Here is a 57,671-nt window from a genome sequence, read left to right as displayed (position 1 = left end):
GGTGCCCCGGAAGTCGAAGCGCGTGTTCAGCTCCTTCTCGGCCTGGTGCAGCGCGTTGTCCACTTCCTGCCGGTCCACCTTGCTCACCACATCGAAGGACGAATCCGCCACGTCTTTCTCCCTACCTCGTCGGTCTCGACCCCGTCCGGGGGCTCGAGAACCCACGATAACCACACGGTTTGCATTTACCCGCCCGGGTAGATGTATTCTTCTCAAGCGCCAGGGAGACGCCGGCAGGTCCGCAAGGATCCACCGGAGTTTCCCGGGATGACACCAGGCAGGTTGCCCGAGCGGCCAATGGGAGCGGACTGTAAATCCGTCGGCTTACGCCTACGTAGGTTCGAATCCTACACCTGCCACACCTGGGTCCCAGTGAGTTCACGCTTGCTGGGACCTGGTGGTTGGACAGTATGAGAATGGGTCCTGACCAGGCGGTTTGGAACTCCGGACACAGACTGTGTAACCTCTTGGAGGCTTCAACGCACGGAACACGTGCTGCGAAGCATGCCCCCTTAGCTCAGTCGGCAGAGCGTTTCCATGGTAAGGAAAAGGTCAACGGTTCGATTCCGTTAGGGGGCTCGCTGGATGGGTGCCGCGTACATGTGTCGCACGTACAATGGCACCGATGCATCGAGGCGGTGTAGCTCAGTCGGTAGAGCAAACGACTCATAATCGTTGTGTCGCCGGTTCAAGTCCGGCCATCGCTACAAACCATGACAGATGGCTCTGATCGACCGTGATCAGGGTTGAAGTGACCAGATAAGTTTCCTGAAAGAAGGCGTACCCGTGGCCTCCTCCACCGACGTTCGTCCCAAGATCACCTTGGCCTGCGAGGTATGCAAGCACCGGAACTACATCACGAAGAAGAACCGGCGCAACGATCCCGATCGCCTCGAGATCAAGAAGTTCTGCCCGAACTGCGGAACACACCAGGCGCATCGCGAATCCAAGTAGCATCCAACGCGTGCCCCGCAGACTTGCGGGGCACGCGTTTTTTCGTGTGTCGAGCAGGGCCGGCCGGGGAGACCCGTGACCGGCCCATTGCCGCGTCCAGTGCAGAGAAGGTCGTGTTGCGTGAAACTGAATGCTGATCTCGTTGGCCTGCATCACAGGTTCAGCGACTACTACGAGGTCGGCCGCGAGAAGGTGCGCGAGTACGCGCGTGCGGTCAAGAACGACGACCCGGTCTTCCGCGACGATGCGGCCGCGGCCGAGCTCGGGTACGACGCTCTCATCGCGCCGCTGACGTTCATCTCGGTGTTCGGCTTCCTGGCGCAGGAGGAGTTCTTCGACACACTCGGTCTGGAGCTCGACCTGAGCAACATCCTGCACACCGACCAGCGCCTGGTGTTCCACCGCCCGATGAAGGTCGGCGACAGGCTGTACTGCGACGTCTTCGTCGACTCGTTCCGGGTGATGGGTGGCAGCGACATCATCGTCACCCGCAACGACATCACGGACCAGGACGGCGGGCCGGTGCTCACCACCTACACCACGCTGATGGGCCGGCACGTCGAGGGGGGCGAATAGATGGCGCTGCGCAAGTTCGAGGACGTCGTCGTGGGGGAGGAGCTGCCCGAGCGGGTCGTGCCGCTGACGCGTTCCGACCTCGTCCAGTACGCCGGTGTCGCCGGCGACCCGAACCCGATTCACTGGGACGACGAGGTCGCGCGATCAGTGGGTTTGCCAATGGCGGTCGCGCACGGCATGCTGACGATGGGTGTCGGAGCCGGGTACATCACGTCCTGGCTCGGAGACCCGGGAGCGGTACTCGAGTACAACGTCCGTTTCACCAGCCCGGTGTACGTGCCGAACAACGGCACCGGTACCGAGATCGAGCTGACTGGTAAGGTACGCTCGGTCGACGATGCGGCCCGCAGTGCGGTGATCGCCATCGTGGCTAAGGTGGACGGCAAGAAGATTTTCGGTCGAGCCACCGCAACCGTCCGACTCGGTTGAGTTCCAGCCGATTGGGTTTGTTAGACCACCGTGCAGTACACTGAGATTTCTGGGATTGTTCAGCGCTGCGCGCTGCCCTTCGGCTAGAGCCGAGCTTGGGTGGCGCGCGTGTTGTGTGGTCACAGAGTGGTCGATCAGAGCGTGACGTGTTCACGACCGAGGTCGACCAGAGGGGCGTAGCTCAATTGGCAGAGCAGCGGTCTCCAAAACCGCAGGTTGCAGGTTCAAGTCCTGTCGCCCCTGCCCCGGATGTCAGCGACTGAGAGGAACGACGGTGAGCGAGGATCGCGGAAAGGCCGAGCAGTCGGCGGGGTCCTTGGGCACCGACGGCGACGGCACCGCGAACGACGCTGCCTCCTCCTCTCGGCCGACTGGCAAGCGTCCGGGCCGCCGTACCCGCGCCGCAGGCGCGACCGGCGATGTTTCCGCCGCGACCACGGTCGCCGCGACCGCAGGCACTCCCGCGAAGTCCGCCGAGAAGGCGAAGGCGGAGAAGCCGCGCAAGGACAATTTCTTCAAGCGACTGCGGCGATACCTCCGCGAGGTCATCGCCGAGCTGCGCAAGGTGATCTGGCCGAACCGCAAGCAGATGGTCACCTACACCACCGTCGTCCTCGTCTTCGTGGCGTTCATGGTGGCGTTCATCAGTGGATTGGATCTGGCGTTCATCAAGGGCGTCACCTGGTTGTTCGGCTGATCCGGACACCGACATGCAATGAGAGGAAGCGAGTGCGCCAGTGAGCACCCCCGAGAACGACGCAATTGAGGCCGTGGCCGGAGAGCCCATTGCCGATGACGCGGTCGCAGTGGAGGCCGCTGACGGCGTGGTCGCCGACGAGACCGAGCAGGTCGACGTGACCGATACCGACGACGCGACCGACGCCGACGAGGCGGAGGTTTCCGACGGTGCCGCTGCGGACGTCGCCGAGGAGCCGGTCGATCCCGTCGCGGAGATGAAGGCCGCGCTGCGGCGTGCGCCCGGCGACTGGTACGTCATCCACTCGTACGCCGGCTACGAGAACAAGGTGAAGGCCAACCTCGAGACCCGCGTCCAGAATCTGGACGTCGGCGACTACATCTTCCAGGTCGAGGTCCCGACCGAAGAGGTCACCGAGATCAAGAACGGCCAGCGCAAGCAGGTCAACCGCAAGGTGCTGCCCGGCTACATCCTGGTCCGGATGGAACTCAACGACGAGTCGTGGGGCGCCGTCCGCAACACCCCGGGCGTCACCGGTTTCGTCGGTGCCACCTCGCGGCCGTCGCCGCTGACGATCAACGAGGTCGTCAAGTTCCTGATGCCGCAGCAGGGTGCGAAGAAGCCCGCCGCCGCGGCAGCCGTCACCGGCGAGACCGTGACCGAGACCGTCGCCAAGCCGCTGATCGAGGTCGACTTCGAGGTCGGCGAGTCGGTGACCGTCATGGACGGACCGTTCGCGACGCTGCCCGCCAGCATCAGCGAGGTCAACGCCGAACAGCAGAAGCTCAAGGTCCTGGTTTCGATCTTCGGTCGTGAGACGCCGGTCGAACTCTCGTTCAACCAGGTCTCGAAGATCTAGGCCCGCACGGTCCACAGGTCCGCGCGGCCCCCACACTTGCACTGCAGCAAGAAACACACCCGCAAGAAATAGGAACGAAGATGCCCCCCAAGAAGAAGAAGCTCGCAGGGCTGATCAAGCTTCAGATCCAGGCCGGTCAGGCGAACCCTGCCCCGCCGGTGGGTCCCGCGCTCGGTCAGCACGGCGTGAACATCATGGAGTTCTGCAAGGCCTACAACGCGGCGACCGAGTCGCAGCGCGGCAACGTGATCCCCGTGGAGATCTCCGTCTACGAGGACCGGACCTTCGACTTCAAGTTGAAGACCCCGCCGGCCGCCAAGCTGCTGCTCAAGGCCGCTGGTGTGCCGAAGGGCTCCGGCGAGCCGCACAAGACCAAGGTCGCGACCGTGACCATGGATCAGGTGCGCGAGATCGCCAAGACCAAGCAGGAAGACCTCAACGCCAACGACATCGACGCCGCCGCGAAGATCATCGCCGGCACCGCCCGTTCCATGGGCATCCTCGTCGAGGGCTGAGCGACTTCTCGTCGCAGAGAACGCGTGGGAGGGCCGGCCAGGCCCGCAACCACACTGAACCAATTCGCCGTGGGTGAGAGCACCCGGGCGAGAAGTTAGGACAGAAGACATGGCAAAGCGCAGCAAGGCGTACCTCGCCGCCGCTGAAAAGGTCGACTCGAGCAAGCTCTACAGCCCGCTGCAGGCTGCGAAGCTCGCCAAGGAGACCTCCTCGCCGAAGATGGACGCGACCGTCGAGGTCGCCGTTCGCCTCGGCGTCGATCCCCGCAAGGCGGACCAGATGGTCCGCGGCACCGTCAACCTCCCGCACGGCACCGGTAAGACGGCCCGTGTGATCGTGTTCGCCGCCGGCGAGAAGGCCGCCGAGGCCGAGGCCGCAGGCGCGGACGCCGTCGGTGCCGAGGACCTGATCGAGCGGATCCAGGGCGGCTGGCTCGACTTCGACGCCGCGATCGCGACCCCGGACCAGATGGCCAAGGTCGGCCGCATCGCCCGTGTCCTCGGACCGCGTGGCCTGATGCCGAACCCGAAGACGGGCACCGTCACCACCGACGTGGCGAAGGCTGTTGCGGACATCAAGGGCGGCAAGATCAACTTCCGCGTCGACAAGCAGGCCAACCTGCACTTCGTCATCGGCAAGGCCTCGTTCGACGACGCCAAGCTGGTGGAGAACTACGGCGCCGCGCTCGACGAGATCCTGCGTGCGAAGCCGTCGTCGGCCAAGGGCCGTTACGTCAAGAAGGTCACGGTTTCGACCACCACCGGACCGGGCATCCCGGTGGACCCGAACCGCACCCGCAACCTCCTCGAGGATGCAGAGGCGTAAGGCGCTCACAGGCACCACACACGGCGGCGGCCGGGACGGAATGCACCGTCCCGGCTGCCGCCGTTTTGGTGTTCACCGACAGGTCCTGTACTGTCTCGGGGAGAGTTCGAACTATTTCGAGTTCACCCCAACAAGTTCTACCCAAGACCGTTGGTCACCGGTGTCCGCCTGTCGGCGGAAGTCGGTTGAAGGTCCGGATCATGTCCGGCGGCCCACGCAGGAGGACGAGGCTAGGGGAGAGTTCGGTCCGGCGTGAGCTGGGCCCGCACCTCCTCGTGTACGCCCCGTGTGCCCTGCACCGGGGCGTTTTGTCGTGTTGCGGCGCCTTCGGTTGGGCGAAGCGCTGTTTCGTCCAGGTAGATGCACCGACACGATGTCACGAGAGGAGGCGAAGTATGGCAAAGCCCGAGAAAGTCACCGCGGTCGCGGAGATCACTGAGCAGTTCAAGGGTTCGACTGCCGCCGTGGTCACGGAGTTCCGTGGTCTGTCGGTGACCAGTCTGACGCAGCTGCGTCGCGCGCTCGGAGAAGGCGCTACCTACTCCGTCGCCAAGAACACCCTGGTCAAGCGTGCCGCCGCAGAGGCGGGCGTCGAGGGCCTTGACGACCTGTTCGTCGGACCGACCGCCATTGCATTCATCAAGGGCGAGCCGGTCGACGCCGCGAAGGCACTGAAGAACTTCGCGAAGGACAACAAGGCGCTCGTCATCAAGGGCGGCTACATGGACGGCGCTGCGCTGTCCGTGGACGAGGTCAACAGGATCGCGGACCTCGAGTCCCGCGAGGTCCTGCTGGCCAAGATGGCCGGCGCGATGAAGGGCAACTTGGCAAAGGCCGCAGGCCTGTTCAACGCCCCCGCGTCGCAGGTGGCCCGTCTGGCCGCCGCGCTGCAGGAGAAGAAGGCCGCGGAAGGTTCCGCAGCCGAAAGCTGATCCGCACGAGACGTCGGGCTCGCGGGGTCAACCGCGGTTCGGGTCTTGCGTATCACGTAACACCACCCATCCCACCTCGTCGCGGATCAGCGACATGGGACTTACAGGAAGGACGCCATCATGGCGAAGCTCACCACCGAAGAGTTGCTGGACCAGTTCAAGGAGCTCACCCTCCTCGAGCTCTCGGAGTTCGTGAAGGCCTTCGAGGAGACCTTCGAGGTCACCGCTGCCGCTCCGGTCGCCGTTGCCGCCGCCGGTGCCCCGGCCGCCGCCGCCGAGGCCGCTGAGGAGCAGGACGAGTTCGACGTCATCCTCGAGGGTGCCGGCGACAAGAAGATCCAGGTCATCAAGGTCGTCCGTGAGGTCGTCTCCGGCCTGGGTCTGAAGGAGGCCAAGGACCTCGTCGAGGGCGCGCCGAAGCCGATCCTGGAGAAGGTCGCCAAGGACGCCGCCGAGGCTGCCAAGGAGAAGCTGGTCGCTGCCGGCGCGACGGTCACCGTCAAGTAAGACGCTCGTCGTGTGACGCTTCGGCGTACGCAGTCGAAAGAGGGTCGTTCCCCATCGGGGAGCGGCCCTCTTCGTCGTATCCGGGGGCATCCGGGGGCGGGCACGGTGCGCCCCGACGGCGGTTCGCCCGGGCGCGAAATGCAGGGGGCGCGGGTTCTCCGGTGGGTCGTTCGGTTGTCTTGCGAACCGTACTTACTCGTGAGTAGGATCTGGAGTCACGGGTACCACATCGATGAGATAGAGTGACCAAACCCACAGTGGGGGCCAACCTGTCGAATGCGTGGAGGTAAGTGGTGGGAGTTGAGGTTTCAGTCGAGGGGCTCACGAAGTCGTTCGGCTCGCAGAAAATTTGGCAGGACGTCACTCTGACGCTGCCTGCCGGGGAGGTCAGCGCGCTGCTCGGTCCGTCCGGAACCGGCAAGTCGGTGTTCCTCAAGTCCCTGATCGGCCTGCTGCGGCCGGAACAGGGCTCGATCGTCATCGACGGCACGGACATCCTGCAGTGTTCCTCGAAGGAGCTCTACGAGATCCGCCAGATGTTCGGTGTCCTGTTCCAGGACGGTGCGCTGTTCGGTTCGATGAACCTGTACGACAACGTGGCCTTCCCGCTGCGAGAACACACCAAGAAGTCCGAGTCCGACATCCGCAAGATCGTGATGGAGAAGCTCGAGCTCAACGGTCTCCTCGGCGCCGAGAACAAGCTGCCCGGCGAGATCTCCGGCGGTATGCGCAAGCGCGCGGGCCTGGCTCGCGCACTGGTGCTCGACCCCGAGATCATCCTCGTCGACGAGCCGGACTCCGGCCTCGACCCCGTCCGCACCACGTACCTGAGCCAGCTGCTGATCGACATCAACGCGCAGATCGACGCGACGATCCTGATCGTGACGCACAACATCAACCTGGCCCGCACCGTGCCCGACAACCTCGGCATGCTCTTCCGCAAGCAGCTGGTCATGTTCGGTCCCCGCGAGGTCCTGCTGACCAGCGAGGAACCGGTCGTCAAGCAGTTCCTCAACGGCAGCAAGATCGGTCCGATCGGCATGTCCGAGGAGAAGGACGAGTCGCAGATGGCGGCGGAGCTGGCGATGAAGGAGGCCGGTCACCACGACGGCTCCCAGGAGGTGTCCGGTGTCGTCCCGCAGATGCAGGCGACCCCCGGCATGCCGGTCCGGCAGGCCGTTCACCGCAGGCAGGATCGGGTCCGGTCGATCCTGCACACCCTGCCGCCGGAGGCGCAGCAGTCCATTCTGGCCAGCTTCGGCGACGGCGACGCCGGCAACCAGGTGATTCCCGCCTACAGTGATACGGCGTACAGCGGTTCGGGAGCCTACAGCGACGGCGCCTACAACGATTCCGGCACGGAGTCCTCGTCCTGGGGCCACGGGTAGAGCTCGCGTGGGGAGTTCGAAGAGCACGCTGCTGAGCCCGATCTCGGCGGCGCTGACCCAAGCGGGTCTGATCGTCCAACTGTTCGTCGACGTTGTCCGCAACCTCTTTCGCAAGCCGTTCCAGTTCCGCGAGTTCATCGAGCAGGCGTGGTTCATCGCGAGCGTCACGATCCTGCCGACCGCGCTCGTCGCGATCCCGTTCGGCGCGGTGGTCTCGTTGCAGACCGGGTCGCTGATCAAACAGCTCGGTGCGGAGGCGTTCACCGGTGCGGCCAGCGTGCTGGCCGTGATCCAACAGGGCAGTCCGATCGTGACAGCCCTGCTGATCGCGGGCGCGGCGGGTTCGGCGGTGACGGCAGACCTCGGGTCGCGGACGATTCGCGAGGAGATCGACGCGATGGAGGTGCTGGGCATCAACCCGATCCAGCGTCTCGTCGTCCCCCGCGTTCTGGCGATGGTGCTCGTCGCGCTCCTGCTCAACGGACTCGTCTCGGTGGTCGGCATCGCCGGCGGCTACTTCTTCAACGTCATCCTCCAGGGCGGCACCCCCGGTGCCTACCTGGCGTCGTTCTCGGCCCTGGCCCAGTTGCCGGACCTGTACATCGCGGAGGCGAAGGCGGCGATCTTCGGTGTCATCGCCGGCGTCGTCGCCGCGTACAAGGGTCTGCACCCGAACCCGGGACCGAAGGGTGTCGGCGAGGCCGTCAACCAGACGGTCGTCATCACGTTCCTGTTGCTCTTCTTCGCGAACCTGATCCTGACGATGGTGTATCTGCAGATCGTTCCGGCGAAGGGGGCCTAGTTCGATGACCATCGCCAAGGGACGCGGGGACCGCGCCCTGATGCAGGTGCGCCGGGCCGGACGGGCTCCGTTGCACATGCTCGATCGCGCGGGCGACCAGATGTCGTTCTACGCCCGCGCGATCGGCTGGATTCCGCGCACCGTCACGCACTACAGCCGGGAGGTGCTGCGGCTGCTCGCCGAGGTCACCTTCGGCAGCGGAGCCCTCGCCGTCATCGGCGGCACGATCGGCGTGATCGTGATGATGTCGGGCTTCACCGGTGTCGTCGTCGGCCTGCAGGGCTACGCCGCGCTCGACCAACTGGGCAGCTCGGTGCTGACGGGCTTCCTGTCCGCCTACGTCAACACCCGCGAGATCGCGCCGATCGTGGCGGCCCTCGCGTTGTCGGCGACCGTGGGCTGTGGCTTCACCGCCCAGCTCGGTGCGATGCGGATCTCCGAGGAGATCGACGCCCTCGAGGTGATGGCCGTGCCGTCGGTGCCGTTCCTGGTGACCACCCGCATGGTCGCCGGGTTCATCGCGGTCATCCCGCTGTACATCGTCGGTCTGCTGGCGTCCTACTTCGCGTCCCGGCTGATCAGCACGCTGTTCAACGGTCAGTCCAGCGGCTCCTACGACCACTATTTCAACCTGTTCCTGCCTCCGGCGGACGTGCTGTGGTCGTTCGGCAAGGTACTGGTCTTCGCGTTCGTGCTGATCATGATCCACTGCTACTACGGCTACACCGCCTCCGGCGGTCCGGCGGGCGTCGGGGTCGCGGTGGGGCGTGCGGTGCGGACCGCGATCGTCACCATCGCCGTGCTCGACTTCTTCCTCAGCCTCGCGATCTGGGGAACGACGACCACGGTGCGGGTGGCGGGATGAGCAACGACGGCTCGGTCCTTCGCCGACGGGTGCTCGGCCTGGTCTTCTTCCTGGTGCTGGTGCTGTTCGTGGCGTTCACCATCGGGATGTACAACAAGTCCTTCAAGAAGGTCGTCAGCGTCAGTCTGGTCACCGACACGGTCGGCAATTCGCTGCCCGCCCACGCGGACGTGAAGGTGCGCGGACTCATCGTCGGTGAGGTCCGCTCGTCGTCGACGGAACAGGGCACGGTGACCTCGGTCCTGGCCATCGACCCCGACAAGGCGGAGCTGATTCCGGCCGACACGACCGCGCGACTGCTCCCGAAGACGCTGTTCGGCGAGCGGTACGTGTCGCTGATCGTGCCGCCGGAGACCACCGCGCCCCCGATCACAGAGGGCGACACGATCCACCAGGACACGAGCGGCAACGCGATCGAGGTGGGTGAACTCCTCGATGGCCTGCTGCCGCTGCTGCAGGCGGTGCCGCCGCAGGACCTGGCGAACACACTCGGTGCGCTGAACCAGGCCCTGACCGGCCGTGGCGCCGAGATCGGTCTCAGCCTCGAGCGGCTCGAGACGATCTTCGCCGGTGTCAACACCGAGCTGCCGAATCTCGAGCGCGGCCTCGAGGGGCTGGCCGACTTCTCCGAGACCTACTCGCAGGCGGCTCCGGACCTGATCAACGCCCTCGACAGCCTGCGCACCACCGGTGCGACCGTGGTGCAGCAGCAGAACGAGATCCGCACCCTGATGTCGTCGGTGACCGGGACGTCGGGCAGCACCGCCGACTTCCTGTCGGCCAACCGTGACGCGCTGATCTCGATCGCGGCCGATTCGCGCGCCACTCTCGAGGTGCTCGCGGCGGCCTCGCCGACGTTCGGGTGCACGTTCTCGCAGTTCGTGCCGATCGTGAACAACGCGTCCGGGATCCTCGGACTGAACCCCGACGGCAGCCTCCAGGACCACCCCGGGGCCCGCGCCGCGACGGTGTTCGTCAACCCCAAGGGCGCGTACCTGCCGAACCAGGACGAGCCGCGACTGTTCGACAACCGCGGCGCCAAGTGCTACACGCCCGCTGCGCCGGGGGACAAGTTCCCGCAGTACCCGGGTGGCTCCTACAACGACGGCGCCTACCAGGTGCCGTCGCGGAACCCGGGCCCGTCGTACGTGCCGTCGCCGGCCGCCCCGCAGTACGCACCCGTCCCCGGCGCGGTGAACACGCCGGCCCGGTACACCGGGTCGACGCTCGAACAGGACACGCTCGCCGTCATCTACGGGCAGGGCACCGGCACGCTGCCGGAGGACGTGCCGGGCTGGGCGACCCTGCTGGGTGCACCGGCCCTGCGGGGGACGGAGGTGAGCGTGCGATGAAGGCGCAGTTGCGTGGTCTGTCCGGACCGCTGACGAAGCTCGTCGTCTTCGCCGTCGTCACGGTGCTGGCGACGGTGACGCTCGCGCTGACGATCGCGAACACGAGCGGAGGTGCCGGAACGAAGTTCAACGCCGTGTTCTCCGACGTGACGTCCCTGAACAAGGGCGACGAGGTGCGGATCGCGGGTGTTCGAGTCGGGCAGGTCGACAAGATCTCGATCGTCAACGACCGGGAGGCCGAGGTCGAGTTCTCGCTGACCGACCGCGACTGGCTGCCCGCGGGGTCGACGGCCACCATCCGTTACCGGAACCTCGTCGGGCAGCGCTACATCGCGCTCGAGGAGGGGAGCGGCCGACAGGGGATGAAACTGACCGAGGGCCAGACGATCGATCTCGCCCACACCCGACCCGCGGTCAACCTGACCACGTTGTTCAACGGTTTCCGGCCGCTGTTCCAGACGCTCAGCGCCGACGACGTGAACAAGCTGTCGTACCAGATCATCCAGGTGTTCCAGGGAGAGGGCGGCACGATTTCGGAGCTCGTGCGCAACACGGCGTCGCTGACCAACACGATCGCCGACAAGGACCGGGTGATCGGGGACGTGATCGACAATCTCAACGTCGTCCTCGACACCGTCAACGAGCACGACGAGGAGCTCAGCGCACTGATCGTGAACACGGAGGAACTGGTCACGGGGCTGGCGAACGACCGCGGCGTGGTCGGCGACGCCGTCACGTCACTTGCCGGGCTGACCGACGCGACGGCCGACCTGCTCGAACCGACGCGACCGTCGATCCAGGGTTCGGTGTCGGCGTTGGACACCCTCGCCGGGACCCTCAACGAGCAGAGCGACCAGGTGAACGCGGTCCTGGTGAACCTGCCGGTCAAGCTCGAGAAGCTGAGCCGGATCGCCAGCTTCGGCTCGTGGTTCCAGTTCTACCTGTGCGGCATCGACGTCGTCGCCGGGCCGGGCGAGTCGAAGTACCTGAACCTGCCGACGGGTCTGCCGACGATCAACCAGCCGATCTACACCAACTCGGCACCGCGGTGCTCGGCGGACGGGGCGGGCCAGTGACCGCGAGGCGCCGCAGCCCGGCGACCACCGGAGCGCTCGGCATCATGCTGGTGCTGCTGGCGACGATGTCGGCCTTCTACCTCGACGACCTGCCGATCCTCGGTGCGGGCGCGACCTACAGTGCCGAGTTCAGCGAGGCCGCGGGCCTCAAACCGGACAACGAGGTGCGGATCGCCGGGGTGAAGGTCGGCAAGGTCACCGACGTCACCCTCGACGGCGACCGGGTCGAGGTCTCGTTCAAGGTGAAGGACGCCTGGGTCGGCGACCAGACCACCGCGTCCATCCAGATCAAGACGATCCTCGGGCAGAAGTACCTGGCTCTGGACCCGCGCGGCTCGTCGACCCTGAAGGCGAAGGACCCGATCCCGCTGGAGCGGACCACGTCGCCGTACGACGTCATCGACGCGTTCTCCAGCGCGGCCACCACGCTCGAGCAGATCGACACCCCGCAGCTGGCGCAGAGCATGCAGACGCTGTCGGACGCGTTCGAGGGCACGCCCGCGGACATCCGGGCGTCCCTCGACGGCGTGTCGCGGCTGTCGCAGACCATCGAGACCCGTGACGCCGAGTTGACGCAACTGTTCGCGGCGACGGCGAAGACGTCGCAGGTGCTGGCGGACCGCAACACCGAGTTCACCCGGCTGATCTCCAGCGCGGGTCTGCTGCTCGGCGAGCTCAACACCCGCCAGCAGGCCATCTCGCAGCTGTTGGCCGGGACCCAGCGGCTGTCCCAGCAGCTGACGGGGCTGGTCCGGGACAACGAGGCGCAGATCGGTCCGGCACTCGAGCAGCTGCGCGGTGTCGTGCAGATCCTGCAGGACAACAACACCAACCTCGACGAGGCCATCAAGCTGTACGCGCCGTTCACGCGCCTGTACGCGAACATCGTCGGCAACGGGCGTTGGTTCGACCAGGTCGTCGTCAACCTGACGCCGCCCGCGCTCCCGCTGATCCCGGGGTACCGCGATCCGGTGCGCACGCTGGGGGGCAGCTGATGACAGGTATCACGTCGGGCCGCATGCCGAAGTTCAGCCGCGCACAGATCCTCACGACGGTCGCCGTCGTCGTCGCAGTCCTCGTGATCGCGGTCGGCGGCGGGTGGCTCTACGCCCGCGCGGGGACGACCGAGATCACCGCGTACTTCGACAAGTCGGTCGGCATCTACCCCGGCTCGGACGTCCGGGTGCTGGGCGTCAAGGTCGGCGAGGTAGAGGAGGTCACCCCGCAGGGCGACCGGGTCCAGGTCGTGATGCGCGTCGACCGCGGCGTGGACGTCCCCGCCGACGCGAAGGCCGCGCAGGTCACCCCGTCGGTCGTCTCGGACCGCTACATCCAGTTGGCACCGGCCTACTCCGAGGGTCCGGTGATGGAGTCGGGTGCGACGATCCCGCGGGAGCGCACCGCGACCCCGGTCGAGGTGGACCAGCTGTACTCGAGCATCGAGGAACTGTCCGAGGCGCTGGGGCCGAACGGGGCGAACAAGGACGGCGCGCTGTCCGATCTCGTCGACACCGCCGCGCGGAACCTGGACGGCAACGGTGAAGCACTGGGCACCACGATCAACGAATTGTCCAAGGCTGCAGCCACTCTCAACTACTACCGCGGCGATCTGTTCGAGACGGTGAGGAACCTGCAGACGTTCGTCAGTGCCCTCGCCGCGAACGACGCGCAGGTGCGGCAGTTCAACACACAGCTCGCCGATCTCAGCGGCTTCCTCAGCAGCGAACGCGAGGACCTCGGCGCGGCGCTGAACCAGCTGTCGGTCACGCTCGGCGACGTCGCGGTGTTCGTCCGGGACAACAAGGACCTGGTCGCGAGCAACGCGGAGGGACTGGTGCAGGTGACGCAGACACTCGCCGACAACCGGCAGGACCTGGTCGACGCGCTGACCACCCTGCCGCTGGCGATCAGCAACGTCGTCAACTCGTACGACGCGGAGTCGGGCACGTTGGCGTCGCGCCTGAACCTACCCGAGACGCAGGACCCGTACGGCACCCTGTGCAAGCTGATGGACCTCGGCAAACTGATGCCCGGCGACCCGCAGTTCGAGGCGTTGAGCCGGCAGATGCGGCCGGTGATCGAGAACTGCAACGTCATCACGGACCAGATCACCGCGGGCGTGAAGACGCCGACGCTGAACCTGCCGTTCGGCATCCTGTCCGGCGACAACCTGCAGCGGCCGTCGCAGCCGGGGACGGTGCCGGGCACCGTCTCACCGCGACTGGGCAACTCGCAGGCGCCGGGCCTGAGCGACCAGAACATTCCCCGGGGTGGGCAGTGATGCGGGTGGGAGCTGTTCGGTCGTGGGCAGGCGCGCAGGGGAGGACTGTGAAGCGGACGGTTGCGATCGGGGCGGGCACCTGCGCGGTGGCGCTCGTGGTGTCGGGCTGCGGGTCGGGCGGCATCTACGACATCCCGCTGCCCGGCGGCGCGGAGATCGGTGAGAACCCGATGCACCTGACCGTGCAGTTCGACGACGTCCTCGACCTGGTGCCGCAGTCGACGGTGAAGGTGGACGGCGTCCCGGTCGGACGGGTCGAGAACATCGGGGTCCCGGACGACGGGTGGACCGCCGACGTGAACGTGGTCGTCGACTCGGCGGTGGACCTCCCCGCGAACGCGGTGGCCAGCGTGCAGCAGACCAGCCTGCTGGGAGAGAAGTTCATCGAGCTCACGGCGCCCGAGGTGGATCCCTCGGTGGCGCGACTCGAGGACGGCGACACCATCCCGGTCGACCGGACGCGCCACGCCACCGACATCGAGCAGGTGCTCGGCGCGCTGTCGTTGCTGCTCAACGGCGGCGGGGTGGCGCAGCTGCAACCGATCATCCACGAGCTGACCGTGGTCTTCGACGGTCGCGAGGACCGGGTGCGGTCGCTCCTGGACCAGGCGAACACCCTGATCGACGGGTTGAACAGGCAGCGTGACGACATCACCCGGGCGCTCGACGGGCTGGACACGCTCACTGGTCGGACGGTCGCTCAGACCGATCAGATCGACCGGATCCTCGCGGAGATCCCGCCCGCGGTGGAGGTGCTCGCGGACCAGCAACCCCAGTTCGTGCAGATGCTCGGTCAGCTGGACCGGCTCGGGCAGGTCGGCACCGACGTGCTGACGCAGTCGAGGGACAACCTGATCGCGGACCTGCGCGCGTTGCGTCCGACGTTGCAGGCTCTCGCCGATTCCGACGACGACCTGGTCGCGGTTCTTCCGCTGGTCCCGACCTTCCCGTTCCCGGACGGTGCGGAGAAGGTGATCCATGGCAACTCGATGAACCTCTTCCTGTCGCTCGACATGCGGCTCGGTCAGCAGTTGGAGGCGCTGGGGGTCGGGATGCCGGATCCGGTGTACGTACCGCCGCCGCCGGGATACAACGGCTACGTGCCGAACGTGGATCCGTCCAATCCGTATTACAACGGCAACGGACCCAGGCCGGGATGGCCGACTGTGTCGCTGCTGCCGCTGCCGCCGATCGTGCCCGCACCCGCTCCGGCGCCGGGGCAGTCGCCGGCGCCCGGAACCGAGCCGGTCAGCGGCACCGCCGCGGCTCCCGTCAGCGGCGCCGGCGCGCAGAATCCGCTCGGTGGTCTGCTCGAGCAGTTGGGGGTGGGTGGCCGATGAGGTCCAGACTCGTTCGGATCCAGCTGGTCGCGTTCATCGCGGTGGCCCTGGTCGGCCTGGTGTACGTCGGTGCGAAGTACGTGCGGCTGGACAACCTCCTCGGGTTCGGGCAGTACACGGTGAAGGCCGATTTCGCCGATTCGGGTGGCATCTTCACCAACGCGGAGGTCACGTACCGGGGCGTTCCGGTCGGTCGGGTCGGCGAGCTGCACCTGACGGACGACGGGGTCGAGGTGGACCTGCTGCTCAGCAGCAGTGCGCCGGAGGTGCCCGCGTCGGCGCGGGCGGTGGTGGCGAACCGGTCGGCGATCGGCGAGCAGTACGTCGATCTCCAGCCGACGACGGACGAGGGTCCGTACCTCGAGGACGGGTCGGTGATCACCCGGCAGGACACGTCGATCCCGGTTCCGGTCGAGCAGGTGCTGTCGAGTGTGAACTCGCTGGTTCGCTCGGTTCCGCTGGACGCGTTGAACGTCACGGTCACCGAACTCGGGACGGCGTTCGACGGGCGCGGCGACGACCTGCAGGTGCTGGTCGACTCGCTGAACTCGTTGACGGAGGCGGGCATCGAGAACCTGCCGCAGACGCTGCAGTTGATCCGCGACAGCAGAACGGTGCTCGACACCCAGTCGGAGCAGTCGTCGGCGATCCGCCAGTTCAGTGCGGACGTGGACCTGATCGCGGCGCAGTTGCGCGACAGCGACCCGGATCTGCGGCGGTTGATCGTGACGGGTACCGCCGCGAGCAACGAAGTCGGTTCGCTGATCGACACGTCCGGGCCCGCGTTGACCGCCGACCTGCACAACCTGTCGTTGGTCGCCGCGGACCTCGGACCCCGCTCGATCGCCCTGAACACGTTGCTGACGTTCCTGCCTGCCCTGGCGGCCGGCGCGAGCACCGGCGCCCCCGGCGACGGCACGTTGCACCAGGGGATCGTGCTCGAGGTGAACCAGCCTCCGCCGTGCACCCAGGGTTACGAGGGCAGCCAGGCGATCGTGGACCGGATGCAGCAGGAGAATCCGGACTTCGACCCGACAGTCGACGACTTCCCGCTGAACACGCAGGCCAACTGCACCACTCCGCTCGGCAGCATCACCGGCGTCCGGTCCGCCAACCGGATCGTGTACGCGGATCCGAACACGCCGCAGCCGTGGGACGAGAAGCCGAAGGTGGCGCCGGTGGCGCTGAATCTGAATCCGATCGCGACTCAGCTCGCGGCCCTGATGGGGATCACGTTGAAGTAGGGGCGTGGTCCGATGCCGCGGTGGCCGTTCGTGGTGGCCGCGGCGGGCGGAAGTTACTTTCAAGTAGGGTGGAGGTGTGATGCGTAGCACGACACTGCTCAGGTCCGCCCTCGCGGTGGTGAGTCTTCTCGCCGTGGTGGCGCTGGGATCCGCCGTCTGGTTCGGATACGGCTGGGCGCACGCCCTGTTCGTCGACAAGCCGACCGCCGCGGCCAGGGACGACGCGCTCACCGGCGCCCGGCAGGCCGCGATCAACCTGAACACGGTCGACTCGGCGGACCTCGACGAGACGTTCGCGCGGATGGAGTCGTCGATCACGGGCGACGAGATGGTCAAGTCGCTGAACGACACCCGGGCCCAGATGGCCGAGCAGGTTCAGCAGACCGGGGCCACGAGTGAGGCGCAGATCATCGATGCCGCCCTCACGGACTTCAGCCGTGACGAGGGGTCGGCCACCGCGCTCGTGGTTCTGTCCACCACGACGACCTGGCCGGATCAGGACCCGCGGAAGGTGAAGGTGACGATGCGCATCGGCCTGACCGAGGTCGACGGGGACTGGAAGGCGTCCCAGGTCGCGAACGTCGGCGCACCGCTCGCGATGGATGCCGGGACCGCGGCGACCGCGGGTGGATCACCGGCAGCGGGCGCACCCGAGAACCCCGCCGCCACTCCCGCGCCCGCTCCCGATGCGGGCACCGGCGGGCAGTAGCCCGGCCCCGACCAGCCGTCCCGACGTCCCTCCTCGAGGAGTAGTTCCCGTGCCGCCGATCCGTCGTACCAGCCCCAACCCGCAACCGAAGGGTCGCCGACCGAAGATCGCCGGCACCGAGTCACCCCGTCGCGCCGCCGACCCGTCGGCCGACCGGAAACCGGTCGAGCCGCGGTCCGTGGAGACTCCGAAGCCGGTCGAGCCGCGGTCCGTGGAGACTCCGAAGCCGGTCGACCTGTCGAAGCCGGGGGCCGAGGCGACGTCGGTGGCCGAGGCGGTGCCCGCGCCGGAGGTCGTCGCCGCACAGGCCACCGGTGCGGCGGAGACCGGTGCCGGGGAGGCAGGTACCGGGGAGGCAGGTGCCGGGGAGACCGCTGCCGGGGAGACCGGTGCCGGGGAGGCAGGCGCTGGGAAGAACGGTGCGGAGGAGGCGGGGGCGCGAGACGCCGCCGAGGAACTCGCACCGGCTCCGGCCCGGCCGGTGAACCGGACCAGCGCGCTGCGCCCTCGGGCGCGCATCGACGTGTTCGAGGAGGCGGACGGTCGCGGCGGCCGAGTCGGTGTCAACGGCTGGCGAGCGGTGGTCGTGGTCGGCGCCGTCGCCTTCGCGCTCGCGCTGTTCGCGGTGGTCGCGGCGGTGAAGCCGGGTGCGGACGTCCCCAACCGGGCCTGGGTGGACACCGCGGACACGACGCAGGCGGCGGCGGCGGCGCGCACGGCGATCGAGACGCTGTACACCTACAAGTACGACACGGTCGACGAGGACTTCGACAGGGCCCGCGCGGTGCTCACCGACGACATGCGGGCCAAGTTCGACGAGACGGCTCAGGTCACGCGCGATGCGGTGGTCCAGACCAAGACCGAGACGAACGCCGAGGTCACCGACATCGGGGTGAAGCTGCTCGACGGCTCGCACGCCGAGCTGGTGGGCAGCATGAACGTCAGCGCGAGCAACGACGGCGTCGCCCAGGGCAGTGCCGAGGGACCGCTGTCGGTGACGATGGCGAAGGTCGGCGACACCTGGCTGCTGTCCGACATTCGGGACCGCTGACGGCTTTCCGGCACCCAAACCGGGCATCGGTCTTGACGCGGACGGCGCGAGGCGTCACTCTATTGGGCGAGACGTGCGAGTGATCGCGGGTCGGGGTGGGCACGCGTCGGCGCAAATGGAGGCATCGGACGCGGAAGCCGCTTCGGAACGTGTCACTGCCGCCAACCTCCTCGTGACCGCCACAACGCTGTTGTCGGGTGCGTCGCGTTCTCGGGGCCCAGCCTCCGGGTGATGGTCTTACGACCTGCCCGGTTGTATTCTGCGCCGGTTTCCGGTACCTTTGGACGTTGCGCTGGCTGCCTCCTGTCCACCACCTCGACCTCGCTGCATCGAAGTTTTCGCTTCTTGCGTGGAGTTGACGGGTTCGTTCGGGTTGTGACCAGCGAATTCGCCCCACAGAAGAAGCAGATACAGCGGCGGTCGCACGCAAGCGAGCGGCCCGCGTGAGGTGCTGGAAGGACGCATCTTGGCAGTCTCTAGCCAGACCAAGGCCGGAATCCCCGGAGCCCCGAAGAGGGTTTCGTTCGCGAAAATTCGCGAACCCCTCGAAGTCCCGGGTCTACTTGATCTTCAGACCGATTCCTTCGAGTGGTTGATCGGTTCGCCGGCATCCCGCGAGCGGGCCAAGGCCCGCGGCGACGAGGGTGCGACCGGCGGCCTGGAGGACATTCTCACCGAGCTGTCCCCGATCGAGGACTTCTCGGGCTCGATGTCCCTGTCCTTCTCCGATCCGCGCTTCGACGAGGTCAAGGCCTCCGTCGAGGAGTGCAAGGACAAGGACATGACGTACGCGGCGCCGCTGTTCGTCACCGCCGAGTTCATCAACAACAACACCGGCGAGATCAAGAGTCAGACGGTCTTCATGGGTGACTTCCCGATGATGACCGACAAGGGCACCTTCATCATCAACGGCACCGAGCGCGTCGTCGTCTCGCAGCTCGTCCGCTCGCCGGGCGTGTACTTCGACGAGTCGATCGACAAGGCCACCGAGAAGACGCTGCACAGCGTCAAGGTGATCCCGGGCCGCGGTGCGTGGCTCGAGTTCGACGTCGACAAGCGCGACACCGTCGGCGTCCGCATCGACCGCAAGCGTCGCCAGCCGGTCACCGTGCTGCTCAAGGCCCTCGGCTGGACCACCGAGCAGATCGCCGAGCGCTTCGGCTTCTCCGAGATCATGATGTCCACGCTGGAGAAGGACAACACCGCGGGGACCGACGAGGCGCTGCTCGACATCTACCGCAAGTTGCGTCCGGGCGAGCCGCCGACCAAGGAGTCCGCGCAGACCCTGCTGGAGAACCTCTTCTTCAAGGAGAAGCGCTACGACCTCGCGCGGGTCGGTCGCTACAAGATCAACAAGAAGCTGGGCGTCAACACCGGGCAGCCGATCACCGCGTCGACCCTCACCGAGGAAGACATCGTCGCGACGATCGAGTACCTGGTGCGTCTGCACGCGGGCGACACCACGATGACCGTCCCCGGCGGCGTCGAGGTGCCGGTCGAGGTCGACGACATCGACCACTTCGGTAACCGTCGTCTGCGCACCGTGGGCGAGCTGATCCAGAACCAGATCCGGGTCGGCCTGTCCCGCATGGAGCGCGTCGTCCGCGAGCGGATGACCACCCAGGACGTCGAGGCGATCACGCCGCAGACCCTGATCAACATCCGTCCCGTCGTGGCCGCGATCAAGGAGTTCTTCGGAACCTCCCAGCTGTCGCAGTTCATGGACCAGAACAACCCGCTGTCGGGCCTGACCCACAAGCGTCGTCTGTCGGCGCTGGGCCCCGGCGGTCTGTCCCGTGAGCGCGCCGGCCTCGAGGTGCGAGACGTCCACTCGTCGCACTACGGCCGCATGTGCCCGATCGAGACCCCCGAGGGTCCGAACATCGGTCTGATCGGTTCGCTGTCGGTGTACGCGCGGGTCAACCCGTTCGGCTTCATCGAGACCCCGTACCGCAAGGTCGTCGACGGCCAGGTCACCGACGAGGTGCACTACCTGACCGCGGACGAGGAGGACCGCCACGTCGTGGCGCAGGCCAACTCGCCGATCGACTCCTCCGGCCAGTTCATCGAGGACCGCGTCCTGGTCCGCCGTAAGGGTGGCGAGGTCGAGTACGTCGCGTCGTCGGACGTCGACTACATGGACGTCTCGCCGCGGCAGATGGTCTCCGTCGCGACCGCGATGATCCCGTTCCTCGAGCACGACGACGCCAACCGCGCCCTGATGGGTGCGAACATGCAGCGTCAGGCCGTGCCGCTGGTCCGTTCCGAGTCGCCGCTGGTCGGCACCGGTATGGAGCTGCGTGCCGCGGTCGACGCCGGCGACGTCATCGTCACCGAGAAGACCGGTGTCATCGAGGAGGTCTCCGCGGACTACGTCACGGTCATGGCCGACGACGGCAGCCGCAAGACCTACCGCCTGAACAAGTTCGCGCGCTCGAACCAGGGCACCTGCTCCAACCAGCGTCCGATCGTGGACGAGGGTCAGCGGGTCGAGGCCGGTCAGGTCCTCGCCGACGGTCCCTGCACCGAGAACGGTGAGATGGCGCTCGGCAAGAACCTGCTCGTGGCGATCATGCCGTGGGAGGGCCACAACTACGAGGACGCGATCATCCTGTCGCAGCGCCTCGTGGAGGAGGACGTCCTCACCTCGATCCACATCGAGGAGCACGAGATCGACGCCCGCGACACCAAGCTCGGTGCCGAGGAGATCACCCGGGACATCCCGAACGTCTCCGACGAGGTCCTCGCCGACCTCGACGAGCGCGGCATCGTGCGCATCGGTGCCGAGGTCCGTGACGGCGACATCCTCGTCGGCAAGGTCACCCCGAAGGGCGAGACGGAGCTGACCCCGGAGGAGCGGCTGCTGCGCGCGATCTTCGGTGAGAAGGCCCGCGAGGTCCGCGACACCTCCCTGAAGGTGCCGCACGGTGAGACCGGCAAGGTCATCGGCGTCCGCGTGTTCTCGCGCGAGGACGACGACGATCTGCCCCCCGGTGTCAACGAGCTGGTCCGCGTGTACGTGGCGCAGAAGCGCAAGATCCAGGACGGCGACAAGCTCGCCGGCCGGCACGGCAACAAGGGCGTCATCGGCAAGATCCTCCCGCAGGAGGACATGCCGTTCCTGTCCGACGGCACGCCGGTCGACATCATCCTGAACACGCACGGTGTTCCGCGTCGTATGAACATCGGTCAGGTCCTCGAGACCCACCTCGGGTGGATCGGCAAGACCGGCTGGAACGTGCAGATCGCCGGCGACGGCAGCCGTCCGGACTGGGCGCAGAACCTGCCGGAGGAGATGCTCTCCGCCCCGGCCGACTCGAACATCGCGACCCCGGTGTTCGACGGTGCCAAGGAGGACGAGCTGACCGGTCTGCTCGGCTCGACGCTGCCGAACCGCGACGGCGAGCAGATGGTCGGCTCCGACGGCAAGGCCACACTGTTCGACGGCCGCTCCGGCGAGCCGTTCCCGTACCCGGTCTCGGTCGGCTACATGTACATCATCAAGCTGCACCACCTGGTCGACGACAAGATCCACGCGCGTTCGACCGGTCCGTACTCGATGATCACGCAGCAGCCGCTCGGTGGTAAGGCCCAGTTCGGTGGCCAGCGGTTCGGTGAGATGGAGTGCTGGGCGATGCAGGCCTACGGCGCGGCGTACACGCTGCAGGAGCTGCTCACCATCAAGTCGGACGACGTGGTCGGCCGCGTGAAGGTGTACGAGGCCATCGTCAAGGGCGAGAACATCCCCGAGCCCGGTATCCCCGAATCGTTCAAGGTTCTCCTCAAGGAGCTCCAGTCGCTGTGCCTGAACGTGGAGGTGCTGTCCAGCGACGGCGCCGCCATCGAGATGCGCGACGGCGACGACGAGGACCTGGAGCGGGCGGCCGCGAACCTGGGCATCAACCTGTCCCGGAACGAAGCCGCGACGGTCGACGACCTCGCAAACTAGGAGCCGACCCGGTGGGCGGCGGCAGTGTCACCGCCCACCGGGGCCCGGCAGCAATAGCGAACTAGCAGCACATTCAACCCGAACAGGGGAAAGGAAGTTACGTGCTCGACGTCAACTTCTTCGATGAACTCCGTATCGGCCTGGCCACCGCGGAGGACATCCGGCAGTGGTCCTTCGGCGAGGTCAAGAAGCCGGAGACCATCAACTACCGCACGCTCAAGCCCGAGAAGGACGGCCTCTTCTGCGAGAAGATCTTCGGCCCCACCCGGGACTGGGAGTGCTACTGCGGCAAGTACAAGCGCGTCCGCTTCAAGGGCATCATCTGTGAGCGCTGCGGCGTCGAGGTGACCCGCGCGAAGGTGCGTCGTGAGCGGATGGGCCACATCGAGCTCGCCGCTCCCGTCACCCACATCTGGTACTTCAAGGGTGTCCCGAGCCGGCTCGGCTACCTGCTGGACCTGGCGCCGAAGGATCTCGAGAAGATCATCTACTTCGCCGCGTACGTGATCGTCGGCGTCGACGACGAGCTGCGTCACAACGAGCTGTCCACGCTCGAGGCGGAGATGGAGGTCGAGAAGAAGACCGTCGCCGACCAGCGTGACGCCGACCTCGAGGCCCGCGCGCAGAAGCTCGAGGCCGACATCGCCGAGCTCGAGGCCGAGGGCGCCAAGTCCGACGTGCGTCGCAAGGTCAAGGACGGCGGCGAGCGGGAGATGCGTCAGCTCCGCGACCGCGCCCAGCGTGAGCTGGACCGTCTCGAGGAGATCTGGAACACCTTCACGAAGCTGGCTCCCAAGCAGCTGATCGTCGACGAGTCGCTGTACCGCGAACTGGTCGACCGCTACGGCGAGTACTTCACCGGCGCGATGGGCGCGGAGTCCATCAAGAAGCTGATGGAGAACTTCGACATCGACGCCGAGGCCGAGAGCCTCCGCGAGACCATCCGCAGCGGCAAGGGCCAGAAGAAGCTGCGTGCGCTCAAGCGGCTCAAGGTCGTCGCGGCGTTCCAGCAGTCCGGCAACTCGCCCATGGGCATGGTCCTCGACGCCGTCCCGGTGATCCCGCCGGAGCTGCGTCCGATGGTGCAGCTCGACGGTGGCCGCTTCGCGACCTCCGACCTCAACGACCTGTACCGCCGCGTCATCAACCGCAACAACCGCCTCAAGCGCCTGATCGACCTCGGTGCTCCCGAGATCATCGTCAACAACGAGAAGCGGATGCTGCAGGAGTCCGTGGACGCGCTGTTCGACAACGGCCGTCGCGGCCGGCCGGTGACGGGGCCGGGCAACCGCCCGCTCAAGTCGCTGTCCGATCTGCTCAAGGGCAAGCAGGGCCGGTTCCGTCAGAACCTGCTCGGCAAGCGCGTCGACTACTCGGGCCGTTCGGTCATCGTCGTCGGTCCGCAGCTCAAGCTGCACCAGTGCGGTCTGCCGAAGCTGATGGCGCTCGAGCTGTTCAAGCCGTTCGTGATGAAGCGTCTGGTGGACCTGAACCACGCGCAGAACATCAAGTCCGCCAAGCGGATGGTCGAGCGGCAGCGGGCCCAGGTGTGGGACGTCCTCGAAGAGGTCATCGCCGAGCACCCCGTGCTGCTCAACCGTGCTCCCACGCTGCACCGCCTCGGCATCCAGGCGTTCGAGCCGCAGCTCGTCGAGGGCAAGGCCATCCAGCTGCACCCGCTCGTGTGTGAGGCGTTCAACGCCGACTTCGACGGTGACCAGATGGCCGTGCACCTGCCGCTGTCGGCGGAGGCGCAGGCCGAGGCCCGCATCCTGATGCTGTCGTCGAACAACATCCTCTCGCCCGCGTCGGGTCGCCCGCTGGCCATGCCGCGTCTGGACATGGTCACCGGCCTGTTCCACCTGACGCGTCTGGACGAGGGCGCCGTCGGCGAGCTCACCGCGGCCACCGCGGACGCTCCCGAGCAGGGTGTGTACTCGTCGCCGGCCGAGGCGCAGATGGCCGTCGACCGCGGCGCGCTGTCGGTGCAGTCGAAGATCAAGGTGCGGCTGACCACGCAGCGTCCGTCCGCCGAGCGCGAAGCCGAGCTGTTCGGCGACGAGGGCTGGAACTACGGTGACGGCTGGGTCGCCGAGACCACCCTCGGTCGCGTGCTGTTCAACGAGCTGCTCCCGGCGGACTACCCGTTCGTCAACGAGCAGATGCCGAAGAAGCGTCAGGCGACGATCATCAACGATCTCGCCGAGCGCTACCCGATGATCGTGGTCGCGCAGACCGTCGACAAGCTCAAGGACGCCGGTTTCTACTGGGCCACCCGTTCGGGTGTCACCGTGTCGATCTCGGACGTTCTGGTGCCGCCGGAGAAGCCCCAGATCATGGAGGCGTTCGAGGCGCAGGCCGATCAGATCGAGAAGAAGTACCAGCGCGGCGCGCTCAACCACGCCGAGCGCAACAGTGCTCTCGTCAAGATCTGGTCCGAGGCGACCGACGAGGTCGGCAAGGCCATGGAGGCGCACTTCCCCGACAACAACCCGATCCCGATGATCGTGAAGTCCGGCGCGGCCGGCAACATGACGCAGGTTCGGTCGCTTGCCGGCATGAAGGGCCTGGTGACGAACCCGAAGGGTGAGTTCATCCCGCGTCCGATCAAGTCCTCCTTCAAGGAGGGCCTGACCGTTCTCGAGTACTTCATCAACACGCACGGTGCCCGTAAGGGTCTGGCCGACACCGCTCTCCGCACCGCCGACTCGGGTTACCTGACCCGCCGTCTGGTGGACGTCTCGCAGGACGTCATCGTCCGCGAGGTCGACTGTGGCACCGAGCGCGGCATCATCACCACCATCTCGGAGAAGCAGAACGACGGTTCGGTCATCCGCGACGCGCACGTCGAGACCTCGACGTACGCCCGCACCCTGGCCGCGGACGCGGTCGACGAGAACGGCAACGTGATCGTCGAGCGTGGCCACGACCTGGGCGACCCGGCGATCGACGCGCTGCTCGCCGCCGGCGTCACCGAGGTGAAGGTGCGCTCCGTGCTCACCTGCACCACCGGCACCGGCGTCTGCGCGACCTGCTACGGCCGCTCGATGGCGACCGGCAAGCTCGTCGACATCGGCGAGGCCGTCGGTATCGTCGCCGCCCAGTCGATCGGTGAGCCCGGTACGCAGCTGACGATGCGTACGTTCCACCAGGGTGGTGCGGCCGGCGCGGCCGACATCACCGGTGGTCTGCCGCGTGTCCAGGAGCTGTTCGAGGCCCGCGTCCCGAAGGGCAAGGCCCCGATCGCCGACGTCACCGGCCGCGTGCAGCTCGAGGACGGCGACCGCTTCTACAAGATCACCATCGTCCCGGACGACGGCGGCGAAGAGGTCGTGTACGACAAGCTGTCGAAGCGTCAGCGTCTGCGCGTGTTCAAGCACGACGACGGTTCCGAGCGCCTGCTGGCGGACGGTGACCACGTCGAGGTCGGTCAGCAGCTCATGGAGGGTGCTGCCGATCCGCACGAGGTGCTGCGTGTCATGGGCCCCCGTCAGGTGCAGATCCACCTCGTCAACGAGGTCCAGGAGGTGTACCGGAGCCAGGGTGTGTCGATCCACGACAAGCACATCGAGGTCATCGTGCGCCAGATGCTGCGTCGCGTCACGATCATCGACTCGGGTGCGACGGAGTTCCTGCCCGGTTCGCTGGTCGAGCGCGCCGAGTTCGAGGCGAGCAACCGCCGCGTCGTCGCCGAGGGCGGCGAGCCCGCGTCGGGTCGCCCGGTGCTGATGGGTATCACGAAGGCGTCGCTCGCGACCGATTCGTGGCTGTCGGCGGCGTCCTTCCAGGAGACCACTCGCGTGCTGACCGACGCGGCGATCAACTGCCGCTCGGACAAGCTGATCGGTCTCAAGGAGAACGTCATCATCGGTAAGCTCATCCCGGCCGGCACCGGCATCAACCGGTACCGGAACATCCAGGTGCAGCCGACCGAGGAGGCGCGCGCCGCGGCGTACGCCGTACCGTCCTACGACGACCAGTACTACAGCCCGGAAGGCTTCGGCCAGGGCACCGGTGCTGCGGTTCCGCTGGACGACTACGGATTCAGCACCGACTACCGGTAGGCGCTCCGCGTTCCACCCGAACGGCCCCGCACTCCTCGTGAGTGCGGGGCCGTTCGGCGTTGGGCGCTACGCGAAGCGCAGGTCGCGGGTCCGGTACGGACGTCGGGAGGGGCGGCGCCTGGCCTCTCTCGCCCTCGCCCGGGTGGCACGGGCCGCGGCCCGGTCCCGGTCGCGGGCGGTCGTCTGCACCGCCGCCGCGTAGAAGTCCATCGTCCGGTCACCGACGAGACCGAGGATCATGACGACGGCCAGTACGGCACCTGTGACGACGAGGACGGTCATTCGGATCATCTCCCTTCGGCTTTCGCAGTGCGACGGGGCGGGCACGGCGCTCAGACCGACGTCGCCGCCGACTGGCCCACGGGAATGCCGGTGACCGCGTACACGGCGCCGTCGTGGTAGTCGGTGACGTACAGCGTGTCGCCCGAGAGCAGCACCGACCGCGGGGGTATCCCGTTCGATCCGTCCGTGTCGGTCTCGAAAGTGCCGACAACGGTGAGGGAGGTGGTGTCGAGCACCGTGACGGTTCGGCCGTCGCCCCCGCTGACGTACGCCAGGCTCCCGTCGGCGCTCAGCGTCAGGCCCTGCGCGTCGCCGGTCAGTTGGGCGGTCGCAATCTCTTCGCCGTACGTGGCGCTCGCCGGATCGATGTCGATCACCGCGACAGCGCCGTATCCACCGGTGATGCGCCAGGTTCCGCCGGTGCTGTCGGTGACGTACTGGCCACCACCGCCGCCGGCGCCGCGTTCCACCGTACTGACGTGGTAGGTGACGTACAGCCGCGTCCTCTCCGCGTCGACTGTTGCATTGCGGGTGATGTCGGCGTATGCGCCACTCATTGCCGTGTGGTCCCAATGGGGTCCGAGCGCGGTGGTAGCGATCGTGGTCATGGTTTCGGTGTCGATCACGCTGATTGTCGCTGGGTCCGCGGTCGTCGTGGGCCCGCTCGTGCCGTACAGATATCGACCGTCTGTGCTGATGTCGAGATCGGTGAAATACCCGAGTGATTGCGACGAAACGAGACTGTTCGTCGCGGTGTCGAACACTGATAGGTTGCCGTCGTCTCCACTGGTGTACAGGCGACCCCCATCGGGGCTGACGACCATCTCCTGCGCCGGGACCATCTCCGCATACTCGCCGAAGGGAACGGAGATCGCGCCGACCACGGCATTCGTCGCGGTGTCGATCACCAACAGGGCGCTGCTCCACTGGCTGTAGACGTATACCCGGTCGCCGTCCGGGGCGGCCGCGATCGACGTCGACCACCAGTCGACCGCGATCGGCTCCCCGAGGAACTCGCCTGTGTGCCCGTCGATCACTCGCACGAAGCCTTCCACGCCGACTACATAGACATTGCCGCCGACGAGAGTCGCGTCGATCGGACCTGCCAGGGTGATGGCCGTGGATTCGAGGTCGAAGTCTCCCGGTGGCTGGGACGCCAGGATCGGAACGGTGACAACGAGATTCGTCGGGTTCAGGCCGTCGCTGGCGGTGAGGGTGAACTGGGCGGCATCCTGGTCGGACGTCAGGGCCAGGTCGCGGGCCGCGGCGGTCGGGGTGTAGGTGAGCGTCCCGATGCCGTCGGAGACGACGGTCCCGGACCCCGGCGCCGTGACGGTGAAGGTCACCGGGTCGCCGTCCGGGTCGCTGGTTCGCAGGGTGACGACGACGGCGCCGTCCGACGCACGTGGATCGTCGACCGTCCATGTTGCGGTGGGGGCGGAGTTCACGTGGGTCAGGGCGGCCGTCCGCACTCGGGCGTCGGCCGCGTCGGTGATCAGCAGTCGCGAGCCATCTGCGCTGATGGCGATGCTGTGCGCGCCGGCTTCGGCGGGCGAGTCGATTCCGATGTCGGACACCACGGTTCGGGTCGCGGTGTCGATCACCTGCAACCTGTCCGAGTCGGTGGCCACGTACACGGTGCTGCCGTCCGGGGCTACCCGCACGGCCGTGGGGCGTGTGCCGACCGCGACGGTGCCGATGACGCTGTTCGTAGCGGTGTCGATCGCGGAGACGGTGTTGCTGCCGCGGTTGGTCACGTACACGCGGGTGCCGTCGGGGCTGACGGCGACCGCTCCCGGGGTGTTGCCGATTCCGGTGCGGATGGTGGCGACGACTTTGTTGGTGCTGGTGTCGATGACCGAGACGCTGGCGGGGGAGAGCAGGCTGCCCGCGTTGGTGACATAGGCGCGGTTGGTCTTGGGGTTGACGGCGACGGCGTTGGGTGTGGCGCCGGTGCTGATGGTGGCGACGACCTTGTTGGTGCTGGTGTCGATGACCGAGACGGTGTTGCTGCCGCTGTTGGTGACGTAGGCGCGGGTACCTGCCGGGTTGACGGCCACCGCGGTCGGTGAGGTGCCGATGCCGGAGCTGATGGTGGCGACGACCTTGTTGGTGGAGGTGTCGATCACCGACACCGTGCGGCTGCCGCTGTTCGTGACGTACACCCGGGTGCCCGCCGGGTTCGCCGCGACCCCTGTCGGTGAGGTCCCGACGGGCACCGTCGCGACGACGGTGTTGTCGGCGCCGAGCACGGACACGCTCTTCGATCCCTGGTTCGCCACGTACGCCGTGGTGCCGACGAGCGCGGCACCTGCGGGGCTCGTACCGACGGCGGTGGACTGTGTGACCTGCATGCGTGCCGCCGACACCGGGACCTGCACGGTCACCGGTGTGCCGGTCTGCCCCGAGGTCACGGTGATGGTGAACGAGTCGTAGTCGGCGACCGGGTCGAGTGCCGCCGTCTGCCGTGCGGCCTGGGTGGGGGTGTAGGTGAAACCGCCGGTCGCCTGATCGACGGTGACCGAGCCGCGGTCGGGTGTATCGGTGACGGTGTAGGCGAGCCCGCTCCCGGACGCGTTGACCGCGCCGAGCACCGTTCCGGTGTTGCGGTCGGGCACTCCGACGACCGGCTCGGTCGTGGCGGTGGATGCGGCGAGCGTGCTGACGGACATGGGTGCGGCGAATGTGTCGCCGGAGAGTGCGGCGAACGCCGTGTTCGGCTCGCTGCTCGTCACCCTGGCACCGGCCATGGTCCCGGTCGTGTCGACGAGGGTGGCCTTCTCCTGCCGACGGCACCACGCGGCGGCCAGCGCCCAGAATGCCGGGGACTCGATCGGCTGGAACGGGTCGGTGGACACCAGCGGACGCAGTCCGATGGCGCCGAGCACGTTGGACACCACGCTGGAGACCTTCTCCACCGCTCCGGACGCGCTCGGAAGCGACGAGGTGAGTGCCTGCATGCGGGCTTCGGTGCCCTCGCGCGCCTGCGGTGTCGGAGCACTCGCGCTCGTCCACGTCGACGGGTCGACGAGCGTCGTGCCGAGAGCAGCGCCGCGAAGGTCCGTGAATGCGGTCGCGCCGGGCGATCCCGGAAGTGTTGCGGTTACCGGCGATGCGGGAGGCACCCCCGGTGTGTTCGGGGTGATTCCCTGGGTGGCGGCGTCCGCCGTGGCACCGACCGCGGCGGGTGCCGTGCCGGTCCCGTCCGGCGCCCGGGCCGGTGTGCGGCCTTGGTCGGCGTTCGACGTCGACGCGTCGGTGGCACTGCGCCCCGCCGTGTCCGCGGACCGGACGATCGGCGAGGTGGCGGCGTCGGCGTCGGCGTCGGACGCAGCGCCGCCGGTCGAATCGGAGGTGGGGGAACCCGCGGAGTCGGCGGTCGTGGAGTCCCGTTCCACCGACCCGGTGCCGTAGGTGGTCGTACCCGGATCCTGCGTGCCGCCGACCGACGACTCGTCGGATGTCGTCGAGTTGCCGGTTGCCGCTCCGTCGCTCCCGGAGCCACCGGGCGTGGAGCCGCCCGTGACCGGTCCGGTGTCGGTGCCCGACGAATCCGTGCCCGACGATGGCGTGTCCGACGATTGCGTGTCGGACGAGGGAGCGTCCTCGGTGGACGAGTCCGATCCGTTGGTGCCCGCGCCGCTCGTGCCGGAGCCACTGCCGCCCGACCCGCCGCCCCTTGTGTCGCTGGTCCTGTCGCTGCTGGTCCTGTCGCTCTTGGTCGTGTCGCTCTTGGTCGTGTCGCTCTTGGTCGTGTCGCCGCTGTTCGAGTTGCCGCGGTCGCGACGGGGCGTGCGGTCGGACGGCCCCCTGTCCGAATCCCCGCTGTCCGAATCCCCGCTGTCCGACGTGCCGCCGGTCGAGCTGACGCTCGACGAGGTGTCTCTGTCCGCGGTGTCGGCCGTCGCCACCCCTGCCGGTGCGGTCACCGCAAGTCCGATGCCCAGCGCGACCGCCAGTTCGCCGATGTATCCGAGGTGCTTGTCGTTGCTCACGATCGGTCCCGTCCGTCGTCGGCGCCGGGAGGTCCCGCTCCCTGTTCCGCGGGGCACCGCGTCGTCGTCTCGACAACCAGCGTGCTCGGGTGCGCGGTTGCGGGACCATCCCACGATTCTGGGATCGCGAGCGGCCGCGACGGGGGTACCCTTGCATGGTGACGGGAGGTGCGTCGTCGCATGTCAGCGACGCCATCGAACGGCTGCGTCATCGCGATCTGACGTGGGTGGACTTCAGTGCGGCCGCCGCGGACACCCTCTCCGACGCCATCTCCTTCGACGCGTACTGCACCCACACCATCGACCCCGGCACGATTCTGTTCACCGGCAGTGTCACGTGCGGCGTGCAGTGTTCGGGGACGTGGCTCGCCCACCACGAGTACGAAATCGACGACGTCAACAAGTGGGCGGACCTCGCGCGCAGCGGGAAGACCGTCGGCTCGACGAGCATCGACACCGGCGGCGACCTGTCCCGGTCGGAGCGGTATCGCTCGCACGAGGGGTACGGATTCGGCGACGAGCTGCGCGTGTCCCTGGTCGTCGGCGGAATCTACTGGGGTGCAGCGGCGTTCCTGCGCCATGCCGGCCGGCCACCGTTCACCGAGGACGACGTCCGGGTCCTGGGATCGCTGGCGCCGTCGCTGGCGGCGGGGCTGCGCCGGACGGTGCTCGGAGAACCGGTGTCGTTCGCCCCGACCGGGTTGGAGTGGGGACCGGGCGTGGTGGTCTTCGACGAGGACGACCGTCCGGAGTCGATCTCGCCGGCGGCCGAGCACTGGATCGGCGAGTTCGTCGAGGAACCGCCTCCCGCGCGGCCGGTCGAATCGAAGGTGGTGCAGGCGATCGCCGCCCGTGCGCGCGCGATTCCGCTCGGCACCGATCCGCTCGAGCTCGCGGCCCGCGTCCGAATCCGGACTCGTGGTGGTCAGTGGCTGCTCGTCTACGGCACCCGCTTGGTCGGCAATCGTGGGTCGCTGCGCACCGCGGTGATCATCCATCCGGCAACCCCGCAGGACGTGGCTCCGGTGGTCGCGCTGTCGTACGGGCTCACCGAGCGGGAGAACGAGGTGGCGATGCACTGCGCCCAGGGCCGCGACACCCGCGGGATCGCCCGCGTCCTCGACATGTCTCCGTTCACCGTCCAGGACCACCTCAAATCCATCTTCGCGAAGACGGGTGTCCACAGCCGAGGCGAGCTGGTCGGCCGGATCTTTCTCGACCACTACGCCACGCGGTGGGAGACGCCGGCGCGTCAGCCGCCCGGCCTCCACGTGCTCGAGACGGGGCGAGCCGAGCTCGGGTGACGCGTCTATCGTGGGGGACAAACCGGACATCGGTTCGGGTCGGACACGCGGAGGCGGACATGGCAGGCAGGAACGTGGACCGGGTCAAGGCGCAGGCCGCGCTGGAAACGGTGCGGGAGAGTCCGGGTATCGCGGCGATCGTCGCGGCTCCCGTGGTGATCGGATTCGGCGTGTTGTGGTGGGCGATCGGCTTCTGGCCGTCCCTGCTGCTCGTGCTCCTCGTGGGTGCGGTCGTGCTGGGGGTGCGCAAGTTCCGTCAGTGACCTGACCGGCCGCGAGGGCCTCGGTGTCGCCCCCATCACATCCTCTGTGACGCAGCTCGCATTACGCGAGTATTGTCATCGAGAACATGTTCTAGTTTGGAGGGGGTCGACAGTGGCGTTCGTGATCACTCAGCCTTGTTGCAACGATGCCAGTTGCACCGAGGTGTGCCCGGTGGACTGCATTCATCCGACGCCGGACGAGCGGGCGTTCGGGACCACCGAGATGCTCTACATCGATCCGGAGACCTGCATCGACTGCGGGTTGTGTGTGGACGCCTGCCCGGTGGACGCCATCTTCCGCGACGACGACCTCTCCGACACGATGGCCCGGTACGCGTCGATCAATGCCGACTGGTTCGCCGAGGGCGACGTCGAGGGTGTCGCCCCGGGCCGGCCGCTCAAGTTCCCGAAGACCGACCAGGATCCGTTCCGCGTCGCGATCGTCGGGTCCGGACCCTCCGGTTTCTACGCCGCGCGGGAACTGCTGGCATTCAAACGATCCGGTGTCGAGGTCGACATGTTCGACCGGCTCCCGACGCCGTGGGGGCTGGTGCGCACCGGCGTCGCACCCGACCACCCGGAGACGAAGGCGGTCACCGAACTCTTCGCCGAGGTCTCCCGCCGGCCCGGCTTCCGTCTCCACCTCAACGTCGAGGTCGGCAAGCACATCACCCACGCCGAACTCCTCGAACATCACCACGCCGTGATCTACGCGGTCGGCGCGCCGAGCGATCGCCACCTCGGTATCCCGGGGGAGGAATTGCCGGGCAGCTTCGCCGCCACCGAGTTCGTGGCCTGGTACAACGGCCACCCCGATCACGCCGGACGCTCCTTCGACCTGTCGGGTCGTCGCGCCGTCGTCGTCGGTAACGGCAACGTCGCCCTGGACGTGGCCCGGCTGCTCGTCGTCGACCCGGACATGCTGGCGAAGACCGACATGGCCGACCACGCGGTCGACGCGTTGCGCGCCGGCGGGATCGAGGAGGTCGTCCTCCTCGGCCGCCGCGGCCCCGCACAGGCCGCGTTCACCAACCCGGAACTGCTCGCGCTCGGATACCTGCCGGGTGTCGACATCGTCGTCGACCCCGCCGATCTCGAACTCGACGAGGTCAGTGCCGCGGAGGTCGCGGCCGATCCCGTGAAGAAGCTCGAGCTCGAGATCCTGCGCGAGTTCGCGGCCCGCCCCGTGGCCGGGCACCCGAAGCGAATCGTGTTGCGGTTCCTGGTGTCACCGGTCGAGGTGCAGGGAACCGAGCACGTCACCGGGCTGCTCGTCGCCCACAACGAGCTCGTCGCGGACGAGTCGGGAGTGCTACGGGCGCGCAGCACCGGCCGCACCGACCTGCTCGAGACCGGCCTGGTGCTGCGTTCGGTCGGCTACCGCGGGCTGCCCGTTCCCGACCTGCCGTTCGACGAGACGCGGGGCACCCTGTCGAACATCGGGGGCCGGATCACCGAGCTCGGCTCGGACACCCCGGTGCCCGGCAGCTACACCGCCGGCTGGATCAAGCGGGGTCCCACGGGTGTGATCGGCACCAACCGCCAGTGCGCCCACGACACCATCGCGCTGATCCTCGAGGACCTCGCCGCCGACCGGCTCAGCGCGCCGAAGGGCGACCGGGACGCGCTGGTCTCGCTGCTCGCGGAGCGTGCTCCCGACGAGGTCGACTGGGCCGGGTGGAAGGCGATCGACGCGCGTGAGCGGGAGCTCGGCAAGGCGGCGGGCCGGCCCCGCGTCAAGCTGCTCGACATCGGTGAGATGGTCGCAATCGCCAAGGGCTGAGCCGGGATCCGGGCTTCGGGCCGGTGAGTGCGGTCAGCGCGGAATGTGGAATGCGGTCAGTGTCGTGCGCGCCGCGTGGATCCCGGCCCAGTTGTCGTCGAACGTCAGGGTGGCGAGCGCCGACGTGGGGAACTTGTCGGAGATCCGGGCGGCGAACCGCGACTGCGGATCGAGTGCCGTCGCGGCGCCGGGGATGCCGGGGTCGTGGCCGATCACGAGCAACGTCCGGGCGTCGGGCTTCGTTCCGGCGATCTCGTGCAGTACCTGCGCGGGGGTCGCCCCGTAGAGCAGATCGCTGAACTCGGTCGGGGCGTCGATGCCGGTGGCGTCGAGGGTCAGCCGGGTGCGCGTCGACGTCGAGCACAGCACCGCGTCGACGGGAGGCTGCGTGCGGCGGATCCAGTCGCCGGCGAGCGCGGCCTCACGCAGGCCGCGTCGGGCGAGGGGCCGGTCGTGATCCGCGACGTTGTCGGGGTACGCGGACTTGCCGTGCCGCATCAGGATCAGGATCCGGGGGGCCGCTGCCATGGTCGGAGCGTAGCCGCCACGGGAAACGACAGGGTGTACGGCAGGCAATATTCGGTTGCCCGTCGCCGGGATCGCGTGGTCCGATCGAGAGGTGGTCGCAGCGGACGAGCGGGCGGGGTGGGGACGCTCGCAAACAATCGCATTTGAGCAATAGTTGCGTCATCGTTAGTATCGCGCGGTGACCACGACCCCAGACCAGCTGTTCCGGGTGTTGACCGACTTCATCACCCGGCTCCTGTGCATCGGGGAGGGAGAGGCGATAGACCGCCTGGTCGGACTGGATCTGTCCTTCTCCCAGGTGCGCACGCTGTTCACCCTCGCGCAGTGCGACGAGCCGGTCGCGATCCACGAGATCGCGTCGCGTCTGCATCTCTCCGTCGCGGCGGCGGGACGCAATGTCGAGCAACTGCTCCAGCAGGGGTTGCTCGATCGGCGTGAGGATCCGGGCGACCGTCGCGTGCGGCGGATCTCCTTGTCGGGGGCGGGGCATACCCTCGTCGCCGGACACATCGAAGCCCAGCGGGAGGAGGTTCGGTCGTTCACCGAACGGCTCCCGCAATCCGACCGCAACCAGCTCTTCGATTCGCTGCAGACCGTGCTCGCCGGAGATGCCCTGCGAGCCCAACGACATCACTCTCAGGAGACCCCATGACGACGCCGACACCGCCGGGAACCCCCGCGGACTCGGACAAGATCGACAGCGCAGTACTCAAGATCGCGGGCGTGGTGGTGCTCGGCGCCATCATGTCGATCCTCGACGTCACCGTCGTGTCCGTCGCGCTGCCGACGTTCATGCAGGAGTTCGACGCCACCTACGCGACCGTCGCATGGACGATGACCGCGTACACCCTCGCGTTGGCGGCCGTCATCCCGGCCACCGGCTGGGCTGCGGACCGCTTCGGGACCAAGCGCCTCTACATGGCGGCACTCGTGCTGTTCGTGGCCGGCTCCGTGCTGTGCTCGATGGCGTGGAGCATCGAGTCCCTCATCGCGTTCCGCGTCTTCCAGGGCCTCGGTGGCGGCATGCTGATGCCGCTCGGAATGACGATCATGACCAAGGCCGCCGGTCCGCACCGGGTCGGTCGCGTGATGGCCGTGCTCGGTATCCCCATGCTGCTCGGTCCGATCGGTGGCCCGATTCTCGGCGGCTGGCTGATCGAGGCGGCCTCCTGGCACTGGATCTTCCTGATCAACCTGCCGATCGGCATCGTCGCACTGATCGCCGCGTACCTGGCGCTGCCCGCCGACAAGCCTCAGCCGTCCGAGTCGTTCGACTTCGTCGGCATGCTGTTGCTCTCGCCCGGTCTGGCGCTGTTCCTGTTCGGTGTCTCCTCGATCTCCGAGGGCGGCGGCGGTCTCACGACGCGGGTCGTGGTGTCGTGCACGATCGGCCTTGTGCTCGTGCTCGCGTTCGTGTTCCACGCACTGCGTCGTGCCGATCACCCGTTGATCGATCTGCACCTGTTCAAGAACCGCAACCTGACCGTCGCGGTGATCACGTCCAGTCTGTTCGTGATCGCGTTCATGGGCGCCGGACTGCTCTTCCCCAGCTACTTCCTGCAGGTGCGCGGCGAGACGACGCTGGCCGCCGGACTGCTGCTCGCACCGCAGGGTCTGGGTGCGATGGTCACGATGCCGATCGCGGGCAACCTCGTCGACCGGATCGGTCCCGGCAAGATCGTCATCGGCGGTGTCGTGCTGATGTCCGCAGGCATGCTGGTGTTCACCCAGCTCGGTGCGGACACCCCGTACCCGCTGCTGCTCGGTGCGCTGTTCGTCATGGGTCTCGGCATGGGCTTCTCGATGATGCCGATCATGACGGCGGCGATGCAGACGCTCACCGACCAGACGATCGCGCGCGGGTCGACGCTCATGAACATCGTCCAGCAGGTCGCGGGCTCCGTCGGCACCGCGACGATGTCGGTGGTGCTGACCAACCAGATGAAGGATCGTCCCGAGGCGGCGGTCGTCGCCGCCGCCCAGCACGACCCGTCGATCGCCGCGCAGGTGCCGCCGAATGTGATGGAGCAGGGACTGTCCGCGGCCGCGGATGCGTTCGGCAACACCTTCATGGTCGCGCTGGTGCTGCTGCTGCTCACGCTCATCCCGGCGTTCTTCCTGCCGCGGACCAGGCCGGTTCTCTCCGAGGCGGGGGAGTCCGCCCCGGTGATGCTGCACTGACGAACGCTCGCCACCCCGCGGTCCGGCCGCGGATCCACACGGTCGCCGCAATGCTCCCGACGGGAGGGTTGCGGCGACCGTCGCGTATGTCGGGTGTGGCGGCGCGAGCATGTCGGTGGTCGGCGCTAACGTCGAATGCGACGGATCCGATGTGGGAAGTGGAGACGGAAGAAGGCGCATCATGGCGACCGACACCACGCCGACAGGCATCGACCACGACCGCACCCCCGCCGGCGGCACCGACTGGCGGTTCTACGCCGTTGTCGGCACCTCCGTTCAGGGGGGTCACACGCTCGCTCGGTTCGGTCCGGAGCGAACCGCGCTCGCCGCACTGCGGGTGGCGGTGCAGGCCGTCAACCACACCGCCTACTCGATGCTCGAGCAGGGTGTGCCGGGCGACCCCTGCGCCGATCCGCCGTTGCTGGAACGGCTTCCGATCACCGAATTCAACATCGAGCGCCGGCACCCCGGCAGCGCGGCACCGGACTCGACGTGGCGCCTGAGCGGTGGTCGGCACCAGCACGGGGCGCGGCGCGTGCGCGTCGCCTGACCGACCACGACCCGATCGGCGGGGTCAGGAGCGCCGTCGGCCGTAGGTGAAGTACGCGATCGGCCCGATGAAGTTCACGAACGAGGCGGCGGCCCAGACCTTCTTGGGTCCGCGCAGTTGTGCGGCGTCCCGGTGGCGGAGGTCGCGCAGTGCGGCGGCGGTCAGCGTGATCTGGACGAGCGCCGCGATCACGATCGGCAGGCGGAGTCGGGGGTCGAGTGGTCTGCGATGTGAGCTCATGTCACGAGTATCGGCGACGGCTGTGCCGCCCCGCGTGAGGTCCGCGCCGTGTCCGACGAATTCGGCTGCGATCCCTGTCGTGTGCACCGGAACATGTTCTATATTTGCGGCGAATTCATTGGTTGTGGAAGTCACCTGGAGTCCCTGACATGTTCGAGTGGTCCGACACCGACCTGATGTTCCGCGACGCGCTCCGCGGCTTCATCGACAAGGAGATCGCCCCGCACGTCGACAAGCTCGAAAGTGGTGAGCTGCCGCCGTACGACATCATCCGGAAGCTGTACACCACCTTCGGGATCGCCGACCTGGCACGCGAAGGGCTCGAGAAGGAGCTCGCGCGGGACGAGGCGCGCGAGCGGGGCGAGACCGTCCCCGAGTCGTCCCGGAAGTCGGGTGCACTGGCGGGTGCGGGTGGCATGGGCGCGATCCTCAACAGCGAGATCGCGGGCGTGAGCCTGGGTCTCGTCGCGTCGCTGGGCGTGAGCCTCGGGCTCGCCGCGGGCACGATCCGCAGCCGGGGCACTCTCGCCCAGAAGAAGCGCTGGCTGCCCGGGCTGGTCACGATGGAGACGGTCGGAGCCTGGGCGATCACCGAGCCCGACTCCGGCTCGGACGCGTTCGGCGGCATGAAGTCGTACGTGCGCCGCGACGGGGAGGACTACATCCTCAACGGGCAGAAGACGTTCATCACGAACGGCCCGTACGCGGACGTCGTCATCGTCTACGCAAAGCTCGACGAGGGCGATTCGTCGGTCGACCGCCGCGACCGCACGGTGCTCGGGTTCGTACTCGACCGGGGCATGGAGGGCTTCACCCAGGGCGCGCCGTTCAAGAAGATGGGCATGAACTCCTCGCCGACCGGGGAACTGTTCTTCGACAACGTGCGGATCACCAAGGACCGGCTGCTCGGCGAGACCGAGAACCCGGCCAAGGGTGACGGCAGGGAGAGCGCCAAGGAATCGTTCGCCGCCGAGCGCATCGGCATCGCCTACCTGGCGCTCGGCATCATCAACGAGTGCCTGCGCCTGTGCGTCGACTACGCGAAGAACCGGAAGCTGTGGGGCAAGGAGATCGCGCAGTTCCAGCTCATCCAGCTCAAGCTGGCGGAGATGGAGGTGGCGCGGATCAACGTGCAGAACATGGTGTTCAGCTCGCTGGAGCGGGCCGCCGCCGGCAAGCCGGTGTCGCTGGCGGAGGCGTCGGCGATGAAGCTGTACTCGTCGCGGGCGGCGACCGAGGTCGCGATGGAGGCCGTTCAGTTGTTCGGCGGCAACGGGTACATGCGGGAGTACAAGGTCGAGCAGCTCGCCCGCGACGCGAAGTCGCTGATGATCTACGCCGGTAGCAACGAGATCCAGGTGACCCACATCGCCAGGGGCCTGCTCGCCTGACCCACCTCCCCTCGGCTGAAGGCGCCTTCGGCTCCTTCAGCGGGACGAAGGTGGCCTTCGGCTCTTTCAACGGGACGAAGGTGGCCTTCGGCTCTTTCAACGGGACGAAGGTGGCCTTCGGCTCTTTCAACGGGACGAGGGGCGCCTTCAGCTGAGGCGGTAGAAGCGCCAGAACCCGAAGTTCTCGATCGGGAGGATCTCGAATCCGGTGAACCCGGCCTCGGTGGCGTAGTGGCGCAGGGTGTCCGGCCGCATCACGGTTCCGGTGCCCGCGCTCGGCGGGTGGCTCATGCCGTCGGGGAGGCAGACGAACAGGCTGAAGCCGTACATCAGGCGTTCGGTCTCGTCGCCGGGTGCGGCGAACTCGGGTGCCACCGCCTCGTCCATGATCACCGCGCACCCTCCGGGACGCAGCGACCGCCGTGCGGCGTCGAGAACGGCGACCGGATTCGGCATGTCGTGCACGCATTCGAACGCGAACACCACGTCGAACGTGTCGGCGGGTAGCTGGGCCGCGTCGCCGGCGTGGAACCTCGCCCGGTCGGCGGCCGCCGCGGCCGCGTTGGCGGTGGCCATCTCGACGGACGGCTCGTCGATGTCGTAGCCGTCGACGGTCGCGTCCGGGTAGGCGCGCGCCAGTGCGATGGACGACCAGCCGCCGCCGCACCCGATGTCGGCGATCCGGGCGTGCGGTGCTCGCAGCAGTGCGTCCAGGTCGGGCACCGACGCCAACGCCGGAGCCAGCTCGCGTTCGTACCACGGCCGGTTCATGTCGGCCTGCGATTCGCGGGCGTCGGAACCGAATTCGGCCCAGCTCACGCCCCCGCCGGTCCGGTACGCGTCGAGCAGCGCGGGAAGCTGACCGGCCGCGCCGGCGAACATTCGGGCCAGCGGCGCGAGATAGGCCAGGCTCGCGGTGTCGGTCAGCACCTCCGCGGCGGCGGGGGAGAGTGCGAACCGCCGGCTGTCCGGGTCGCCGGTGTCGTCGACGTCCAGGATCCCGGTCACGGCCTGCTGTTCGAGCCACTCCTGGGCGTAGCGGCGGTGGGTGCCGGTGCGGGCGGCGAGCTCGCCCGCCGTGGCCGCCCCGTCCGACGCCAGGCTCCGGTACCACCCGAGCCGGTCGCCGAGATGTATCGCGAGCAGGTCGACCGCGGCCAGGCTCGCGTCGAGTATTCGTTGGGCCAGCGCGTCGACGGGGCTGAGGGTGGTGGACACGGCCGTCCTCCTTCGATCACGGATCGGATGTGTCCATCGTCGCCCCGGATCCGGCCGGGCGACAGGGTTTCAGGCGTCGACGTGCGGACCGGACAGCTTCTCGACCTTGTCGCGCAGGGTCGCCTCCGTCTGGGCGATGGCGGTGCCGACGATCGGTTCGACGATCTTCGCCAGTGCCCGGCCCAGCAGTCCGCCGGGCAACGTGTAGTCGAAGTCGACGGCGAGTTCGGTGCCGCCGTCCGGAGTCTGGGTGAATCGCCAGGTGGACGAGCTCTCGATGCCGTCGATCGAGTCGAGGACGATCACCCTGTCCCGCTCCCACTCGGTGATCCGGACCCGGGAGTGCAGCGCTTTCGGGCCCAGTTGCAGGGTGACGTCGAAGATTGCGCCGAGCCCCTGCGACTGCCGGCCCACGGGGTCGAACCGGGTCACGCCGAACATCCAGTCCGGGACGTTGCGGTAGTCGTCGACGTAGGCGAAGCCGGTGCTGACGTCGGTCCGCGCCAGCGCGGTGCGATGGATGTGGCCCATGGTTCTCCTCTGACGGTCGGGTACCAGACCCTGTAACCGACGGTAACGGTTATATCGCCGGATGGGGAGACCCTTTTGCCGGGCGGAGTCGGAGAAATAGGGTGAATCGGTGGATCGGACGCCCCGGGAACGCGACGCGCGGGGCCGACCGCGCAACGCACGGCCCCGCGACGGTCTGGGGCGGCCCTTGCCGCGCGGCGCGGCCGGAGTGCCCCGCGCACCCGAGGGTGTTGTGCGCACTCCGGCGGAGACCATCGCGCTGGCGCAGCGGCTCCTCGACGACACCCTGCCGTTCCATGCGCACGAGGTGCTCGAGGATGCGTGGAAGTCGGCACCGGACGCCGAACGTCCGCTGTGGCAGGGACTGGCTCAGCTGGCGGTCGGGCTGACGCATCTGCTCCGCGGCAACCGTGCGGGCGCTCGCTCGCTGCTCGAGCGTGGCCGGGAGCGGATCCGGCCCTACGCCGCGCAGCCGCCGCACGGACTCGCCGTCGCCGGCCTGCTCGACTGGGCGGATCGTCTCCTGCGGGACCTCGACGGGGGAGCGGTCCCCTCGCGCGACGTCGTCGTTCCCCGGCTGGCCGGATGACGGCGTCGGGTCGGCGGGTCTCCCGCAGCCGCGGGTGCGGTCAGGGAAAGGTGCTGCCGACCAAGTGATCGCCGGTGTCGCTGCCGACGACGAGGTCGTTGACAGGCGCGAGGGCGAGCGGGCGCCCGGCCAGCTCGACGGGCAGGGTTTCGATCGATCCCATGTGGGCTCCTGACGGTGTGGGAGGTGTGCGCCCGAACGGCGGCGTCGCCAGGGTGCGTACGTGTGCGACGCGCGTCCGTTCTACCCCACCGGAACCGGACGTCGCGTGAAAACGGCTGATCGATGTCAGTGAAAACCGTTGATGTGGAAGGAGAATGCACACAGCCGCGGGACCACCCGAAGATCGGGTGGTCCCGCGGCTGTGCGGGAGCTCGCTGCGACTAGGCCGACAGGCTGTCCGACGAACCGGAGAGGTTGCCGAGAAGGTTGAACACGGTGGCGAGAGCGGTGAAGAGGCTGGAGATTTCGGACGAGGTCATGGGAACTCCTGTTCGTACTGCATGGACACGCCCCGGCGGCGTTCGCGTATGTTCTACCCGACGTGACCTGTCCGTGACCACACTTTCGTCGGACTGTTCACCTTCTGTAGGTGGTCCGGTCTCTTCGGTGGACGGCAGGCGCGTCGAGCGTTCCGCTCCGGGGAGGGCCGACCGCCGCCCTTCGGGTCAGGATCCGGGGAGGCCGACGTCGACACTGCCGGACGGGAATCCGAAATCGACGCTGCTACCTGGCAATCCGATCATGCTGCTACGGCGATGCCGCCGGGGATGGTGGGTGCGAGTAGTGCCGCGAGAACGCTGCCGAGGTCGGGCAGGAAGGGCATGGGGGGCTCCTTCGTCAGGACACGGGGAGGGCCGGTGCCCGGGAGGGCAGGCATCCGTTCTACCTCGCCTCGACGTCGTCCGTACCCGCTTTTCGCTCATCGGACGTAGCGTTCAACATCATTGACACGCAACGTGTTTCGCGAAGGTGCCGGACCTTCCGGGCGATGGGCGATCGACCAATAACAAGCAAGCGTGCTTGCTTTTTTATTGACGTGGGGTGATGCTGGACACATCGTGGTACCGGAGGGAGAGCGATGGCGGACTTGGAGAGCGTGACGGCCGACCTGAGGGCCGAGGGTGACGTACTGGATGCGCTGGTCGCCGACCTCGAGCCCGAGCGCTGGCGCACCCCCACCGCCGCGCCCGGCTGGAGCATCGCCCACCAGATCGGCCACCTCGCGTGGACCGACAGGGCCGCGCTGCTGTCCGTGACGGACCCGGCCGCGTTCACGCAGTCGCTGGCGGCGGCCTGGGGGAACCCGGCGGGGTTCGTGGACGCCGGCGCGGAGGCCGAGGCCGCCCGACCGCCCGGTGCGCTGCTCGCGGACTGGCGGACCGGGCGCGACGCGCTCGCCCGCGCACTCGCGGCAGTTCCCTCCGGCGTCAAGCTGCCGTGGTACGGGCCGCCGATGAGCGCGATGTCGATGGCGACCGCACGCCTGATGGAGACGTGGGCCCACGGCCAGGACGTCGCGGCGGCGCTCGGTGTCGAGCCGGCACCGACCGCCCGACTGCGGTCGATCGCGCACCTCGGCGTTCGTACCCGCGACTTCGCCTACACCGTCCACCAGCTCACCCCGCCGACCGAGCAGTTCCGCGTCGAACTCGTGGCGCCGGACGGTGACACGTGGGCGTGGGGGCCGCCGGACGCCGCGCAGCGGGTGACCGGTCCGGCGCACGACTTCTGCCTGCTCGTCACGCAGCGTGCCCACCGCGACGACCTCGCGCTGACGGCGGTCGGGCCGGATGCCGACACCTGGTTGGGCATCGCCCAGGCCTTCGCCGGGCTACCCGGCGCCGGGCGGACACGGAAGGCGGACGGGTGACACCAATCCAGTCGATCCGGATCGGCAACTGCTCCGGCTTCTACGGCGACCGCGGGTCGGCCGTCCGCGAGATGCTCACCGGCGGCGATCTGGACTACCTGACCGGCGACTACCTGGCCGAGCTGACGATGCTCATCCTCGGCAAGGACCGGATGAAGGACCCGGATCTCGGTTACGCCAAGACCTTCCTGCGGCAGATGGAGGACGGCCTCGGCCTCGCCCTCGATCGCGGCGTGAAGATCGTCGTCAACGCGGGCGGGCTCAACCCCGCCGGACTGACGGCCAGGCTCCGTGACCTGGCGGACCGGCTCGGGCTGTCGGCGGCGTGCGCGTACGTCGACGGCGACGACCTGACCTCGCGCGCAGGCGAACTCGGTCTGGGCGCGCCGCTGACCGCGAACGCCTACCTCGGTGGGTGGGGCATCGCGGAATGCCTGGGCGCAGGCGCGGACGTCGTCGTCACCGGCCGGGTCACCGACGCCTCGCTGGTCGTCGGCCCCGCCGCGCACCACTTCGGTTGGCAGCGCACCGACTACGACCGGCTCGCGGGAGCGGTCGTGGCCGGACACGTGGTCGAGTGCGGCACCCAGGCCACGGGCGGCAACTTCGCGTTCTTCACCGAGATCCCCGACCTCACCCGCCCGGGATTCCCGATCGCCGAGATCCGCGAGGACGGCTCGTCGGTGATCACGAAACACGAGGGCACCGGCGGCGCCGTCACCGTCGACACCGTCACCGCGCAGCTGATGTACGAGATCCAGGACGCGCGGTACGCCGGCCCCGACGTCACCACGCGACTCGACACGGTCCGACTCACCCAGCAGGGGCCCGACCGGGTCGAGATCGCCGGGGTGCGCGGTGAGGCGCCGCCACCGCGGCTGAAGGTCTCGCTGACCACCCTCGGCGGCTTCCGCAACGAGATGGCGTTCGTGCTCACCGGACTCGACATCGACGCCAAAGCCGACCTCGCCCGCAGCCAGCTCGAGTCCTGGCTTCCCGTACGCCCGGCGGAGTTGACGTGGGACCTCGCGCGCCTCGATCGCCCGAACGCCGAGACCGAGGAGCAGGCGAGCGCGATCCTGCGCTGCATCGTGCGGGACGCGGACCCGAACACGGTCGGCCGTGCGTTCTCGAACGTTGCCGTCGAACTCGCGCTCGCCAGCTACCCGGGTTGCACCTTCCTGTCGATGCCGGGCAACGGCTCGGCGTACGGCGTCTACACGCCGGGTTACGTCGACGCCGACCAGGTTCCGCACACAGCGGTGCTGCCGGACGGCACCCGGGTGGACATCGCGCCCGCCGAGGACACGCGTCCACTGACCGCCGTCGACGACCCGGAGCTGCCGACCGCGCTGCCCGCGGGGGACTGCAGGGACCTGCCGCTCGGCACCCTGGCCGCGGCTCGCAGCGGCGACAAGGGCGGCAACGCGAACATCGGTGTCTGGGTGCGCACGGACGAGCAGTGGCGTTGGCTCGCACACGCTCTCACCGTCGACGAGATCCGGCGACTGCTGCCCGAGGCCGCGACGTTGCCGATCACCCGGACCCTGCTTCCGCAGCTGCGTGCCGTGAACTTCGTGATCGAGGGCATCCTCGGCAAGGGCGTCGCCTACAACGCCCGGTTCGACCCGCAGGCCAAGGGTCTGGCCGAGTGGCTCCGGTCGCGGCACCTGCCGATTCCCGGCGCACTGCTCGAACCGACCACCACCGACACCGTACTCCGGGAGGCCGCATCGTGACCGACGCCTGGAACACCCCCGAACGCCGCGAACTGCGCGAGACGGTGCGCCGTTTCGTGGACAAGGACGTCCTGCCGCACCAGGACGACTGGGAGCGGTCCGGGGAGATTCCCCGCGAACTGCACCGGCGCGCAGGCGAACTCGGACTCCTCGGAGTCTCCTTCCCTGAATCCGTCGGGGGCGGTGACGGTGAGCCGATCGACGCGGTCGTGGTGTGCGAGGAGATGCACTACGCCGGCTGTTCGGGAGGGCTGTTCGCCTCCCTGTTCACCGGCGGGATCGCGTTGCCGCACCTGGTGGCTGCCGGCGAACCCGAGCAGATCGAACGGTGGGTGCGACCGACGCTGGCCGGTGAGCTGATCGGCTCGCTCGCGATCACCGAACCAGGTGGGGGCTCCGACGTCGGGCACCTGACCACCCGGGCCGTGCGCGACGGTGACGACTACATCGTCAGCGGCGCCAAGACGTTCATCACCTCCGGATGTCGCGCCGACTTCGTCGTGACCGCGGTCCGCACCGGCGGCGAGGGCGCAGGCGGGGTGTCGCTGCTCGTGATCGAGAAGGGGACACCGGGATTCACCGTCTCCCGCAAGCTCGAGAAGATGGGGTGGCTGGCCTCCGACACCGCGGAACTGTCGTTCGTGGACTGCCGGGTTCCCGCCGCGAACCTGGTCGGGGCCGAGAACACCGGCTTCGCCCAGATCGCGCAGGCCTTCGTGACGGAGCGGGTCGCACTCGCCGCGCAGGCGTACTCGAGTGCCCAGCGCTGCCTCGACCTCACCGTCGACTGGTGCCGCGACCGCGAGACGTTCGGTCGGCCGCTGATCAGCAGGCAGTCCGTGCAGAACACGCTGTCGGAGATGGCCCGCAAGGTCGATGTCGCCCGCGTGTACACCCGCTCGGTGGCGGAACGGTACACCGCCGGGGACGACAACCTCCTCGCCGAAGTGTGTTTCGCGAAGAACACCGCGGTCGAGGCCGGGGAGTGGGTGGCACACGAGGCGGTGCAGCTGTTCGGCGGGCTCGGCTACATGCGCGAGAGCGAGGTCGAACGCCAGTACCGCGACATGCGGATCCTCGGCATCGGCGGAGGCACGAACGAGATCCTGACCTCCCTGGCCGCAAAGGTCCTGGGGTTCCAAGCGTGACCGACGAGATTCCTGACAAGTGGGGTGGCACACGATGACACAGATCGGATCGACACTCGACACCGCCGGCGAGGGCTTCGTCGCCGCCGCGGAGTCGATGCAGACCAAGCTCGCCGAGATCCAGGCGGAGTGGGACAGGGCACTCGCCGGCGGCGGGGAGAAGGCGGTGGCCCGGCACCGGGGACGCGGCAAGCTCCTCGCCAGGGAACGGATCGAACTGCTCGTCGACGAGGACTCGCCGTTCCTGGAACTGTGCACGCTCGCGGCGTGGGGCAGTGAGTTCCCGGTCGGGGCGAACGTGGTCACGGGCATCGGCGTGGTCGAGGGCGTCGAGTGCATGATCGTCGCGAACGACCCGACCTCCCGCGGCGGCGCCAGCAACCCGTGGACGATCAAGAAGAGTTTCCGGATCAACGAGATCGTCGAGCAGAACCGGCTTCCGCTGATCTCCCTGGTGGAGTCGGGCGGAGCGGACCTGCCCACCCAGAAGGAGGTCTTCATCCCGGGCGGCCGGATGTTCCGCGACCTGACGCGCGCGTCGGCGGCCGGTATCCCCACCGTCGCACTGGTCTTCGGAAACTCCACCGCGGGCGGCGCCTACATCCCCGGCATGTCCGATCACGTGGTGATGATCAAGGAACGGTCCAAGGTGTTCCTCGGCGGACCTCCGCTGGTGAAGATGGCCACCGGCGAGGAGTCCGACGACGAGTCGCTCGGCGGCGCCGAGGTGCACGCCCGCACCTCCGGTCTCGCCGACTACTACGCCCAGGACGAGTACGACGCCATCCGCATCGGCCGCAACATCGTCAAGCGGCTCAACTGGCGCAAGCAGGGGCCCGCTCCGCGCGCGGACGTGACCGAGCCGCTCTTCGACGCCGAGGATCTGCTCGGGATCGTGCCCACCGACCTCAAGGTTCCGTTCGATCCGCGGGAGGTGATCGCCCGGATCGTCGACGGATCCGACTTCGACGAGTTCAAGCCCCTGTACGGCAGCTCGCTCGTCACCGGCTGGGCGGAACTGCACGGCTACCCGGTCGGCATCCTCGCGAACGCGCGCGGGGTGCTGTTCTCGGAGGAGGCGCAGAAGGCCGCGCAGTTCATCCAACTCGCCAACCGGGCCGACACCCCGCTGATCTTCCTGCACAACACAACCGGCTACATGGTCGGGAAGGAGTACGAGCAGGGCGGGATCATCAAACACGGCGCGCTGATGATCAACGCGGTGTCGAACTCGACGGTCCCGCACATCTCGATCCTGATGGGCGCCTCGTACGGCGCGGGCCACTACGGCATGTGCGGGCGCGCCTACGATCCCCGGTTCCTGTTCGCCTGGCCGAGTGCGAAGTCGGCGGTGATGGGCCCGGCCCAGCTCGCCGGCGTCATCTCGATCGTGGCCCGTGCCAGTGCCGCCGCGAAGGGGGCCCCGTTCGACGAGGAGGCCGACAGGGGTATGCGGGCGATGGTCGAGGCCCAGATCGAGGCCGAGTCGCTGCCGATGTTCCTGTCCGGCCGGGTCTACGACGACGGCATCATCGACCCCCGCGACACGCGCACCGTGCTGGGTCTCTGTCTCTCGGCGATCGCCACCGCCCCGATCGAAGGCACCGAGAACTTCGGTGTCTTCAGAATGTGAGCCCATCGTGACTGTCGCACCGAATGCGATCACCTCGGTCCTGGTCGCGAACCGCGGCGAAATCGCCCGCCGGGTCTTCGCCAGCGCCCGGACGGCGGGCCTGACCACCGTCGCCGTCCACTCCGACGCGGACGCCGCCGCCCCGCATGTGAGGGACGCCGACGTCGCGGTGCGGTTGCCCGGCAACACCGCCGCCGAGACGTACCTGCGTGGCGCCACTATCGTCGACGCGGCCCTCGCCGCCGGGGCCGACGCGATCCACCCGGGTTACGGATTCCTCTCCGAGAACGCGGAATTCGCCAAGGCAGTCCAGGACGCGGGACTGACGTGGATCGGCCCGCCCGTGAAGGCGATCGAGCTGATGGGCTCGAAGGTCGAGTCCAAGAAGATGATGGCCGCGGCCGGTGTGCCCGTTCTCGCCGAGCTGGACCCCGACCGCGTCACCGAGGCCGACCTGCCGGTACTGATCAAGGCGTCCGCGGGCGGCGGGGGACGCGGCATGCGCGTGGTGCGGAGCCTCGCGGAGCTGCCGGCTCAGCTCGAGGGCGCACAGGCCGAGGCGCTGTCGGCATTCGGTGATCCGACGGTGTTCTGCGAGCGGTACCTCGAGACCGGCAGGCACATCGAGGTGCAGGTGATGGCCGACGTCCACGGCACGGTGTGGGCGGTCGGAGAGCGCGAGTGCTCGATCCAGCGCAGACACCAGAAGGTCGTCGAGGAGGCGCCCTCGCCGCTGGTGGAGCGTCTCGAGTCCGCCGGAAACGGCATGCGCGGCAAGCTGTTCCGGGCGGCGGTCGACGCTGCCGCCGCGATCGGATACGTCGGTGCGGGCACCGTGGAGTTCCTGGCCGACTCCGACGGCGGCTTCTACTTCCTGGAGATGAACACCCGCCTGCAGGTCGAGCACCCGGTCACCGAACTCACCACCGGACTCGACCTGGTCGAGCTGCAGTTCCAGATGGCGCAGGGCGCCGCGCTCGGCGTCCGGCCGCCCGACGCGAACGGTCACGCGATCGAGGTCCGGCTGTACGCGGAGGATCCAGCGCAGGACTGGCAGCCGCAGTCCGGCACCGTGCACCGCATCGAGATCCCCGGCGTCGACACCGAATTCGGCGTCCCCTCGGCGCCGCGCGGGCTCCGGCTCGACTCCGGCATCGTCGACGGGTCGGTGGTCGGGGTGTTCTACGACCCGATGCTCGCGAAGCTCATCGCGTGGGCGCCGACCCGGCAGGGCGCCGCGAGCCGGCTCGCCGCCGCGTTGACCAGGGCGAAGATCCACGGCCTCGTCACCAACCGCGACCTGCTCGTGAACGTGCTGCGTCACCCCGCTTTCCTGGCCGGCGCCACCGACACCGCGTTCTTCGACCGGCACGGGCTCGAGGCGCTCGCCGCCCCGATCACCGCGCCCGAATCCGAACGCACCGCCGCGCTCGCGGCTGCGCTCGCGCAGTCCGTGGCCCACCGTCGATCCGCGAAGGTCGACGGCGCACTGCCGAGCGGCTGGCGCAACGTCACCTCGCAGCCGCAGCGCAAGGTGTACGGCAGTGCCCGGGCCACACACGAAGTCGACTACCTGTTCCGTCGCGGCGGGATCCTCGACACGACGGCCGTCGCCGACGTCGACCTGGTGTCCGCGACCGCGGACGAGGTCGTACTCACCGTCGGTGGGCTCACCCGCCGCTTCGAGGTGGCGCGGTACGGCGACCTGGTCTGCGTCGACTCCCCGCTCGGCCCCAGCACCTTCCGGGCGGTGCCCCGATTCGTCGACCCGGCGACCGCCGTCGCCGCCGGATCGCTGCTCGCCCCGATGCCCGGAACCGTCGTCCGACTCGGCGCCGCGGTCGGGGACCGGGTCGTTGCGGGGGCCCCGATCCTGTGGCTCGAGGCCATGAAGATGGAGCACACCGTCGCGGCTCCCGCCGACGGTGTGGTCACCGAACTGAACGTCGCCGTGGGCGTGCAGGTCGACGTCGGGCAGGTCCTGGCCGTCGTGGACACCGAACCGTCACACGGACATCGAACCGACACCGAGCAGGGAGTGAGCCGATGAGTTTCATCGAGACCGACGAGCAGAAGGAACTGCGCTCCGCCGTCGCGAGCCTCGCGCGGCGCTACAACCACGTCGACTACGTGCTCCCGAAGGCACGCAAGGGCGAGCCGCTCACCGAATTGTGGAACGAGGCGGGCAAACTCGGGTTCCTCGGCGTCAACCTGCCGGAGCAGTACGGCGGCGGCGGGGCGGGCATCTACGAGCTGGCCCTGGTCCAGGAGGAATTGGCCGCCCAGGGGGCGGGGCTGCTGCTCGTGGTGGTGTCGCCGGCGATCTGCGGGACGATCATCGGCAAGTACGGCACCGACGACCAGAAACGCGCGTGGCTGCCGGGCCTCGCCGACGGCAGCAGGATCATGGCGTTCGGCATCACCGAGCCCGACGCCGGATCCAACTCGCACCAGATCACCACGACCGCCCGCCGCGACGGGGACGACTGGATCCTGCGGGGGAACAAGATCTTCATCTCCGGCGTCGACCAGGCCGACGCGGTGCTGATCGTGGCGCGTACCGAGGACCACCGGTCGGGCACGCTGAAGCCGGCGCTGTTCATCGTCCCGACCGACGCCGAGAACTTCGTCCGGACGCCGATGGAGATGGACATCGTCGAACCGGACACCCAGTTCACCCTCTTCCTCGACGACGTTCGGCTGCCTGCCGACGCCCTGGTCGGCTCCGAGGACGCCGCGCTGATGCAGCTGTTCGCCGGGCTGAACCCCGAGCGCATCCTCGGCGCCGCGATGGCCGTCGGAATGGGCCGCTACGCGTTGGACGCGGCGACGAAGTACGCCACCGAGCGCACCGTGTGGAAGACCCCGATCGGCGCCCACCAGGGCGTCGCGCACCCGTTGGCGCAGTGCAAGATCGAACTCGAGCTCGCCAAGCTGATGATGCAGAAGGCCGCCACCCTCTACGACAGCGGCGACGACTTCGGTGCCGCGGAGGCGGCGAACATGGCCAAGTACGCGGCCGCCGAGGCCAGCATCAAGACACTCGACCAGGCGATCCAGACGCACGGTGGGGGCGGCCTGACCAAGGAGTACGGCCTCGCCGCGATGCTCGGTGCCGCGCGCATCGCCCGGATCGCGCCGGTGAGCCGCGAGATGATCCTCAACTTCGTCTCCCAGCACTCACTGGGCCTACCGAGGTCGTACTGATGGACCCCGATCGGTACGTCCGATCCGAGGTGTCGGGCGGCTTCGTCACGCTGACGCTGGACTCGCCGCACAACCGCAACGCCATCTCGTCGCGGTTGGTCGGCGAGCTGCGGGAGGCGTTGGCGGACGCGGCCGCCGACGACGCGGTCCGGGCCGTCGTCCTCACCCACACGGGGAGCACGTTCTGCGCCGGCGCCGATCTGTCGGAGGCGAGCGGGGCGACGGACGCGGACCCGGCGTCGCTCGCCGCGGGCCGCACCGCACAGATGACCGAGTTGCTCCGGGCGTTCCTGGAACTGCCGAAGCCGATCGTGGCGAAGGTGGACGGGCACGTCCGGGCGGGCGGGATGGGTCTGGTCGGGGCGTGCGACCTGGCGGCGGCGGGCCCGGCGAGTTCGTTCGCGCTGACCGAGTCGCGGTTGGGGCTGGCCGCGTCGATCATCTCGCTGACGGTGCTGCCCCGGATGTCGTCACGGGCGGCCGGTCGCTACTTCCTCACCGGCGAACGATTCGGGCCCGCCGAGGCGGAGGCGATGGGGCTGATCACGACCGCGGCCGCGGACGCCGACGCGACCGTGGCCGCGTGGCTCGGGGAGTTGGCGCGTGCATCCCCGCAGGGGCTGGCCGAGTCGAAGAAGCTGACGACCGCGCGGATGCTGGCGGATTTCGATCGGTACGGCGACGAGGTCGCGGCGCAGTCGGCGCGGTTGTTCGGTTCGGCCGAGGCACTCGAGGGGATGACGGCGTTCCTGCAGCGGCGACCACCGTGGTGGGCGCCGGCGCGGTGACGCGGGATTCGTGGCCCCGGAAATGCTCGGGGCCCGGACATGCTCGGGTCCCGGAAAAGGACGGAACCCGCGCCCCGTTGCGGGGCGCGGGTTCCGGTTGTTCAAGCCTGCGTCATGCGATGCCGGCGAGGTCACCCGCGGATCCGCTGAAGAAGGCGATCGCTCCGGCGAAGTCGCTGACAGCGCTGGTGAAATCGGCGACCTTCTGGATCGCGTCGATGATGTTGGCGAGATCGTCGGCGGTCATGCGGTGCTCCTATTGTTTATGTAACGGTCATACAACGGTTGGCCCCCCTCTAGGAGCCATCTCTTTCGTACCGAACCCAATTTGTGATTGCAATGTGATCCGAAACCTGCAACGTGCTGTTTTCCTCACTGTTACGTGAGGCGCGGTGTGAGAGGTGGCATAACCGATGCGTGAACCGCAGCAGGATCGCAGCCGGCTGACTCGGCAGAGGCTGCTCGAGGCGACCATCGACTGCCTCGCCGAGCAGGGCTGGGCCGCGACGACGGTCGGGGTGGTGGCGCAACGGGCCGGTGTCTCCCGCGGCGCGGCCCAGCATCACTTCCCCACCCGGGAGGAACTGATCACCGCCGCGCTCGAGTACATGTTCGACACCCGGATGCAGATGGCGCGGGACGAAGCGGGGAAGTTACCGGAGGGGCCGGGGCGCACGGCCGCGGTCGTGGCGCGTCTCGTCGACTACTACAGCGGGACGCTGTTCAAGGCGGCGCTGCAGGTGTGGACGGCGGCCGCGTCGGATCCGGCACTGCGGGAGCGGATCCTGCCGCTGGAGGACCGGTTCGGACGCACCGCCCACCGGATGGCGGTCGACCAGCTCGGCGTGGACGGCTCGGATCCGGCGGTGCGTGCGCTGGTTCAGGCCACCCTCGACCTGGCGCGTGGCCTCGGGCTGGCCGACGTCCTGACCGACGACTCGCGCCGCCGCGCGGAGGTCGTCTCGAGCTGGGCCGGCCAGCTGGAGATCGCGCTCGCCGGGCGGTCCTCGGCGACGGCCCACCCGGCCCTCGGCTGAGTCCGCGCGGGCCCGTCCGCCGAGCCGCTGCGGGCCGGTGGCCGGGCGCCGGGCGGGTGTGCGACGTCGCTTTGACCGCGCGGCTCGCGGCCGGGTATCGTTGTGGGTCGTGCCTGGACTTCCCGGGCCGATTTGTGTGCCTAGCGAGGTAAAGCCGCGCGCGCTGCCACGTCGAACGATGTGAGTTGCGAGCATCCGGCTGCCTGTGTGGGGGTATGCGACACGCCCGACCTCGTGGTCGAGGAATGGGTGAGGAGCAGCGTTTTCTTGCTCCAACTGCTAGATCCCTGAAAACACAACAGCCGCGTTCCCCCCGGTGGGGAGAACCGGCGAAAACCAAGAAAGCCGGTATATGCCAACCATCAACCAGCTGGTCCGCAAGGGACGGCGCGACAAGCCGTCGAAGCAGAAGACCGCTGCACTGAAGGGAAGCCCGCAGCGTCGTGGCGTGTGCACCCGCGTGTACACCACGACCCCGAAGAAGCCGAACTCCGCGCTGCGTAAGGTCGCCCGTGTGCGCCTGACCAGCTCTGTCGAGGTCACCGCGTACATCCCCGGTGAGGGCCACAACCTGCAGGAGCACTCGATGGTGCTCGTCCGCGGCGGTCGTGTGAAGGACCTCCCGGGTGTTCGCTACAAGATCATCCGCGGCTCGCTCGACACCCAGGGTGTCAAGAACCGCAAGCAGGCTCGTAGCCGCTACGGCGCGAAGAAGGAGAAGGGCTGATGCCTCGTAAGGGTCCCGCTCCCAAGCGGCCGCTCGTCGCGGATCCGGTCTACGGTTCGCCGCTGGTCACCCAGCTCGTCAACAAGATCCTGCTGGACGGCAAGAAGTCCACTGCCGAGCGCATCGTCTACGGTGCCCTCGAGCAGGCGCGGGAGAAGACCGGCACCGACCCGGTCGTCACCCTCAAGCGCGCGCTGGACAACGTCAAGCCCGCCCTCGAGGTCCGCAGCCGCCGCGTCGGTGGCGCCACCTACCAGGTGCCGGTCGAGGTTCGCCCGGGTCGCTCCACCACCCTCGCGCTGCGTTGGCTGGTGACCTTCTCGCGGCAGCGCCGTGAGAAGACGATGGTCGAGCGTCTGGCCAACGAGTTGCTGGATGCCAGCAACGGCCTGGGCGCGTCCGTCAAGCGTCGCGAGGACACCCACAAGATGGCCGAGGCCAACAAGGCGTTCGCGCACTACCGCTGGTGATTCGACGCCGGGCGGCACCTGGTACAGGTGCCGCCCGGGCGTCGTCACTGCAGTGTCGGGCCCGACAGGGCCGGCTGCGAATACAAGAAAACGTGGTCCGGTAGGGCCGACACCAAGCTACGAGCGGGGAAGAATCCTGTGGCACAGGAAGTGCTGACCGACCTGAACAAGGTCCGCAACATCGGCATCATGGCGCACATCGACGCCGGTAAGACCACCACCACCGAGCGCATCCTCTTCTACACCGGTGTGAACTACAAGATCGGTGAGACCCACGACGGTGCGTCGACGACGGACTGGATGGAGCAGGAGAAGGAACGTGGCATCACGATCACGTCTGCCGCCGTGACCTGCTTCTGGAACAAGAACCAGATCAACATCATCGACACCCCCGGCCACGTCGACTTCACCGTTGAGGTCGAGCGCTCGCTGCGCGTCCTCGACGGCGCCGTCGCGGTGTTCGACGGCAAGGAAGGCGTCGAGCCGCAGTCGGAGCAGGTGTGGCGTCAGGCCGCCAAGTACGACGTTCCGCGCATCTGTTTCGTCAACAAGATGGACAAGATGGGCGCGGACTTCTACTTCACGGTCCAGACCATCATCGACCGCCTCGGTGCGAAGCCGCTCGTCCTGCAGCTGCCGATCGGCGCCGAGGACGACTTCGACGGCGTCGTCGACCTCGTCGAGATGCGCGCCATCACCTGGCGTGGCGTCGTGCCGACCGGTGCCGAGCCGACCATCGAGGAGATCCCCGCGGATCTGGCCGAGAAGGCCGCCGAGTACCGCGAGAAGCTGCTCGAGACCGTCGCCGAGTCCGACGAAGCGCTGATGGAGAAGTACTTCGGCGGCGAAGAGCTCACGATCGAGGAGATCAAGGGCGCCATCCGCAAGATGACGGTCGCCTCCGAGCTCTACCCGGTGCTGTGTGGTTCCGCGTTCAAGAACAAGGGCGTTCAGCCCATGCTCGACGCGGTCATCGACTACCTGCCGAACCCGCTGGACATCGGTGAGGTGCACGGTCACGCGCTGAACAACGAGGAAGAAGACCTCACGCGCAAGCCGAGCAAGGAGGAGCCGTTCTCGGCTCTGGCCTTCAAGATCGCGGCGCACCCGTTCTTCGGCAAGCTGACCTTCGTGCGTGTCTACTCCGGCCGGATCGATCCGGGTGCCCAGGTGCTCAACGCCACCAAGGGCAAGAAGGAGCGCATCGGAAAGCTCTTCCAGATGCACGCCAACAAGGAGAACCCGGTCGACGAGGCCGTCGCGGGCCACATCTACGCGATGATCGGTCTGAAGGACACCACGACCGGTGACACCCTGTGCGCGCAGGACGCCCCGATCGTTCTCGAGTCGATGAGCTTCCCGGACCCGGTCATCCAGGTCTCGATCGAGCCCAAGACCAAGTCCGACCAGGAGAAGCTGGGCACCGCGATCCAGAAGCTCGCCGAAGAGGACCCGACCTTCTCCGTCGAACTCGACGAGGAGACCGGCCAGACTGTCATCGGCGGCATGGGCGAGCTGCACCTCGACATCCTCGTCGACCGCATGCGTCGCGAGTTCAAGGTCGAGGCCAACGTCGGCAAGCCGCAGGTCGCGTACCGCGAGACCATCACCAAGACGGTCGACAAGCACGAGTTCACCCACAAGAAGCAGACCGGTGGTTCCGGTCAGTTCGCGAAGGTGATCATCGCGCTCGAGCCGTACATCGGTGAGGACGGCGAGTCCTACGCGTTCGAGAACAAGGTCTCCGGTGGCCGCGTTCCGCGTGAGTACATCCCCTCCGTCGACGCCGGTGCTCAGGACGCCATGCAGTACGGCGTGCTCGCCGGCTACCCGCTGGTGAACCTGAAGCTGACCCTGCTCGACGGCGCGTACCACGACGTCGACTCCTCGGAAATGGCCTTCAAGGTTGCCGGTTCGCAGGCGCTCAAGGAAGCTGCCCGCAAGGCCGGCCCGGTCATTCTCGAGCCCCTCATGGCCGTCGAGGTCACCACGCCCGAGGATTACATGGGTGAAGTGATCGGCGACCTCAACTCCCGCCGTGGCCAGATCCAGGCCATGGAGGAACGCAGTGGTGCCCGTGTCGTGAAGGCGCTGGTTCCGCTCTCGGAGATGTTCGGCTACATCGGTGACCTTCGGTCGAAGACCCAGGGTCGGGCGAACTTCTCCATGGTGTTTGATTCCTACGCAGAGGTTCCCGCGAACGTCTCGAAGGAAATCATCGCCAAGGCGACCGGCGAGTAACACCAGCTGGGAGCACGACGCTGGCGAGTTTTCACCAGCTGAGCACGACCAAGTAAAAAAACCGCACTGCTGCATATCGCAAGCAACACAACAGGAGGCCATCAAGTGGCGAAGGCGAAGTTCGAGCGGACGAAGCCGCACGTCAACATCGGGACCATCGGTCACGTTGACCACGGCAAGACGACGCTGACCGCGGCCATCACCAAGGTCCTGCACGACAAGTACCCGGACCTGAACGAGGCCTCGGCCTTCGATCAGATCGACAAGGCGCCTGAGGAGAAGGCTCGTGGTATCACGATCAACATCTCCCACGTCGAGTACCAGACCGACAAGCGCCACTACGCGCACGTCGACGCGCCGGGTCACGCCGACTACATCAAGAACATGATCACCGGTGCCGCCCAGATGGACGGCGCGATCCTGGTCGTGGCCGCCACCGACGGCCCGATGCCGCAGACCCGTGAGCACGTGCTGCTCGCCCGCCAGGTCGGCGTGCCCTACATCCTCGTCGCCCTGAACAAGGCCGACATGGTCGACGACGAGGAAATCCTCGAGCTCGTCGAGATGGAGGTCCGCGAGCTGCTGGCTTCGCAGGAGTTCGACGAGAACGCTCCGGTCGTGCCGGTCTCCGCTCTGAAGGCGCTCGAGGGCGACGAGAAGTGGGGCCAGTCGGTCCTCGACCTCATGCAGGCCGTCGACGACTCCATCCCGGACCCGGTCCGTGAGACCGACAAGCCGTTCCTCATGCCCGTCGAGGACGTCTTCACCATCACCGGTCGTGGCACCGTCGTCACCGGTCGTATCGAGCGCGGCATCATCAACGTGAACGAGGAGGTGGAGATCGTCGGCATCAAGGAGACCTCCACCAAGACCACGGTCACGGGTATCGAGATGTTCCGCAAGCTGCTCGACTCCGGCCAGGCGGGCGACAACGTCGGTCTGCTGGTCCGCGGCATCAAGCGCGAGGACGTCGAGCGTGGCCAGGTTGTGGTCAAGCCCGGCACCACCACCCCGCACACCGAGTTCGAGGGCCAGGCGTACATCCTGTCGAAGGACGAGGGCGGTCGCCACACCCCGTTCTTCAACAACTACCGCCCGCAGTTCTACTTCCGTACCACGGACGTGACGGGCGTCGTGACCCTGCCCGAGGGCACCGAGATGGTCATGCCCGGTGACAACACCGAGATGACCGTCAAGCTGATCCAGCCGGTCGCCATGGACGACGGCCTGCGGTTCGCCATCCGTGAGGGTGGCCGCACCGTCGGTGCCGGTCGCGTCACGAAGATCATCAAGTGATTTCCTGATCACCAGATGATCTAGCTGTACCAACTGGAACGGCGCTCACCCTCCGGGGTGGGCGCCGTTTCTGCGCTCCGCGCAGTGGTGGGGGGTGGGGGGGGCCCCCCCCCCCCCCCCCCCCCCCCCCCCCCCCGCCCCGGGCCCCCCCCCCCCCCCCCCCGGGGGGGGGGGGGGGGGCGGGGGGGGGGGGGGGGGGGGCCCCCCCCCCCCCCCGGGGGGGGGGGGGCCCCGCGGCCCC

At 68.0% G+C, this 57,671-nt stretch carries 52 protein-coding genes, 4 tRNA genes and 1 pseudogene (1 of these 57 cut by a window edge); 47 read left to right on the top strand and 10 right to left on the bottom strand.

Annotated elements, in window-relative coordinates; genetic code table 11:
- A protein-coding gene (locus ACFYVR_RS11785; RefSeq protein WP_387472967.1) for a YajQ family cyclic di-GMP-binding protein crosses the window boundary here: on the bottom strand, positions 1-111 show its beginning. 381 nt of this gene lie to the left of the window's left edge; the window shows 111 of its 492 coding nt (coding positions 1-111); it begins with the start codon at positions 109-111; its stop codon lies beyond the left edge, outside the window.
- A gap of 165 nt (positions 112-276) precedes the next feature.
- On the opposite strand from ACFYVR_RS11785, the gene ACFYVR_RS11780 reads away from it, so the two are divergent.
- From ACFYVR_RS11780 to ACFYVR_RS11655, 26 genes are all read left to right on the top strand, one after another.
- Positions 277-359: transfer RNA gene (locus ACFYVR_RS11780), tRNA-Tyr, on the top strand.
- Between the two features lie 147 nt (positions 360-506).
- A tRNA-Thr gene (locus ACFYVR_RS11775) sits at positions 507-579 on the top strand.
- A 55-nt stretch (positions 580-634) separates the two neighbouring features.
- A tRNA-Met gene (locus tag ACFYVR_RS11770) sits at positions 635-707 on the top strand.
- 79 nt (positions 708-786) lie between these two features.
- Entirely contained in the window at positions 787-954 is a 168-nt protein-coding gene (gene rpmG / locus ACFYVR_RS11765; protein ID WP_387472965.1) for a 50S ribosomal protein L33, read from the top strand.
- 120 nt (positions 955-1,074) lie between these two features.
- Complete coding sequence (hadA, locus tag ACFYVR_RS11760; protein WP_387472963.1) at positions 1,075-1,530, top strand: (3R)-hydroxyacyl-ACP dehydratase subunit HadA; 456 nt, start codon at positions 1,075-1,077, stop codon at positions 1,528-1,530.
- Positions 1,531-1,959 (top strand): (3R)-hydroxyacyl-ACP dehydratase subunit HadB, encoded by a 429-nt coding sequence (gene hadB, locus ACFYVR_RS11755; protein ID WP_387472961.1) that lies wholly within the window; start codon positions 1,531-1,533, stop codon positions 1,957-1,959. It abuts the gene before it with no gap.
- Between the two features lie 170 nt (positions 1,960-2,129).
- Positions 2,130-2,202, top strand: a tRNA-Trp gene (locus ACFYVR_RS11750).
- Between the two features lie 31 nt (positions 2,203-2,233).
- A complete protein-coding gene (gene secE, locus ACFYVR_RS11745; protein ID WP_387472959.1) occupies positions 2,234-2,656 on the top strand; it encodes a preprotein translocase subunit SecE in 423 nt (140 codons plus the stop codon).
- 40 nt (positions 2,657-2,696) lie between these two features.
- Positions 2,697-3,515 carry a transcription termination/antitermination protein NusG gene (gene nusG / locus ACFYVR_RS11740; protein ID WP_387472957.1) on the top strand — a complete coding sequence of 273 codons (819 nt, stop codon included), beginning with the start codon at positions 2,697-2,699 and terminating at the stop codon, positions 3,513-3,515.
- A gap of 80 nt (positions 3,516-3,595) precedes the next feature.
- Positions 3,596-4,030 carry a 50S ribosomal protein L11 gene (rplK, locus tag ACFYVR_RS11735; RefSeq protein ID WP_387472955.1) on the top strand — a complete coding sequence of 145 codons (435 nt, stop codon included), beginning with the start codon at positions 3,596-3,598 and terminating at the stop codon, positions 4,028-4,030.
- A gap of 109 nt (positions 4,031-4,139) precedes the next feature.
- A complete protein-coding gene (gene rplA / locus ACFYVR_RS11730; RefSeq protein ID WP_387472953.1) occupies positions 4,140-4,856 on the top strand; it encodes a 50S ribosomal protein L1 in 717 nt (238 codons plus the stop codon).
- A gap of 395 nt (positions 4,857-5,251) precedes the next feature.
- Entirely contained in the window at positions 5,252-5,788 is a 537-nt protein-coding gene (rplJ, locus tag ACFYVR_RS11725; RefSeq protein ID WP_387472951.1) for a 50S ribosomal protein L10, read from the top strand.
- Positions 5,789-5,908: 120 nt separating this feature from the next.
- Complete coding sequence (gene rplL / locus ACFYVR_RS11720; protein ID WP_387472949.1) at positions 5,909-6,295, top strand: 50S ribosomal protein L7/L12; 387 nt, start codon at positions 5,909-5,911, stop codon at positions 6,293-6,295.
- A gap of 290 nt (positions 6,296-6,585) precedes the next feature.
- Complete coding sequence (locus tag ACFYVR_RS11715) at positions 6,586-7,683, top strand: ABC transporter ATP-binding protein (protein WP_387472947.1); 1,098 nt, start codon at positions 6,586-6,588, stop codon at positions 7,681-7,683.
- A 7-nt stretch (positions 7,684-7,690) separates the two neighbouring features.
- Positions 7,691-8,485 (top strand): MlaE family ABC transporter permease, encoded by a 795-nt coding sequence (locus tag ACFYVR_RS11710; protein WP_387472945.1) that lies wholly within the window; start codon positions 7,691-7,693, stop codon positions 8,483-8,485.
- A 4-nt stretch (positions 8,486-8,489) separates the two neighbouring features.
- A complete protein-coding gene (locus tag ACFYVR_RS11705) occupies positions 8,490-9,350 on the top strand; it encodes an MlaE family ABC transporter permease (protein WP_387472943.1) in 861 nt (286 codons plus the stop codon).
- Entirely contained in the window at positions 9,347-10,702 is a 1,356-nt protein-coding gene (locus ACFYVR_RS11700; RefSeq protein ID WP_387472941.1) for an MCE family protein, read from the top strand. The genes ACFYVR_RS11705 and ACFYVR_RS11700 overlap by 4 nt, the downstream gene beginning before the upstream one ends.
- Positions 10,703-10,710: 8 nt before the next feature.
- Positions 10,711-11,778, top strand: a complete 1,068-nt coding sequence (locus ACFYVR_RS11695) for an MCE family protein (RefSeq protein WP_387473131.1) — start codon at positions 10,711-10,713, stop codon at positions 11,776-11,778.
- Complete coding sequence (locus ACFYVR_RS11690) at positions 11,775-12,773, top strand: MCE family protein (protein ID WP_387472939.1); 999 nt, start codon at positions 11,775-11,777, stop codon at positions 12,771-12,773. Before ACFYVR_RS11695 ends, ACFYVR_RS11690 begins: the two co-directional genes overlap by 4 nt.
- A gap of 23 nt (positions 12,774-12,796) precedes the next feature.
- On the top strand, positions 12,797-14,059 hold the full coding sequence (locus tag ACFYVR_RS11685) for an MCE family protein (protein WP_387473129.1): 1,263 nt from the start codon (positions 12,797-12,799) through the stop codon (positions 14,057-14,059).
- 47 nt (positions 14,060-14,106) lie between these two features.
- A complete protein-coding gene (locus tag ACFYVR_RS11680; RefSeq protein ID WP_387472937.1) occupies positions 14,107-15,399 on the top strand; it encodes an MCE family protein in 1,293 nt (430 codons plus the stop codon).
- Positions 15,396-16,643 carry an MCE family protein gene (locus tag ACFYVR_RS11675; RefSeq protein WP_387472935.1) on the top strand — a complete coding sequence of 416 codons (1,248 nt, stop codon included), beginning with the start codon at positions 15,396-15,398 and terminating at the stop codon, positions 16,641-16,643. The genes ACFYVR_RS11680 and ACFYVR_RS11675 overlap by 4 nt, the downstream gene beginning before the upstream one ends.
- Positions 16,644-16,722: 79 nt before the next feature.
- The gene (locus ACFYVR_RS11670; RefSeq protein ID WP_387472933.1) at positions 16,723-17,352 is read left to right on the top strand and encodes a hypothetical protein; all 630 of its coding nucleotides are present in this window, start codon (positions 16,723-16,725) and stop codon (positions 17,350-17,352) included.
- 49 nt (positions 17,353-17,401) lie between these two features.
- The gene (locus tag ACFYVR_RS11665) at positions 17,402-18,403 is read left to right on the top strand and encodes a hypothetical protein (protein ID WP_387472931.1); all 1,002 of its coding nucleotides are present in this window, start codon (positions 17,402-17,404) and stop codon (positions 18,401-18,403) included.
- 448 nt (positions 18,404-18,851) lie between these two features.
- The gene (rpoB, locus tag ACFYVR_RS11660; RefSeq protein ID WP_387472929.1) at positions 18,852-22,352 is read left to right on the top strand and encodes a DNA-directed RNA polymerase subunit beta; all 3,501 of its coding nucleotides are present in this window, start codon (positions 18,852-18,854) and stop codon (positions 22,350-22,352) included.
- A gap of 101 nt (positions 22,353-22,453) precedes the next feature.
- Positions 22,454-26,416 carry a DNA-directed RNA polymerase subunit beta' gene (locus tag ACFYVR_RS11655; RefSeq protein WP_387472927.1) on the top strand — a complete coding sequence of 1,321 codons (3,963 nt, stop codon included), beginning with the start codon at positions 22,454-22,456 and terminating at the stop codon, positions 26,414-26,416.
- A 66-nt stretch (positions 26,417-26,482) separates the two neighbouring features.
- On the opposite strand, the gene ACFYVR_RS11650 is transcribed toward ACFYVR_RS11655, so the two are convergent.
- Together ACFYVR_RS11650 and ACFYVR_RS11645 are read right to left on the bottom strand one after the other, a co-directional pair.
- Positions 26,483-26,698 carry a hypothetical protein gene (locus ACFYVR_RS11650; protein ID WP_387472925.1) on the bottom strand — a complete coding sequence of 72 codons (216 nt, stop codon included), beginning with the start codon at positions 26,696-26,698 and terminating at the stop codon, positions 26,483-26,485.
- 50 nt (positions 26,699-26,748) lie between these two features.
- A complete protein-coding gene (locus ACFYVR_RS11645) occupies positions 26,749-30,693 on the bottom strand; it encodes a beta-propeller fold lactonase family protein (protein WP_387472923.1) in 3,945 nt (1,314 codons plus the stop codon).
- Between the two features lie 158 nt (positions 30,694-30,851).
- Here ACFYVR_RS11645 and ACFYVR_RS11640 point away from each other — a divergent pair, with 158 nt between their 5' ends.
- The 3 genes from ACFYVR_RS11640 (at position 30,852) to ACFYVR_RS11630 (ending at position 34,043) form a co-directional block, all read left to right on the top strand.
- A complete protein-coding gene (locus ACFYVR_RS11640) occupies positions 30,852-31,997 on the top strand; it encodes a LuxR C-terminal-related transcriptional regulator (RefSeq protein WP_387472921.1) in 1,146 nt (381 codons plus the stop codon).
- A gap of 59 nt (positions 31,998-32,056) precedes the next feature.
- Complete coding sequence (locus tag ACFYVR_RS11635) at positions 32,057-32,260, top strand: hypothetical protein (RefSeq protein WP_387472919.1); 204 nt, start codon at positions 32,057-32,059, stop codon at positions 32,258-32,260.
- 112 nt (positions 32,261-32,372) lie between these two features.
- Complete coding sequence (locus ACFYVR_RS11630; RefSeq protein ID WP_387472917.1) at positions 32,373-34,043, top strand: 4Fe-4S binding protein; 1,671 nt, start codon at positions 32,373-32,375, stop codon at positions 34,041-34,043.
- 33 nt (positions 34,044-34,076) lie between these two features.
- On the opposite strand, the gene ACFYVR_RS11625 is transcribed toward ACFYVR_RS11630, so the two are convergent.
- Entirely contained in the window at positions 34,077-34,571 is a 495-nt protein-coding gene (locus ACFYVR_RS11625; protein WP_387472915.1) for a SixA phosphatase family protein, read from the bottom strand.
- A 178-nt stretch (positions 34,572-34,749) separates the two neighbouring features.
- Between ACFYVR_RS11625 and ACFYVR_RS11620 the strand changes: the two genes are divergently transcribed.
- The 3 genes from ACFYVR_RS11620 to ACFYVR_RS11610 all read left to right on the top strand — a co-directional run bounded on the left by ACFYVR_RS11620 (position 34,750) and on the right by ACFYVR_RS11610 (position 37,302).
- Positions 34,750-35,223 (top strand): MarR family winged helix-turn-helix transcriptional regulator, encoded by a 474-nt coding sequence (locus ACFYVR_RS11620; protein WP_387472913.1) that lies wholly within the window; start codon positions 34,750-34,752, stop codon positions 35,221-35,223.
- Entirely contained in the window at positions 35,220-36,752 is a 1,533-nt protein-coding gene (locus ACFYVR_RS11615; RefSeq protein ID WP_387472911.1) for a DHA2 family efflux MFS transporter permease subunit, read from the top strand. Before ACFYVR_RS11620 ends, ACFYVR_RS11615 begins: the two co-directional genes overlap by 4 nt.
- Positions 36,753-36,933: 181 nt before the next feature.
- Positions 36,934-37,302, top strand: a complete 369-nt coding sequence (locus ACFYVR_RS11610) for a hypothetical protein (protein ID WP_387472909.1) — start codon at positions 36,934-36,936, stop codon at positions 37,300-37,302.
- Positions 37,303-37,326: 24 nt separating this feature from the next.
- Here the strand turns inward: ACFYVR_RS11610 and ACFYVR_RS11605 are convergent, their stop codons facing one another.
- On the bottom strand, positions 37,327-37,542 hold the full coding sequence (locus ACFYVR_RS11605) for a hypothetical protein (protein ID WP_387472907.1): 216 nt from the start codon (positions 37,540-37,542) through the stop codon (positions 37,327-37,329).
- A 149-nt stretch (positions 37,543-37,691) separates the two neighbouring features.
- Here ACFYVR_RS11605 and ACFYVR_RS11600 point away from each other — a divergent pair, with 149 nt between their 5' ends.
- Positions 37,692-38,933: an acyl-CoA dehydrogenase family protein gene (locus ACFYVR_RS11600; RefSeq protein ID WP_387472905.1), complete on the top strand. Its 1,242-nt coding sequence runs from the start codon at positions 37,692-37,694 to the stop codon at positions 38,931-38,933.
- 147 nt (positions 38,934-39,080) lie between these two features.
- Here the strand turns inward: ACFYVR_RS11600 and ACFYVR_RS11595 are convergent, their stop codons facing one another.
- Both ACFYVR_RS11595 and ACFYVR_RS11590 read right to left on the bottom strand, forming a co-directional pair.
- Entirely contained in the window at positions 39,081-40,151 is a 1,071-nt protein-coding gene (locus ACFYVR_RS11595) for a methyltransferase domain-containing protein (protein ID WP_387472903.1), read from the bottom strand.
- Between the two features lie 69 nt (positions 40,152-40,220).
- Positions 40,221-40,682: an SRPBCC family protein gene (locus tag ACFYVR_RS11590; protein WP_387472901.1), complete on the bottom strand. Its 462-nt coding sequence runs from the start codon at positions 40,680-40,682 to the stop codon at positions 40,221-40,223.
- Positions 40,683-40,791: 109 nt separating this feature from the next.
- Between ACFYVR_RS11590 and ACFYVR_RS11585 the strand changes: the two genes are divergently transcribed.
- Entirely contained in the window at positions 40,792-41,271 is a 480-nt protein-coding gene (locus ACFYVR_RS11585) for a DUF309 domain-containing protein (RefSeq protein WP_387472899.1), read from the top strand.
- A gap of 40 nt (positions 41,272-41,311) precedes the next feature.
- On the opposite strand, the gene ACFYVR_RS11580 is transcribed toward ACFYVR_RS11585, so the two are convergent.
- The gene (locus tag ACFYVR_RS11580; protein WP_387472897.1) at positions 41,312-41,434 is read right to left on the bottom strand and encodes a hypothetical protein; all 123 of its coding nucleotides are present in this window, start codon (positions 41,432-41,434) and stop codon (positions 41,312-41,314) included.
- 579 nt (positions 41,435-42,013) lie between these two features.
- Positions 42,014-42,151, bottom strand: coding sequence for a hypothetical protein (locus tag ACFYVR_RS11575; RefSeq protein WP_387472895.1), 138 nt, complete (start codon positions 42,149-42,151; stop codon positions 42,014-42,016).
- Positions 42,152-42,352: 201 nt separating this feature from the next.
- Between ACFYVR_RS11575 and ACFYVR_RS11570 the strand changes: the two genes are divergently transcribed.
- The 7 genes from ACFYVR_RS11570 to ACFYVR_RS11540 are packed head-to-tail and all read left to right on the top strand — an operon-like array spanning position 42,353 to position 51,659.
- Positions 42,353-43,144, top strand: coding sequence for a TIGR03084 family metal-binding protein (locus ACFYVR_RS11570; RefSeq protein ID WP_387472893.1), 792 nt, complete (start codon positions 42,353-42,355; stop codon positions 43,142-43,144).
- Positions 43,145-43,149: 5 nt separating this feature from the next.
- Positions 43,150-44,883: an acyclic terpene utilization AtuA family protein gene (locus ACFYVR_RS11565; RefSeq protein ID WP_387473127.1), complete on the top strand. Its 1,734-nt coding sequence runs from the start codon at positions 43,150-43,152 to the stop codon at positions 44,881-44,883.
- Positions 44,880-46,031, top strand: a complete 1,152-nt coding sequence (locus ACFYVR_RS11560; RefSeq protein WP_387472891.1) for an acyl-CoA dehydrogenase family protein — start codon at positions 44,880-44,882, stop codon at positions 46,029-46,031. Before ACFYVR_RS11565 ends, ACFYVR_RS11560 begins: the two co-directional genes overlap by 4 nt.
- Before the next feature lie 34 nt (positions 46,032-46,065).
- On the top strand, positions 46,066-47,664 hold the full coding sequence (locus ACFYVR_RS11555; protein WP_387472889.1) for an acyl-CoA carboxylase subunit beta: 1,599 nt from the start codon (positions 46,066-46,068) through the stop codon (positions 47,662-47,664).
- A gap of 7 nt (positions 47,665-47,671) precedes the next feature.
- Positions 47,672-49,714, top strand: coding sequence for a biotin carboxylase N-terminal domain-containing protein (locus ACFYVR_RS11550; RefSeq protein WP_387472888.1), 2,043 nt, complete (start codon positions 47,672-47,674; stop codon positions 49,712-49,714).
- Positions 49,711-50,871, top strand: a complete 1,161-nt coding sequence (locus tag ACFYVR_RS11545) for an acyl-CoA dehydrogenase family protein (protein ID WP_387472887.1) — start codon at positions 49,711-49,713, stop codon at positions 50,869-50,871. The genes ACFYVR_RS11550 and ACFYVR_RS11545 overlap by 4 nt, the downstream gene beginning before the upstream one ends.
- Complete coding sequence (locus ACFYVR_RS11540; RefSeq protein WP_387472886.1) at positions 50,871-51,659, top strand: enoyl-CoA hydratase family protein; 789 nt, start codon at positions 50,871-50,873, stop codon at positions 51,657-51,659. Before ACFYVR_RS11545 ends, ACFYVR_RS11540 begins: the two co-directional genes overlap by 1 nt.
- Before the next feature lie 112 nt (positions 51,660-51,771).
- On the opposite strand, the gene ACFYVR_RS11535 is transcribed toward ACFYVR_RS11540, so the two are convergent.
- Positions 51,772-51,906 carry a hypothetical protein gene (locus ACFYVR_RS11535; RefSeq protein WP_387472884.1) on the bottom strand — a complete coding sequence of 45 codons (135 nt, stop codon included), beginning with the start codon at positions 51,904-51,906 and terminating at the stop codon, positions 51,772-51,774.
- Positions 51,907-52,072: 166 nt separating this feature from the next.
- Between ACFYVR_RS11535 and ACFYVR_RS11530 the strand changes: the two genes are divergently transcribed.
- From ACFYVR_RS11530 to ACFYVR_RS11505, 6 genes and pseudogenes are all read left to right on the top strand, one after another.
- The gene (locus tag ACFYVR_RS11530; RefSeq protein WP_387472882.1) at positions 52,073-52,696 is read left to right on the top strand and encodes a TetR/AcrR family transcriptional regulator; all 624 of its coding nucleotides are present in this window, start codon (positions 52,073-52,075) and stop codon (positions 52,694-52,696) included.
- A gap of 352 nt (positions 52,697-53,048) precedes the next feature.
- Positions 53,049-53,423 carry a 30S ribosomal protein S12 gene (gene rpsL, locus ACFYVR_RS11525; protein WP_345349761.1) on the top strand — a complete coding sequence of 125 codons (375 nt, stop codon included), beginning with the start codon at positions 53,049-53,051 and terminating at the stop codon, positions 53,421-53,423.
- Positions 53,423-53,893 (top strand): 30S ribosomal protein S7, encoded by a 471-nt coding sequence (gene rpsG, locus ACFYVR_RS11520; protein WP_345349758.1) that lies wholly within the window; start codon positions 53,423-53,425, stop codon positions 53,891-53,893. Before rpsL ends, rpsG begins: the two co-directional genes overlap by 1 nt.
- Positions 53,894-54,031: 138 nt before the next feature.
- Positions 54,032-56,134, top strand: coding sequence for an elongation factor G (fusA, locus tag ACFYVR_RS11515; RefSeq protein ID WP_387472879.1), 2,103 nt, complete (start codon positions 54,032-54,034; stop codon positions 56,132-56,134).
- 105 nt (positions 56,135-56,239) lie between these two features.
- Positions 56,240-57,430: an elongation factor Tu gene (tuf, locus tag ACFYVR_RS11510; protein ID WP_387472877.1), complete on the top strand. Its 1,191-nt coding sequence runs from the start codon at positions 56,240-56,242 to the stop codon at positions 57,428-57,430.
- Between the two features lie 77 nt (positions 57,431-57,507).
- Positions 57,508-57,671, top strand: a pseudogene (locus ACFYVR_RS11505) (hypothetical protein); the annotation flags it as partial.

The sequence above is a fragment of the Rhodococcus sp. NPDC003318 genome (genome assembly GCF_042879035.1).
Taxonomy (GTDB): Bacteria; Actinomycetota; Actinomycetes; order Mycobacteriales; family Mycobacteriaceae; genus Rhodococcus_G.
This window is presented reverse-complemented; position numbering and strand designations above follow the sequence as displayed.

Coding starts and splice junctions, on each gene's coding strand:
- rplA (WP_387472953.1), top strand. CDS start 4,140: ATGGCAAAGCGCAGCAAGGCGTACCTCGCCGCCGCTGAAAAGGTCGAC.
- rpsG (WP_345349758.1), top strand. CDS start 53,423: ATGCCTCGTAAGGGTCCCGCTCCCAAGCGGCCGCTCGTCGCGGATCCG.
- rplK (WP_387472955.1), top strand. CDS start 3,596: ATGCCCCCCAAGAAGAAGAAGCTCGCAGGGCTGATCAAGCTTCAGATC.
- ACFYVR_RS11600 (WP_387472905.1), top strand. CDS start 37,692: ATGTTCGAGTGGTCCGACACCGACCTGATGTTCCGCGACGCGCTCCGC.
- rplJ (WP_387472951.1), top strand. CDS start 5,252: ATGGCAAAGCCCGAGAAAGTCACCGCGGTCGCGGAGATCACTGAGCAG.
- ACFYVR_RS11530 (WP_387472882.1), top strand. CDS start 52,073: ATGCGTGAACCGCAGCAGGATCGCAGCCGGCTGACTCGGCAGAGGCTG.
- rpsL (WP_345349761.1), top strand. CDS start 53,049: ATGCCAACCATCAACCAGCTGGTCCGCAAGGGACGGCGCGACAAGCCG.
- ACFYVR_RS11575 (WP_387472895.1), bottom strand. CDS start 42,151: ATGCCTGCCCTCCCGGGCACCGGCCCTCCCCGTGTCCTGACGAAGGAG.
- hadB (WP_387472961.1), top strand. CDS start 1,531: ATGGCGCTGCGCAAGTTCGAGGACGTCGTCGTGGGGGAGGAGCTGCCC.
- ACFYVR_RS11685 (WP_387473129.1), top strand. CDS start 12,797: ATGCCGAAGTTCAGCCGCGCACAGATCCTCACGACGGTCGCCGTCGTC.
- rplL (WP_387472949.1), top strand. CDS start 5,909: ATGGCGAAGCTCACCACCGAAGAGTTGCTGGACCAGTTCAAGGAGCTC.
- ACFYVR_RS11670 (WP_387472933.1), top strand. CDS start 16,723: ATGCGTAGCACGACACTGCTCAGGTCCGCCCTCGCGGTGGTGAGTCTT.
- ACFYVR_RS11605 (WP_387472907.1), bottom strand. CDS start 37,542: ATGAGCTCACATCGCAGACCACTCGACCCCCGACTCCGCCTGCCGATC.
- ACFYVR_RS11540 (WP_387472886.1), top strand. CDS start 50,871: ATGGACCCCGATCGGTACGTCCGATCCGAGGTGTCGGGCGGCTTCGTC.
- ACFYVR_RS11580 (WP_387472897.1), bottom strand. CDS start 41,434: ATGGGATCGATCGAAACCCTGCCCGTCGAGCTGGCCGGGCGCCCGCTC.
- ACFYVR_RS11610 (WP_387472909.1), top strand. CDS start 36,934: ATGGCGACCGACACCACGCCGACAGGCATCGACCACGACCGCACCCCC.
- ACFYVR_RS11615 (WP_387472911.1), top strand. CDS start 35,220: ATGACGACGCCGACACCGCCGGGAACCCCCGCGGACTCGGACAAGATC.
- ACFYVR_RS11700 (WP_387472941.1), top strand. CDS start 9,347: ATGAGCAACGACGGCTCGGTCCTTCGCCGACGGGTGCTCGGCCTGGTC.
- ACFYVR_RS11555 (WP_387472889.1), top strand. CDS start 46,066: ATGACACAGATCGGATCGACACTCGACACCGCCGGCGAGGGCTTCGTC.
- ACFYVR_RS11705 (WP_387472943.1), top strand. CDS start 8,490: ATGACCATCGCCAAGGGACGCGGGGACCGCGCCCTGATGCAGGTGCGC.
- ACFYVR_RS11590 (WP_387472901.1), bottom strand. CDS start 40,682: ATGGGCCACATCCATCGCACCGCGCTGGCGCGGACCGACGTCAGCACC.
- ACFYVR_RS11570 (WP_387472893.1), top strand. CDS start 42,353: ATGGCGGACTTGGAGAGCGTGACGGCCGACCTGAGGGCCGAGGGTGAC.
- ACFYVR_RS11545 (WP_387472887.1), top strand. CDS start 49,711: ATGAGTTTCATCGAGACCGACGAGCAGAAGGAACTGCGCTCCGCCGTC.
- ACFYVR_RS11675 (WP_387472935.1), top strand. CDS start 15,396: ATGAGGTCCAGACTCGTTCGGATCCAGCTGGTCGCGTTCATCGCGGTG.
- ACFYVR_RS11535 (WP_387472884.1), bottom strand. CDS start 51,906: ATGACCGCCGACGATCTCGCCAACATCATCGACGCGATCCAGAAGGTC.
- ACFYVR_RS11625 (WP_387472915.1), bottom strand. CDS start 34,571: ATGGCAGCGGCCCCCCGGATCCTGATCCTGATGCGGCACGGCAAGTCC.
- ACFYVR_RS11635 (WP_387472919.1), top strand. CDS start 32,057: ATGGCAGGCAGGAACGTGGACCGGGTCAAGGCGCAGGCCGCGCTGGAA.
- ACFYVR_RS11650 (WP_387472925.1), bottom strand. CDS start 26,698: ATGACCGTCCTCGTCGTCACAGGTGCCGTACTGGCCGTCGTCATGATC.